This window comes from Vibrio sp. 10N.261.45.E2 (assembly GCF_002875705.1).
GTDB lineage: Bacteria > Pseudomonadota > Gammaproteobacteria > Enterobacterales > Vibrionaceae > Vibrio.
The window spans coordinates 1-43,041 of record NZ_MCZZ01000174.1; the positions used below are offsets into that span (position 1 = coordinate 1).

Below are 43,041 nucleotides of genomic sequence, written 5' to 3' on the forward strand. Positions count from 1 at the left end.
TTCACTATGCCACTACAGTCTACATCATCAGACAGGCAAAGGTTGTTAGCGGGGTAGTGGATTTCTGCATTGATGACGATGTCTTGCTGCTTCGACTTTTCTTCTTCATTAAAGCCGATGAAGGTTCTAAGTCTGAGATTTGTAATGGTGATAATGGCGTTGTGGTTCATAACAGTGTCCAGTCCTTAGAAAGTGAAGTCAGTTACGTGCTTGTTTTAAGAAAAGATCAGTAAAGTTCAAGCGATTAAGAATTTGTGTCGTTGCTGTTGCCGCCGTACAGAGGTCAAGTGAAACTAAGCTCAAAAGGGATGGGTTCGGTTTTTTGACTCGCTTGGTCGAAGTTGTTCCAGAGCTGCTGGAAGGTTATGTCTAGCGTGGGGTGACGTTCCTGCGCCGCAATATCAACTAACGGCCTGAGCACAAAAGCGTACTCGGTGATTTCGCCTCTAGGCAGCTCGACTCCATCTATAATGCCGACTTGTTTATCATAAAGAAGGATGTCGATATCCATCGTGCGTGAAGCATAGGCTTTGGTCTGACGCTTGCGATCGTTTTCTGATTCTATTTGATGCAGAACCTGAACCAACTCGGCGACAGGGAGGTCACATTCGAACCCAACGACTAGGTTAAGAAAATTGTCCCCTTCAAAACCGACAGGCTCGCAATCGTAGAATTTAGAAATTTTTAGCGGTGCAAAGCGGTCATGCAATGCTTTGAGAGATTCTGTGACGTGATGTTCTCGGTTAATGTTGCTGCCGATACTGACATAGACGTTGGCCATAGTTTTCCTTCCTTTTAAGGAGCCTATACGTCTAACTCGCAATGAAGATCAGCTATGTTTCCTTCTTAGAGGCACGAAGATAAAAGAAAATACGGTTCTGCCGCAAATTTTGCCTGTTTTGAGTCAGAACAAAGGGAACTTGTGAGCTAGAAAGTGCCACGAGTAAAAACTCAGCCTATGAAGGTTCTGGGCATAAATGAACTACAGCTTCCCCCTAAATTAGCATTTACCAGAAAGCTAAAGGTAAATGAAAAAGCCCAAACAAAGGATTGGGCTCAATTCAATAATCATGAAACCATTGTCATGGTGGTTATATTCCGATTAATTTCCCCAGATTTGGCTTACAAATTCTGGATGGTCAATAAACGGATTACGATTCCCTTGGAAATCATGTACCGCCTTATTTCGGTCGATTTCTTTTTGGCTCACTGGATCTTCAGAATGCCAACGCTTTAGCATAGTAAGTAGCCAAGGTTCAAAAACGGTTGTATTGGTCCCATCCAGAACAGCATCAGAGCTTGTAGAGTTCCCTTCCCAATTAGCGATTTCATTTTCATAGCGTGTTGCCATGTAGAAATATGCTCTTGCGAAATCACCTTTAAACTCATCAATTGGCTCAAAAACCGTACCGACATAACCAAGAGAGTTCGTTGCACTGCCTAACTTAGAACCATTGCTTGATGTGTATGCCGCACTACTTACCTCACCAAATGGCCAATTACTACGTTTCGAGTTAACGTAGCCGTCAGTGGCAAATAAATGGTGACCGTCAGAGTTCATTGGCTCGACTTTCCCACCAAACCAGCTTTTCGGGAATGAGTGCTCACGGTTGTAGCAATCACCTTCTTTGCTGTATTGACCACATTGATCGACCACCTTAGTAAATTGGATTGAATCTGAGCCTGAAGGTTTCTCCGAATACATATCGAGAATCGACCCATCAGTGTCATAGTATGCGTCTAAGTCAGCCTCAGACACTAATGTCCAAATAGCGGTGTAACCCTGACTATTATGATTATCAATAATTTGATATAAGGCCGTTTTTAACGCAAAGCCCACTTTGCCTTCAGCGTCTTTGTAATATTCACCTAAAACTGGTGGTTCAGTCGGTGGTGTAGTTGAGCCACCAATCGTAAACTCTGTACTCTGACTTGCTTGGAAATCACCACCAGATGCCACAATGATTCCGTTTACCGACAAACTGTATGAACCATTCCCCACACTGCAGCACATTCCATCTCCATAAGAGTCTGAGACTTCTAGGGTGTAGCTACCATCCGCTAAACACACTTCCACTTCATTGATGGTGTTACTTTTATAGTCCGAACCAGAATAAAGAGTTTGAGAAACTGAGTTTTTAAGAGACCAACTGGTTTCAGAACCATAGTTATCCGTCACGAGCGTGAGTGCGGCACTTGTGTCATTGCAGCTTTGTGTTGGTGGAGCCTCCGTAGGCTGAAAGTTATCTAAATACACCACTTCCGAACCATCAAAACCGGCATCATCATAAAATCGTACGCCCACAACAATGTCTTTGGTGCTCGTAGCACTGTACGAGTGAGTCAATGCCTGCCACTGATTCGTTAAACCATTATTGGAGTAACCCAAATAGCCATCAACAAAAAGGCGAGCTTTCACGTTGCCTTCCGTGTGGTAAACATCGACAGAGAAATCATAAGTTTTCCCTTGTTCAACACTTATTGTTTGCAGAAAATCAGTATTACTTTGAGTGCCTGTATTCACGGTTACTTGCGCAGAGAAACTGCCGTTATTGACAGGGTCGGTAGAGGGTGATACCGCAATGCCGGAATCAATTACACTCCATCCAGATGGTACGTTTCCTTCCCAGTTTTCGAAACTTCCATTTTGGATTTGTGCATGCGCACTCGCTGAACAAAGTAATGCAACGCCACTTAGTGTTATTATTCTATTTATCATATAACCTTCTGTTTAATCGGATAAAAATCAACTAAGCTTAGAAAGTAATCAAAAGATGAATGGAGATAAACATCACATTTATAAATGTAAGCAGTATTACTTTTATTAATATGTGTGATGTAAAGCAGTGTGGTATCAACCTACCTAATGCTTTTGCGCGCTAGATTATTGAAAAAATTTCATCTTGGCTTTCAGGGGAAAGCCAAGATGAACCCAAAATAAGCACTTATCCACAAGCCCTGCCTACAGTAAATGTAACCTCTACTATAGCCTGAAGAAATACCCAAGTTATCACTCTCGAGTTTGTTAGGTGTTTTAAAGGGCCGAACATCAATTAGACTTTTCAATAAATTTCCACATATACGTAAGAAACTATGGGGAAATCACTTTTGGGCTAGAGGGTATTTTGTCGATACGTCGGTGTGAATGGAGAAGTCATTCGACGATATGTACGACACCAAGATAAATAGGACATAGTGTATGAACAACAACTGCAGTTATTTAAGAGCTGATAGCGTGGATGCCCACTTCTAAGGGGTTATAAAGCAAAACCGCCTTCTATGAAGGCGGATATTTTATATGATAATTATTGGACGCCTTACAAACAGCTAAACCTAAAACTATCTTTTAAATCAAGGGGCAAGATTAGGGTACTAAATTGGTTGTCCCTAGATTCTTGGCATATTGCTGCTCTCTCACTAGAGCTGTTGACATACCTATCTAAGTATTCAGCTGTTAAAACAGGCTTGCCGTGATTAATAAAAGGCAGCAGTGCATCACATTCGTTGTACTCAAAACATTGTTCGTTAACAGCAAAGTCAAAGTACTCGACCAGTTCACTTAGAGAGTTAGCGACTTTGAAATGTAGATAAAAGGTAGTGCTATTTATATTGCATAAATAATACAGAGCAAACGACGGCTAGCTTGCTCTATCTACCTTTTTAATTTTTTTGAGGTAACGAGAAAGGGCTTCTACTAAGTCAGACTTAATTAGTGGTTTAGTTAGCACTTCATTTGCGCCTGCCTCAATGAAAGCTTGGGTAGATGTTTGCATGATATCGGCAGTCCAGCCAAAAATAACAAGATCAACATGGCCAGCTTGTCGTATTTTGCGAACTGTTTCTAAACCATTCATTTTCGGCATGTGGTTATCAATAATCGCTAAGTTAAAATGCCCCGTTTCTAGGTGCGTTAACGTGTCATACCCGTTATCACAGGTAACACACTCAACGTTTAATTTATCTAGAAAACCGTTGGCGATGATACGGTTCATTTTATTGTCATCCGTCACTAAGACTCTAAAAGGAGTTAGGTCTACTTCCTGTTTTGTTGGACTTTTCTGATGTTCAACCGCAACCGCGGGTAGGTTTATAACAAAACTGAAGCGGCTTCCTATACCAAGCTCACTTTTCACATTGAGCTGGCCTTTCATTAAAGTGACGAGCTTGTGAGAAATCGCTAGGCCAAGCCCGGTGCCACCATAATTTCTTGTTGTCGATACATCCGCTTGCTCAAATTCATTGAAAATTGAATTCAGCCTCTCACTAGGGATCCCGATGCCGCTATCTTCTACTGCAAACTCAATCAAAGAATTACCCAAAGGTTTGATTGTGACGTTGATTGACCCATATTTAGTAAACTTGAGTGCATTTCCAACTAAGTTGAGAATGACCTGTCGAATTCGAACGGAATCGCCTTTGTACGAGCAGGAGGCATCACAATCATTCAGCAAAGAAAACTCAATCCCTTTCTCTGAACACAAGGTCTGGTAAGTGTTTAATACGGGGTTAGTGATGTCGTACATTTTGAATGAGTGTGGATCAATTTCTAAACTGTCATTTTCTATTTTGGCTAAGTCTAAAATATCATTAAGTATGGCAATTAAGTGCTCGCCTGAGTCAAGTGCTAACTGAAGAACCTCCCTTTGCTCAGCTTTTTCCAAATCCTCAACAAGCATCTGTAGAATACCAAGTAAGCCATTCATCGGAGTTCTAATTTCATGGCTCATTGTCGCCAAAAATAGTGATTTTGCATCATTCGCTTGGCGCGCATTATTTGCCTGTTCCTCTAATTCCTTCTCAAGCTTCTTAAATTCTGTGATATCACGTTCAATTGCGATAAAACGTTCAACTTCACCTTCAATGTTACGCAAAGGTACGATATCAATATCAATCCAATAGGGCGTTTTGTCGATCGCGTAATTCAATATTTCCGCTTTAACTTGATTCCCCTGTCGAATCGCAGAGCCTATTCGGCTTGCCGTGCTAACAGAAGTTCCTTCACCTTGTAGAAATGAGCCTGGTCTTAACCCTTTGATTGAGTCTAAGCGATAACCTGTCATTCTTTCAAAAGCACGGTTTACCCATTCTATACGCCCTTTATTATCTGTAATAACAACGCCGTCTCTGGCTGTCTTGACAACGGTGGCAAGAAGGTGACTTTCACGCTCTTGCTCTGCTAACCGTTCGTTGGATTCTTCTAGTTGCTTTTTGGAGCCTGCCAGTTCTTTGTGGGGATTAACGAACAGTTTTTGTCCGATAAAAAACACTAAAATAGAGCTGAGTGCCAAGACGATCAAAAGCCCATTTAACAGCTCCTTTTGTAAGCTTAAGAGCTGATCGTTAACGAATGAGCTGCTTACCCCTTGGGTTAATACCAAATCTCCTCTAGTTAAAGCCGTTTGAGTCAAAATCCAGTCTTCTTCAGTGTATTTATTCTTAAATGGTGTGTGTGAATCGTGGCTATGTGAGTGCGTATGCGTGTCATCAGTTTCGATGAGGGAAGCGATCGGCGAGCTGACTTGACTAAGCTCGTACCAACGTTCTCGATTCGTGACAAACGAACCAAAGAATTCATCGTAATCGACTGCAGTTTCGCCATATAGTACTCCCACGAAATCACTGCCTTGGAGTAAAGGCATAAATAGTTTGATACAAATATGATTGGTGTCATCGTGCAAAAGGTACAGAATACGATCATCGACTTCTTGATTAGCGATGGCATCAAAGATGGCTTGCTCTTGCTTTGATGCCGGGTGGCGAAAAGTGTCTTCAAACAACAATTGGCCGGTGCGATCTCGCACAGCAAATTGCATCGATTGATTCTGTCCTTTGAATCGCTCTAGATTAAATGATAGGCGCTCTATATTTGAGCCCGATGCTGCGTCGATGACTTCTTGGTATTGCGAAGCTAAAATAATACGGTCTTCAGCAACCTCGAGGTACTTCTCCATAAAAATTTTAGCAGACTCTAGCTCAAAGCTACTGTTACCGCTTTGCAGTTGCTTAACGGTCGATTGGCTGTGACTAGAGAGGACATAAAGTGAAATGCCACCGTACGTCAATGAGGTGAGCAAGAGAAAGAATACAAGCAGTACTCTGGGGCTAATTGAAGAAAGCTTGGTCATGCTTAAATGAATTCCATGTTGTTTTCTAGCTTATATAAAAAATATAGAATAGATATCTTCTTTATGAGCGGCTTTATTATTCTTTCAGATACATTAGGCGATGATTTTTTCTACTCTGTTCGTCATTGACTAACCGAGGTATTGCCCAACGTCTTCATCACAATCTAGATTCGCGATGCCAATGTTGCGGTTATCTAGATACTGCCATCTCTTTTATCTTTAACATTCACGATGTTGAAAAACTCTCTTAAATATCTATGTTTAATATAAGAACGTCATTAAAAGAGTATGTGAGATATGGATGCCACTCCCATTAAAGTTCTATTTGTGTGCGTGAAGAAAGGTGTAAGAGCTGCTATCGCTAAAGCGGTTGTCGAGCAGCAATCTAATGGAATCATACAAGCTAGCTGCTGTGGTTTTGAGCCAGGTGAAACCCCTAAAGTTATCTTAGACGAATTGTCTAACATGCTTGACGTTGCAATAATTGGCGAGAGTAAAACAGTATTTGAATATAAAAAGACCAATGAAAAATTCGACTACGTGATTACGCTTTGTGACCAAGCAAGTAGTGAGCAGTGTCACTTGTTTGTTGAATGCGTAAACGTGGTTTGTTCACACATACCAAATAGGCTTCACTGGGCAATCCCCAATCTCGGAGCCGCCATAGAATTGTCTGGTCATGACAGAACCGTGTTTGTCAAAGAGGTTGTAGACCAAATAACTCTTGAAGTAGCGCAGCTATTAGAAAGTACTCAAGCACAAGGTCAAAAGCCATTTTTGCTGACTTAAAAGCGACTTTACTTACCTGACTGGCAGTTTCGTTTTTGTCTTTACCTGCCCAAATGCGAAGCTGGATTCAATAGACGCAATATTGGGTAGGCGAGTTAGTTGTTTACGTATGAACTGCTCGTAGCTTTTGAGCGATTCACTTACCACATGCAATAGGTAGTCGTGATTGCCTGTCATCAAAAAGCACTCTAGTACTTCATCAATCACTTCGATGTGCAGCTCAAAATCTCGCATGTTCTCTTCAGTCGGCTTTTCAAGTTTCACCAATACAAACACGTTCACAGGTAAGCCGCATGCTTCTTGGTCAACGCTAGCGTGATAGCCGCGAATGATCCCTTGTTTCTCCAGTGCTCGAACTCGGCGTAAGCAAGGAGAGGGTGATAATGCCACTCGATCGGCCAACTCTTGATTGGTGAGCCGAGCGTTGCTTTGCAGTTCAGCCAGTATTTTCTTGTCGATCTCGTCCATTGGCATATTCCATCAATATTGAAGTTTGTTTGGCAATATTATTGCTCAAAGTTTATGTCTTACTTCGCAAATAGCAATTTTTAACATCTGCCCAAAACTACAATTAAAGAAGGAACAACAAGCATGGAATGACTTAGGAATTATGAATACTTCAACTCAACTTAGCCCACTGCGTAAAACAACCAAACACGAACAAGCAGAAGCCCTTGCCATTGAGCAAGCGAAGCACTTTGGTATCGACCCAAACAGTGATTACGGCGTCACGCTGATTGAACTGGCGACGACCCTGTACAAAGCCAATACCAAGACTCACGATCTTTGGGCATTGACGGTTGACGGCCTATCAGAACTCGACAAGAGTGACCGAATCGCTTGGTTTAACGCTAAACGCTTCTTGTCATTCCAGATCGCGAAGATCCTCGATAACCTGCAAAACCCGATGCGAACCACTTACCAATCTATTGCCACCAATAATGGGAATTTTGCGTCTAAAGGCGCGTATCCTATCTTCGATAATGTCGCCGCTATTTTCTCTGCCAGCCCGGTTATTACGCGCACTGCGACCTATTTGTTTGCTTGTACAGAATGGATAGAAGATGCGTTCAACGGTAAAGAGCCGCTACACGATATTTACTCTCGGCTGCTGAACCCAACATCGATTTCACTGGCTAACCACATGGTTGACATTGAGGCTGGTTCTAGAGCCAACGAGTACCTCGCATGGAACTTTAATTCTGGGATGGCAGCCATTGATGGGTTGTTGAGTCACTTACTTGGGCATGAAGACATTGTGTTGGCCTCACGTAATATCTACGGCGGTTCTTATCAGCTGTTAGAAGATTGGTTTGGCAAGCCGTCCAACCTGAATGTGGCAGTAGAGTGGGTCGATGGTTACTCGGGAGATGAGTTTGCGTCTCGCCTTGATGAGGTTGCTGATAAATACGCGGATCGTCTCGCTGCGGGTAAGAAGATCTACGTTTATCTTGAGTCACCGTGTAACCCACATGGCTACGTGTTAGATGTTGCTAGTATCAGTAAAGCTGGTCACGTTCGTGGTTGGGATGTGATTGTCGACTCGACGGTAGGCACGCCGTTGCTTCACCCAGTGCTTAAACGTGATGATGTGATGGAAAGGCCAGATTATGTGATTCATTCCTACACCAAAGAACTGGCAGGTTCGGGTACCACAACCGCTGGGGTCGTGATTGGACGAAACGAGACCATGTTTGTTCCAAAAGGGGAGGAGGTGACTTTCACCAAAACCAACGGCGATGAGGCGATCATTCCTTGGAACGAAACCCTGTTTTGGAATGTGTATTACATTAAAGGGGCATTCTTAGATGCAGATAAAGCGTTTGAAGTGCTTAATGGCATGAAAACTTATGAGATGCGAGTGGTGCAGAAAACCATTAACACACTGACGCTCGCGAAGATCTTTGATGCTCACCCAGACATCAACGTGTCGTGTCCTGCTTTGCCTGACAGCGATAACTATGAACATTGCCAGAACAATATGTACTTGGGGCTGCCAGCCGCGCTGTTTACTATCGATATGGAAGGGAACGGCAATCGCGCGCCAATCAATCGAGATGGATTTAAACAGTTCTTCGACATGCTTGAACCCGCTATCGGTATGCAAGTAAGCCTTGGGCAAACCAATACGGTGGCGCTGTGTCCGGCACTGACCACGCACTCTGAACTCAGCGACGACGCGCTCAATGAAGCCGGCATTAAACCGACCACAATGCGTATCTCAATCGGCTTGGAAGATCCTCGAATGTTTATTGCTCATATTATCGAGGCAGCCAAATTGTCGATTGATCGTAAGCATGTTGATTTCTCATCGAGCTTCCCAAGTAATGAGCGTATCGACGAAATCTATGTGCAAACCTACATGGAGGTACACCAAAGGTTTGTGGCTAGCTTGCCGAAGTTCAGTCAACTTACTCAGTAAATAAAAAAACACCCTGCTGACTTAATAATCGGCAGGGTGCTTATCTCTAACCAATTTCTTAGTCTTTGGTTTGATGATCTGTCTTCTTGGCAAACTTTTGCATCGCCTCGGCGAAAGTCGTTGTTCCGCCTTTCGCTTTAACTTGCACTACCTTGTGTCCTAGCTTTTCCAGCGCTTGTCGCTCGGCTAAAACCGCTTCATCATCTGGCTGGCTGCCCTGTACAGGCTGATGAATGTAGCAGCCCTCTAGTTGACCATCTTCGACCAGTTGGTGGTGCTTCAGTGCATTGATATCAAAATTCATAGTCAGTCTTTTCGTTTAAATGGAGAGTACCTGCGGCAGAGGCCGCGAGTCTTTATTCTGTGAATACAGAAAACCACGGGTTTACCCGTGGATGAATGCCAATTCCAAAATTACAGCGTAAGCTGTTTGTAATTTTGGTCAACGCTTTAGCGTTGTCACGGTAAGTACCCCGGGCATGCCCGGGGGAATCTTCAATTTTATTGTTTGTACCATACGGCATTTTAACCATAAGAAGCTAGTGTAATTACCGCAATCAAATCGCGTGTTGTTGTGAAAGGAGGCTATCAATAGCCATCCCTAAGTGACTAAAATCGGCTTTTTGACGTAAATTCGATAGTATCCAACCGCACTACTTACGATGAATAGTACGTCTATCAAGACAGCGACTGGCGAACCGACCAAAACATCATGTACACACCAAACTCCGGTACCAATAACCATCAACCAACGCATTAATTTATCGTTGTTACTGAATGATGCTTTGGTGTGCAACAAAGACGCTGTGCAGCTAAGAAAGCTTGTTAATCCATTGAATGTTAGCAGTGTTCCCAGGAGCGTTACAAAATAGAACAACCACTTGATTCTATGGCTTACGATGAAAATTCCCGCAAAATAACGGCATGCTCCTACGAGCAACAAGCATGCGGCCGTCCATTCTTTAAGTAGCGCAAAATGAGCGGCAATGAGCAGGGCTGATATAGATAAAGCAGATAAAAGTAGCGTTCGATTTTTGAACTGGAACGATGCAATGTCGAACAATGCAGCTAGGCCTACCAATATTTGGGAGGCAACAAAAAGGGACATACACCCTCCAATAATAACCAAGTAATATAGAAAACTTCGAGTCGCTCATTCCAACAGGGGATGAACGTTATAGCGTGGGTTATTTATTGCAGGGGAGGTAAATTGCGACTGCGTTACTTTGGCTTTGTGAAGGGTGGCAAGCAAAGAAAATTTGAACGTTGGATATAGTCATCTTTACTCCTTAAGCCGGTCACGTTGGATGTTTGCGATGATTCTATAGGAAACCTAAAAAGAATAAAGGAGGTATCACGCTTTGTTACTATTTAAAGCTATAAGAAATCGTTCACTATTTTAAGCAAAGCAAAGCAAAGCAAAGAGAGAAGAGAAGGTTGGAATTGTTCGACGCCACTTTGAGGAAAGCGGCTAAGTCGGTGGATTATTAACTAAAGTTAGTAACTGATAATCACTTGCTCTGTCGGCAAGTTTTTCCGGTACTCAATCAGCTGGGCAATGATATTGCTAGCGACCATGACAATCATAATGACGACTTGGACTCAGCTAAAGGACTCACCCATTAAGGTAGCATCAAGAATCATCGCCAGAATTGGATTTAATGTACCAAAAAAGCTTAACTCATTGGTTGAGATCATCGGGATTGTGTAAATGTTTGATTTAATTGATCCAGAATCCTCAAAATGACGAAGACTGCCTTTAAACGGTATTGCTTTAGCTTTCAAGATTTCGTCTCACTAAATCGTGCATTTGCTTTATTGTCATCAGTGCCAACCAGATGATTTCTTCGACTGAGCGTTGACCTGTTGTAGAAGTGGGGTGCTCGGCATCGGTTTGATTGGTTAGCGCTGGCAGTTCATGGACGCGATTATCTCGAATGGTATTTATTAACGCGTCCATCGCATCATGAATTAAGCGTTCGACTTGTTGTGTGCCTTGGTATTGCGTGCCTTTTCGAACCAATGGAATCAGCAAGCAGAGGTAATGGCTTAATAATCGATAGTGACTCAGCATATCTTCATAATAGTGAGGATCGGCGCGAGTATGTTTTGGCTCTTGCTGCATTTCGTTGTAAATCAGCTCAAGGTCGCTTTCTGCGGTTAGCATGGCAGCACGTTGCTTGGTTAGTGCAATATGGTCATGTCGTTCAGTGTCAATTTGTAGTTGTTCATAGCAATATACAAATAAGTTTTTTGAACTATCAAGTGCTTTTAACGCTTGATTGTGGATCTCTTTGCCTCGCCATTGTGGCCATAACAAGCTATATCCGAGTAAGACAATTGCGCCACCTACTATGTTGTCGATTAAACGTGGCGCTGCAAAGTCGAGTCCTTGGTGGGCCATGGTTTGATACACCAAAATCAATAGCGCTGTAATACAGCCAATGGCTAACGAGTAATGGCGCATAATATTGAGCATAGCGACGGGCAAGAGGATGACAATTAGCGTATACATCGCGGTCGCCGGTACGCCAATGTGAATCACAGAAGTCGCGAACAGCACGCCAAGCGCAGTACCTAAACAGCGTTGCCAAGTTTTACTGCGTGTTGCCAAGAAGCTTGGTTGAATCACCATCAACATCGAAATCAATACCCAGTCAGGGCGAATCAATTCAAAGTATTCCGCAATCCCAGCGCCAAGTGCGAACATCAAACCGACACGGGTAACATGGCGCCAAATCGGATTTCCTCGGCTTGGTAGGCGAAAAGACAACTCGAACGGCTGCACTTCAAAAGAACGTTCATAAGCGGGCTCATTAAGCTCAATACGACGAGAGATGTGCTTCACGGCGTATGCCCAATAACGAAACCGGGGTTGGTCTTCGAGCTTGACCGCTTCAATCAAGTCATTGGCTTCTTGCTCTAATGAGCTTAAGTGCCTCATCTCTTCATGTGTGTTGTGCAAAAGCTGCTTAGCTTTGTGTCTTAGTCTTTGCTGACAATGTTGGCTCCAAACCAATAACAAGTCTCGTTTTTGCTTACTGGACTGAAACTGGCTTAGTAGATCAGGGTTACTTGTATGACTGGTTAGTATCACTTCAAATGTATCGAGAGCGAGGAACAAAGCTTGTCGGAGCGAACTTGCATCTTCTTGTTTCGATCGAAAAGATTCGGACTGAAGAGCCTGTTGGAACAACTCGATGAGCTGGTATTTGATGCGTCTTTTCGGTGCGTCATTTTCGCTACCTAGCAGGAATGCTTGGCGATACTGGATGTAGTCTGCCAACGTTTCGTAAATCGCGGATAGACACACACGCAACGCATAGTGTTTCCACAGGGCAAACCAAAGCCAGCTAAACAGTGCAAAAGTAAGAGGTCCGAGTACCAACATAGGGTACAAACTTAGCGCTGTGTTGGAATTGTGAAGTGAGAGGGTGACAACCGCAACCAGAAGGCTCGACATACCTAGCCGCGCCCAGAATGGACCATTGACTGCGGCACTGGCAAGCAAAGCGCCCAATGCGCCATAGGTTACCCATAAAGGCAGCTCGCTGATCAGTAGAGCGTAACTGACGGCTTGAGTGATTCCCCAAGCGGTTGCGGTAATCGCAAAACGTGTCCATCGCCTTGGGCCAGCCGCATCAAGACCACTAATTAAAGCCGCAGGCATAGTCATTAACGCGGTCATTGCGAGAGCGGGTTGATTAGACAGCACCCCTAAACCAAGAAACAACACAATGGCAGTGGTTGCACGAAGCCCAAGGTTAATGGAAGGGGAGTACCAGACTTTACGCAAAATGGCAGGAGAAAATGTCATAGATCCACTTTATTTATTCGACCTTATTGAGTGTAACGCCAAACCTCTTCAAGTGCTGGCTTCAATCACAGATTGATAAATTGAAGCACAACAAACTTCTAGTGAAGCACAACAAACTAAAAGTTTACCCAAGCTACATCGATAGACAATCGTCAAACAGTTTGGCTTATCGTGTTAGTAGCGCAGACATGGCTCTCTGCTTGTATGAAGATTCCTTTTTTGTTTTGAATATCAAACACTAAAGCATATACAAGAATGAGGGAAAGTATTTGAGAGCTTACTTTTCTAAATTCTGATTAATTATTTGTTCCACCACACCATTCATTGTTTTTGAGTGAATCTCTGGCTTCAAATATAAGGGATGATACTCAACACCAGTTCTATCTATATAGGCTGCTTGTAAGCCAGCAGATAATGCACCATGCGTATCCCAATCGTGAGTAGCGACAAGTCGAAGGTTTTCGACAGGTTCTTTTAAAGTTTCTGCGGCAAATTTATACACATCTGAATTTGGCTTAAAACTGCCAGTGCCTTCGACAGAAATTATTGTATCGAAGTAATCTTCTAAGCCTGAATTCTTGATTTGGGCCGTTATGAGGTCGAAGGATGAGTTGGAAAAAGCGACTGTTTTGAAACCTTTTTTACGCAATTTATGTAGAGATTCTTTAATATCCTTGTGGGGAGCTAGACTTGCAAAAGAAGTTAACAAGGCATTCTTACTTTCGGCCGTTAAATGACAATTGTACCGTTGTGCTATAGCTTCGAGCGCTACACCCGCTAATTCAGCAAAAGTCGATTTTACGTTTGTTGCGATGCAAACTGTTGAAGTGTGTAAAAGCTTTGAGAACCAAAGCGATAGGGCATCCTCGTGTCCAAACACAGCTTTAAATTTGGGTTGTAATGACTCCAAATTTAAAACCGTTTCGTTTATATCAAACAGTATCACTTCACTTTTCATGCAAATAACCTTGAATCAATTGAATGTCATGCTTACATAATCCGCTCTCATCATTCTGTTTTCAACAATGAATCAATATTCCCAGTATCACGGCCTTTAATTGGATGTTTAAAGCGCCATCACTTCTGCGGGAGATCGGCCAGCAAACCATAAGTCACACATTGTTTTCATCTTTACTTCGCTACTGCGAAAGAAGTATTCATAGCCTGCGCAAAGGTAGTTATCGGGGGCGCTATTCGCCCTAGGAATAAAGCGCTGCTTCGGGCAACCGCCATTGCAGAGTTTTATATATGAGCACTGCTTACACTTTTCGCTGAGCTCTTTCTTCTTGATACCAAACTCGTAGTTTTGGGCGCTGAAGTTCATTTCATTAATTGTTTTTGAGTGAATGTTCCCTAGCTTATGCTCAGGATAAACATAGTGGTCGCAATTGTAGATGTCTCCATTTGCTTCCATTGCAAATGCACTGCCACACCGTGGGGCCATTGTGCACATATTGCCTTGTTCTCCCGCCCAACCTGCGAGAGTGTTATCAAAATAAGGCACGAATATCTGACCAACATCATGCTTCACCCAATAGTCAAAGATGGTCGCGAGGAATTGTCCAAACTTTAGAGACGGTACGCTCCATTCCGTCAACTTAGCTGAGCTATCATGCTCCGGGTCAACTAAATATAAACCCTCTAACGTTGGCTTTGCTGCCGTTCTTTCGACTAAAGGAATATATTGATGTACTTCGCTACCTAAAGCTTTTAAATGTTGATATACCTCCAATGCATGGTCAACATTGTGGCTGCCAATGACCGTTAAAGTGTTGAACTGAACACGATGTGCACGCAATAAATCGATGGCTTGCGCTACCTTGCGATAAGAACCTTTACCAGAGCGACTCGTGCGGTATTTGTTGTGAAGATGCTCAGGTCCATCAATTGAAATACCAATCAAAAAGTGGTTTGCTTTGAAAAATTCACACCATTCATTGTTGAGTAATAGGCCATTGGTTTGCAGCGTATTTTCTATGGACTTTCCTTTCGCATATTTGTTTTGCAATTGGACGGCTTTCTTATAGAACTCAACCCCCATCATCAAAGGTTCGCCTCCTTGCCAAGCAAAAGTCACATGGTCAGTATGCTGAGCCAATATGTGTTGCTTGATATAAATTTCTAGCGTTTCATCCGACATTTTCCAGTTAGTATTACGCTCGGGGTATAGCTTTTCTTTCTCAAGGTAAAAGCAATAGTCACAATCTAGGTTACATACAGAACCCGTTGGTTTACTCATAATATGAACAGACTTAGACACTTCCATATTTATTCCTCAGATTGTGCAGGTAGGGTTTTATGTCCTACCTGCCTAACGTTAATGACAGTCGTGTAAATGGTGATTACTTTTCAGCTTTTCTAAAACCGTCTGGTATATGTTGAGTGAAATCAACGCCCTTGCAGTCAGGTTCGTACCCCATAGGAGCAGGAAAAGGAATGGTGTCACAACTTACCGCAAGGTTTCGCTGAATCGCGACGTTTCGTTTCACTATCGTAGGGAAAATTCGGACACCATCGCCTCGCATGTCATACATTTCTTGAGGGTCGCTAGACAGATCGTATACGGCTGGAATCTGACGTTTAACGGGTGCTTCAGGCATAATATCTTGATCGTAGAAATGCAATTTCCAATCATTCCATTTGTACGCCTGAACTATTTGTCCATTGCTGATATAAAAACCATCACGATTAGATTGTTCCGTGTCGCCTTTCAGATGAGCCCACTGGTTAATACCATCGATATGACGATCTGATGGCATTTCATAGCCGACAAGCTCGCCGATGGATGGCATTACATCAACAACGTGCACAATTTCATTACTGACGTTTTTTTCTTTCACTGTGCCTGGCATAGAAGCGATAAATGGCACACGTATTGAACCTTCAAGCGCTGTAAAATAATTGCCTCTCCATGGTGCCGCGATACCATGATGAGGGTAGTGCCACTCTGGGCCGTTGTCTGACATAAAGATAATCAATGTGTCTTTTCTGGCATCGGCTTTATCAATGGTGTCGATAATTTGCCCTGCGCGAAAATCAATCTCATGCAAAACATCGGCATAATCTCCTTTGCCTGTCACACCTGCAAAATCTGGGTGAGGAATTGTAGGCAGATGTGGCTGAGTAAAGGAGACAAAAGTAAAGAAAGGACTGCCTTTTTCTAATTGTTGACTGATGTGTGTCATCGCTCGTTGAGTGACTTGTTCATCAATAGTACGACGAGTATCTAAATTAAAGTCCATGACATCTTTTGTCTTTCCATCGACGGTGTCTTGGATCTTTGGCACGTACCCATCTTCGTTTTCAAAGTGGAGTTGTGACGAATAGAGTGATTCGTCGGAAGTATTAAGCACCCCAAAGAAATCATCGAACCCTTGCTCTAAAGGTGTACGACCTTCAGTGTCCCCAAGGTGCCACTTGCCATACATTGCGGTGTTGTAACCCTGGTCCTTAAACTTATTTGCCATGGTAACCTCCCAGTTCACCATGCCGTAGTCCATGCCCCAAACAACCTCTGTTGTTGCCGTTCTCAATGGACGTCTACCGGTCATGAATGCTGAACGGGTAGGAGTACATTGAGGCTCAACATTAAAGTTTGTCAGCCTGATGCCTTCTTCTGCTAATTTATCTAGGTTTGGTGTCGCGACGCCTCGTGTACTGCCATACGATTGAAGCTCTCCAAAACCCAAGTTGTCGACCATCATAATGACCACATTGGGTTGTTCTGTTGCCGTTGCTGATAGGGAAGGCAGTACACCGGCTAAAACGGTGGCTAACACGCTTTTTCTCATCATATTTTGCTCCAATGACCATTTCTAATTGATTTCTTTTGAAAAGAATAACGGCTGCGCTTAGAATTTGAAGTGATGGATATTTATGAAGGGTATAACTATGAGGAATAGTGAGTTTTCAAAGATTAGAGCGCTTGATCTCAACTTACTAAAAACACTGCTTGTTCTATTGGATCAAAAGCATATTTCTAAAAGTTCAGAGCTGTTGTTTATCACTCAACCTGCTGTTAGTAAGCAATTATCAAAACTTCGAGAGATGTTTGATGATCCTCTTTTGGTGAGAGTTGGGAACCAATTGGTGCTCACGCAAAAAGCGATTCAGTTATATCCCAAAGTCGAGCTGCTATGTAATCAGTTCAAAAATTTAGTCGATTCAGAAGAGCTTGATTTAAGTGAGGTGACACAAAATGTCACTATCATGCTTTCAGATTACGCAAGCCCTCATTGGATGGCTCAAGTCATCAAAAAAGTATCAACGCATGCACCCAATGTAACGGTGACCTGCAAGAGTTGGAGTTATGAGAATATAAAGAAATTGACCTTGGGTGAGATTAACTTTGCGTTAGGATCGTTGCCAGAAGGCCTTTCTGGGTTCGAGACCCATGAAATCGGGGAGGTGTCGAGTTCATTGGTTGCGAGACGTGAACACGCGATTTTTTCTAATGCCGACCAACTGGAACAGTCTCTCTCCAGTTTCCCCATTGTCAAAATTCGAGGCTCGCATCGATATCAGAACATATATGATGAGCTGATCGGTGAGAGTCCGGTACTGCTTGACGAAACGACGCTCTGGTTAGCTTTAGAAACGGTTAAATCAACGGACGCTTATCTGGTTGGGCCTAGCAAGTTTATTGAAAGCATTGACGACAAAAACTGCTACAACAGCATCCCATTGCCAATGTTAAAGCCCATTCCTATTTCTATGTGCTGGTCTATCGGGCTTAGTGATGACCCTTTCTATAACTGGATGAAAGAGATGATGATTGAAATAGGGAACCGCATCGTCAATGAATAGCAAAGACGGCAAAGTGTCCTTGCTATTAAATCATGTTAGTTTGCTTTCGATGCTTCGTGCTGTTCAATCATGAACGCAATTGCCTCATCAGTTAAGCAAGATTTGCTGACATATTGGCGCTGTTTACCGATATGAAGAATAAAGCCGAGATCGGTCTGCTCAAGTTGGTCGATGTCACTCCACGCGATAGTGTTGGTCGCTTTGTGGTTTTTGTAACTCACTCCATTAACATCACCTTGAAAGACGATTTTGCTGCCAGCGCCAGAGCTGATTCTTTGTCGCCACAACCACCATGTTCTCTTGCAGTACACACTGAATGCTTCAATCACACTCAAAACAATAAAGAACCAGCCAACATAACCGCTCGGTAACAGTTCAAACTCAAGTAAAACCCAACCAAAAATAAGAAATAAAAACGCTTTCAAATAAGCTTTTGGAAATTGAGTTGGGACGCTTGTTTGATCATAACACTCTGCGAAAAACGTCTTGTCGAGGGTGTATTCTGTGGTGAAACCGGAATCTTTAGACATGTGCGGCTACTTTAATGTTCTCTGTGAATGGGCTTTCTGTGGTTGGGTATTCCATGCTGCGATCTCGCAACTCGGGCATTGTATCTCTTGTCGATACTTTTCTTTAACGGTTTTATTTCTCTTTTGTAAATTAATACTACCGATAGTCATACGTCTACATTAGCCAAAGTGCTAATTGAAGCGTTCTTAAATAGTGCGTGTAAAGCTAAGAACAGCTAACAGGTTTCAGTATCCGGTGCTTATGCAGCGAAGGGTTACTACTTAAAAATGTATTTGGGTTTAAGAGGGAGCTCGTCTTATTGGGAGTCTTGTTTCTCTGAACTGCGTATCACGTCTAACATGGCTTGGCTCGCTCTCGATACATAATGCTCATTGCTCCAAATTGCCGCTAGTTCCCAGCGTATGTTTTGCTCAACCTGAATGAAACAATAGTCGTTGGGATTGAGCCTGTTGCAGATAGGTTCTGGCATAAAGCTTACCCCTAAACCGCTTTTTACCATCGCGGCCAGAAAATCCCATTGGCTGCTTCTCACTCCTATTTTGGGCGTAAATCCGTGGGCTAAACACATCTTTGTGATGACTTCTGAAAGAATGAATTCAGGGCTGTATAGATAAAACGTTAACGATTGGAGATCCGCAATATCGAGTTTTTCGATAGGTTGCCATTGTTCTGTTTTGGGCAGGACTGCAAATATTGGATAGTTCCCTATGGCCCACGTGTTGAACTTAGGGTTTGGCTCGGACAGCATTGTTATTGCTATGTCGATTTCTCCTTCAAGTACTGCTGCTTCTAATTTGCGGCTACCGCTTTCTACGATAGACACTTCAATATCAGGATACCGTTGAGAAAAACGCTGAATAAGATGAGTGTACAAATGCCCGACCATTGGGGGAATGCCGAGAGTTATTTTACCACTTTTGAGCTGCTGAAGGTCATTGAGGCGAACTTCAAGTTCTTGTTGTTGAAAGAGAATGGATTGCGCGTATTCAAATACGATTTGGCCAGCGTCTGTTAGGGCAATGTCTCGCCCATTACGATAGATGAGTGCTTGTCCATAAGTGTTTTCGAGAGATTTGAGCGCTTTACTTATGGTCGGCTGAGTGACATAAAGCTGCTCAGAAGCCTTTGTGAAGCTATTGCTTCGGATCAAAGTAACAAAGTACTGAAGCTCTTTCATGGTCATAATCGACATTCCTTTTTGGAATACTTTGTGTTTATTTTATTCATTTGAGTGTGGTTGTTCAATGTTTGATAATTTAAACAACAATTAAGTGAATGGCACTCTTCAATGAATCCGCTAAACCTGAAACATATTGGTATGACCACCGTACAAGTGTCAGCTTTGTGCCTTGTATGGCTGTTGTCCGACTGGCTTGTATCGGCTTTGCATATACCATTGCCGTCCAATGTGTTTGGCATGTTCTTTTTATTGTTCTTGTTACTGGCTAAGGTGGTCAAAGTGCAGTGGTTTAAAGCCGGAGCCAATTGGCTAATTGCGGAAATGCTGTTGTTCTTTATTCCGGCCGTGATTGCCATTGTTAATTATCAAACCCTTTTTCAGCAGCAAGGGATGAAGATCGTATTGGTGATTGGTGTGAGCACAATGTTTGTTTTATCTATGACGGCATTGGTGGTTGATATCGTCTATCGCTACGAGATTAAAAAATTGAGAGGTCATCGATAATGCACTCTTTTCTACCTATCTCATGTTTTGTTTTTACGGTCTTAGGTTATTACAGTACTAAATCACTGTATGGTCGGTTCAACAAGGTCTGGTTGATCCCTTTAGTTTCTGTGCCTGTGCTTATTGTCACTGTGCTGTTGCTGCTGAATATTAGCTATCAAGATTACATTCAGGAATCACATTGGTTAGTTTGGATGTTAGGCCCCGCGACTGTCGCTTTTGCGATACCTGTTTATGAGAATAGAAAGCTGCTCAAAAATCACTGGTTGTCCATTTCAATCGGTGTTGTGATGGCGGTAATGACCGCTTTATTCAGTACGATTTTACTGAGCAAAGGGTTGCACTTATCCGAACTTTTACAGAAAAGCTTAGCTGTTCGTTCAATCACGACACCTTTTGCGGTTGTGGCTTCAAAAGCCATTGGTGGCGAACCAGAACTCACCTCAATATTTGTGGTCATGACAGGCATTGTCGGTATTGTTGTTGGTGAAACGATGTTGAATTTATTTAGAATTCGTTCACGACATGGCAAAGGTGCTGGCCTTGGAGCTTCTGCACATGGATCTGGTACTGCGATTGCTTATGGTATTCATTCCAAAGCAGGTACTATTGCTAGCCTGATCATGCTGTTTTCAGGGGTAGTTACTGTGCTTATTGCGCCTTTGATTGGTTTGGTCGTATAGGACGTGTTCGGTATCTATTTGGATACGTTAATGACTTGTTCAACGGTATAGGACTGAACTTAAGAGTTTGGTCATATACCGTCGAAATGAAGCTGGTTTTACACTTACTTCGCGTAATCTACATGGTGAACACTGGCGACATGCCGTTGTCTTGACCACTCATTAACAGTAGACCGATTAACAGAAGCAATATCCCACCAAACAGTTGCAAGTAGTGTCCTGCTGCTTTCAATGATGCACTGTTGTTCTTATTACCAGCCGTCAAATAGCGTTTTACTAAGTTTTTGCCTGTTAGTGTCATTATTGCAATCATCGAGGTCGTGAAAGCAGTGCCCACTGCCATGGCAAAAGCACTGACGACACCCATCCAATATAAGCCAACCATATTGGCAAAAAGCAGCACCATAATCGCGCCAGTACAGGGTCTTATGCCAATAGTGATAATGATGCCTGCGTATTCGCGCAGCGTTGAGGCTTTATTGATCGCATCTGCATCGGCAACATGCTGGTGGCCGCATCCACAGTCGGTGTGTGAATGATGGGTATGGGAGTGAGATGCCGACTTTATCGCACTCGCTGGATTCAACATCGGGGAAGCAACAGAGGTAGACGAGCGAAGCGCTATCGTTGTCCCTTTCTTCATTGGTGAAAGCCCATACATTGGAGAAGTTGAATCTGCTGCTAGTGCGGCGATGCTTTTCACTTTCAGTGTTGGCTTGCGCATTGTGGTGTAGATGTTTTTCAGCGCCTTCCAACAGATAAATGCACCGACTATGGCAACTAACGCAAAGCTTAGTGAGACAAACATATTCGCTTTGTCGTTCACTACTCGCATAGAAGCACTGAAACCCCATAGCAATACACTGACGAGCAAGATAGCGACCAGCGCTTGTAAAAATGCAGCGACAACCGTAAGCACTAAACTGGCTTTTGCTTTGGTTGGGTGAGTCGCTAAGTAGGTTGATACGATCACCTTGCCATGACCCGGCCCGAGTGAGTGGAGCATGCCATAGATAAAGCTGAACCCAATGAGATAGCTACCCGCTCCCCAAGGGTTTGACTTCGCGTCATAAAGCAGGTCGGCAAGTTCAGAGTTGACCTCTCTTTGCCATTGGATACTAGAAATAACTAACGATGGCCACATTGTCCATAATTGGTATGCACCCAGCGCAACCAACACAAAAGCGGCGATACCCATCAGGTAATATTTTGTCTTAATTTGATTTTTCAGCATGTCACAAAAACCTATATCAGAATTCATTCTCATATTGAGTAGAGAGCCTTAATGAGTAGAAACGAACCATTGCATTAAGATGCGGGAACCGCAGCACAATGAAGCTCAACCGACTGCGTGAATAGCTGACCTAGTGTGTTGTCTGGATCGGCGTCGGCAGGCAAAGACATCGCATAGCTCATCTGCTCCGGTGTGGGGTTTGGCTCAACGATCTCTAACTGACATTGCCTTGCGAGCGAATTAGACAAGGTGACATCACTATTTGAGATCCAAGACATATCGACAAAGTAGCTCGGGTCAAAAATCAACATGCGGAGCGAGTCGCGAGTCACGGGTTTTGGCTTAGAAAGAGGTAGGTCAAACGTCATTACCATTTTGGCTTTGTCACGCTCAAACTTTGCGTGTTCAGCAACCTGATATTTGATCGGTTCTTCATCATCGTAGAAATAGGTGAAATAGTGCTCGTACATCATGTTTTTGATGACTGAAGCCGCGAGGTTTTTGAATGTCTCTTCCTCTTTCTCGGGAGAAACGTCTTCACCACCCAACATATACATAGAGGTCATGGCATCAAAAGACCACTCCATAGAGAAGCCGGTGATCATGCCATTTTCACCTTCGATGTGAGTCTTCATTTCAATCCAAGAGTGGGGATGTGCATGCAAACTTGGAGCAAAACACAAGAGTGCTAACCAAAGGGGGAAACGCTTAACAGAGCGTAAGCGTGCTGAGAATCGACATACATATCGTGAAGAGAGGCATAGCAGTGCCTTTGTAAGAATAAATGGCTGTTTCATGGGAATCTTGGTTATTCGGTGTAATGTTATACTATAACAATTCGACGTGTGGTTCACATCAAATTTGTATCATGTTTTGTCTGCATCATTTTGTTGTTGAAACTGGAGAATTAAAGGGACGACAAACGAAATACAATTTGATCAATGCAATTGGTAAATCTAATTTTGCACATAATTATTATTGGCATATGCCAATAATGAGGCGTATTCTAAACTCCTGATCATCAATAACAGGAAGTTACTATGTTATACGCAGTACCTTGTCGAGACTTACATGTCGGCAATCACTTTGCCCGCTCCCCACACATCGCCATTGTCGATGAACAAAGACAAATAAAGCAGCTTGTTCCTCTGATGGAGTCCGACACTTCTTGCCATAAAAAGAAGCAATGGATCTCTGTTCTCCGTTCTTATGATGTGAAGGCTGTGGTGGTTCGTCACATCGGAAAGAGGATGCTAGCGCACTTGTTCAATCACGATATTAGAGTTTTGGCATCAACAGCGAAGGCTGAAATCAGCACTTTGGACTTCGACAATCTACAAGAAGTGACCGATCTTGATTATGGCCGAGAGCCTAGAAACACCGGGCATACTAAAAAAGTATGCGGTAAGAAAGGGCACAGAAAAGAAGCTTCGATTCTTATGGCGCAGCCTAATCACTTAGGTCCAATTCGAGGTATCCGCACATGACCTTCTTGTTGACGCTATTGGGCTTTATCGGAGTCGTTGCACTGATGGCGATAGGTGTGATTTTTTCACGTAAGCCAATCAAAGGCAGTTGCGGGGGACTGGCGCAGTTAGATATCGAGCGTGAATGTAATTGCAAAGAGGTGTGTGAAGGGCAAAGCCGAAAGCTGTATCAGATTACTGAGCCAACCAATTAAGGTTCAGGGCTGTGAGCCTTGAATCACTAACGCATGGCCGTTGACGATGCACTTGGCGACTTTAGCTCGTGCACGCTTGATGATGTTGCCGAACGTTTGACGAGAAACCTGCATCTGTTCAGCGGCTTCAAGTTGGCTTAGGCCTTCTTGATCAGCCAAGCGCAAAGCTTCGAGCTCTTCCAATAACAGTTCTTCTTTATGAAGCTCGTCCATAGGAACGCCATTAGGCTTAAAACAAGAATAAGCCGCGCGGGTACATAACTGACGATGTTTTTTTGGTCGAGCCATATCAATCTCTAGGAATCTAAGGGTAAAAAGGAATAAGGGAAAGTATGAAGGTTTTCATTCCTCACAATCATCGCCGTTGCCAAGTGTGCAGCCAAGGTTTTTTCGCAGACAGCGCCGTTTGTTTTGAAGCTATTGGTACGCATGAAGCTTTGACCAAGTATGAAGCTTTAGCCAAGTGCGACGTTATAGCCAAGATTGTACCAACAGATAAAGCCGAGGGCTACGATGGCATCATGCAGGGCGGCATTATCACCACACTGCATGACAGCGCGATGCTGCATTGCTTATTTCGGAACAATATCAATGCGATGACCGTGAGTTTAACGTCTCGTTTTCATCATCCGATTTCTATTGGTCGAGAGATAGAAATTCGTGCTAAATGGGTCAAAAATAGACGCAATATTCATTTCCTTGAAAGCCAAGTTACTCAGTGCGGAAAGCTATGTTCATCGGCGCAGAGCCAGTTTATGTCTTCGCCCTAGTGATCATGAAGCACCTCAGATGGCACCAGTTTGTTGATTGCGTTGTTTTGCACAATAAATGGAGGTTTTCTATAGTTAATGTAACAACGAATAAAACTAGGGCAGTATTGAATTTATTAACTAACTTTTAGCTCTTGGGCATGCTTAATCCGCTCATTGGGGCTAGCTTTCTCGAACTCGATTCAATTCATCACTGCCTTTTCTGGAGGGCTGCTGATGCCAAAATTCTTCAATTCAACATTCCGATATTGCGCTCTATCAATTGTTCTACTTTCTCCATTCTTCAGTAATTATGCTTCTTCCGAACCGCTTAAAGTTGGCGTTTATCCATGTCCTCCTTTTGTCATCAGTTCTATGGAAAGTGAATGGAATGGTTTGAGTATCGAGCTTTGGGAACAAATAGCTAAAGAGATGGACGTTGAATACACGGTCGAGACCCACCGCTTAGATGATTTACTTAATTCCATTGAAACCGAGCAAATTGACGTCGGTGTATCGTGTATTTCAATCACTCCAGAGCGAGAGTTGTTTGCCGACTTTTCTCATTCTTTTTACGAAACTCACCTCGCGATTGCTGTTAAAAAACAGGGCTACCTGCAAACTTTACACGCGATTTTCTTCAATCCTGCGTTGTGGATGATCATTGGCGCTGTCGTTTTTGTCGCTGGTTTAATAGGTGCGTTTTTCTATCTGTTGGAACATGGTGAGAATGAAAAGCTCTACTCGATGAAAAGCCGAACGGGCCGTTTGTTGGAAAGCTTTATCATGGGGTTGCTTTTTATCACGCGAGGTCCATTCAATTACTTTGAGTTTAAGAGCTTAACAGGACGAATTGCCACGGTATTCATTGGTGTGTTTAGCATGCTTTTCATCGCCAGTATTACCGCGGTATTAGCTAGCAAGTTGACTCTCAGCCAAGGTTCTTCCCATATTGAAGGCGTGAATGACCTTGTGGATGTAGAAGTAGGGGCAAAAGTCGCCACAACATCTTCTTTGATGCTCACAAGCTTCGGCATCAGACACAAGAGCTATATCGATATGCCAAGGCTTCTAGCTGCTTTAGAGGAAGGTGAGGTAGAAGCCATTGTCGCCGATGATGTGGTGCTCAAATATATGATTGGTAATGGCAGAATAAGCGGACAGTTTGAGGATCTAGAAGTGTTGCCGTATCAGCTAGAAAAGCAGAACTATGGCTTTATCATCACCGAAAATAACTCTTATGAAGAAGAGATTAACCGCGCGCTGCTGAAGATTCGTGAATCACGAAAGTGGCGTAAAATCTTGGCCGATTATTTCGCAGATAACTAGCCGATATCAGCTGCAAACTAAAAGATTGGATCGGCTGTCGTTACAGTTGATCAGAACCTGAGGCTTTGTTCTTTTTGAAATATTTGAATGCTGTCCAAACGACATAAGCTGCTACGCCCACAATCAAGGCTGAGCGAAGGAGAATCGGAGCATCATGCTCAAGTTGACCTACATGCGGCACAATGCTGGCAAACAATCGACTAGTAAAGAGTAGCCCCATTACTAACATAACAATCTTATTCATGTGACCTGCCATTCAATTGAGTGAGTTGCGCAAAACGAATGATGGCTCGTATTCACAGCCAAACAATTCTGCTCGAAATAAAAGCATGCGCTTCTCAAGCGTAACCGTCAACGCGATATCGGCTTTAAGCCAGTAAGCTAAAGTTTCGTTTTTGGAAGGGGGGAAGGAATTGAAGTCGTGGGGCTTGTTCTAAAACCAAAAATGCCACTACAAACTTGTAGTGGCATTAAAACGATAACAAACTATCACTTTGTTCAAACTGTATTTTACCGAAACTATAGCTCTAACAGTTTGGCCAATTCGCGCTCTTCGAGAAGCTCTTCAATGCGTTGACGAGTCTTAGGCGTTTCTGCTTGTGCTTTAGTCGACTTGCCTGCTTTTTTACTGCGGCTCGTTTTCGCTTTTTCCTTAGTCGTCATCGTAACCTTCCTTGTATTTTTGTTATTACAGGTTGCACGTCTCTTTCAGTGCTTTGCCTGCTTTAAATGCAGGCGTCTTTGACGCTGCAATTTGAATCTCTTCTCCGGTACGCGGGTTGCGACCAGTTCGAGCGGCACGAGAGTTAACTTTAAAGCTACCAAATCCAAGGATCGATACGTCATCACCGTTAGCAAGCGAAGTAGAGATACCTTCAACAAGCGCATTAAGCGCCGTACCTGCTTGCTCTTTTGAGATGTCTGCAGAAGTCGCGATGTGTTCAACTAATTGAGATTTGTTCATAACCTATATTCCTTATTGAGTACGGCTGGCGTCTACTTTTAACACCTAGCTTCTGCGATCTTATCAACGGCAACTGAAATATTGTCAGTGGTTGGGTAGAGCTTTGTAAAGTAACCAACAGAATCGACTATAAAAGCATCTGTCAGCTCAATCAATGCAATTCATTGATTATTATTGATTTATAGACACGCTACCCAAATAAAACGAAGGAAAGAGCCTTCGGCTAGCTCTCTTGATTGATGAGCCTAATCGAAGTTGAGGTTTATAAGATCGACAAACCAGAGAGTAAAAACAAAGAAGCCCAGCTAAATCGCTGGGCTTCATATTGTGGTTCAGAATTATTTAGTGATAAAAATCTGTTCTGTTTCTAGCGAAGTCATGTCGCGCACTTGACGCCAGATGTAGTAGAAGATGCCTAGCATCATTAGAAGGCTTGGAATCGCGATTGCAGGGTAACTGTATAGGGTTAGCTTACCCAACTCTTCATTGAAGGCTACCGTGCCCGCAGGGCTGGTCACAATCCAAGTCGCAAGGAAGTAGTTCATCGCAGATGAGAAGGCGAACGTACTAGCGAACATGTAGTTTGATGTCATTAGGCAACGATCAAACTTAGCTTGGTTTCCAAACTGCTTTAAACGCTCTTCAATAAGAGAGATGTTTAATAGAGCCGGTGTGAAGATAACTTTTTGGATAAACGGGTAGCGGGTGAAGGTTGAGCCAAGAACCGCCAAACCAATTAGGCCGGGGATCAATGCTTCTTTTAATGCTAACCAGCGAGTGTCTAGTTCGAAGAAACCAATACCGCCCGTTAAAAGCACGCTGACGAAGCCAAGCGCTGCGATGAAGTTAAATTTCTTGTTGCGGATTAACTCCATACCACCGTAAGCGATAGGGAAGGCAAGGGCGACAAGCAGTGCTAAGCCTGTTCCAAGGTGCTCTTCTCCACTGAATTTCATTAAGATGAATGAAGGGAGGAAGACGTTAAACACGACTTCAAAAAGAGGACTCGATTTTTTGTTTTCTGTGCTACTCATAATTTCTAAATACATTAGGTTATGGATTTATTCTCAGGGATTGTTGTTTACCTCGCCCAAGATGTAAAGCCCTAAGGTGTCATGCTGTGTAACGACATGTGACATCAACGACATCTCAGAGCTCAACTAATACTCAATTTAACGCTTTGTGAAAGGTGTCTATGACCTGTTTAGGGGAATCGAACGGAGGGGCCGGTTCAGTCGATTCAAATCTTAGCCTGAAGCAGACGAGTTTCTCGTATAGATCGGTATTTTCACTCACATTCACCATTCTTAAACGATTGGTGAATGTGAAATGAAGTGGTTCTAAAAGGAGAGATATAAACCATTACTGGTCAAAAAGTAGATTGAAGCTTAAGGGGGTTTTGTCGGAAATCGCTAATCCACCCACGGTTGCTGAAAGCTTGTTTAGATTCTCTGTCGATATCCCAAAATCAGCGCCGTTGACGATGATTGTCGAGGCAGAGCTAACCATGACAAATCCATCTGATGGAACCACTACAACGGGAAACGCAATCGTATTTGTTACGCCGTGCAAGGTAACCTCAGCGGCAATGGTGGTTCTTTGTGGGTCACCGGTCAACATTGACGGCTCAACCTTTCCCGATATTTTTACTTCAGGAAAAGTCATTGATTCAAAGTAGAGTTCACTTAGCCTCTGATCGCGAATAGCGATGCCAGTACTCACACTTTTCACGTCCAACAGTATGGAAAATTGACCTTCTTCGGTAAGCCCACCAGATAAAGGCTTGATGGATGCGGGCTCAACAACAAATTGCTTCTTAATGGTTGCGAACGTGATATTTGATAAATTGGGATCTAACGTGTAGCCCGTTTCCGCGAAAGATTGAGCGGAGATAACGGTGCATAGGAGGCCGAGTGTAGAGATTAGTTTTTTCATAAGTTGTCACCATATAGATGAGTTTCTTCGTTAAGTGTAGATAGAAGCTTAGGTCAGTATTTTAAAAATTACTGCAACTCAGTAGGCAAGAGTCAATTGTTGGAAGCAGGCGCAAGAAGCAGGTACTTGATGTGATAAAGGGAACAGTTAGTTGGATGAGAAACTAAGGTAGCAATCAGGATTTGTGCTTGTGAGGCCTATACGGCCCCACAAGCATTAGGTTAGTTTATTTTTTGATATGTAGATACGTTCTTTGAAATACCGATAGGTAGCATTTTACGACGAGTTAAAACACCTTGATCCCAGTCTTTACCTGCAGGCATGTATGACCACTTTACGAAGTACTCTTTTCCGTTTGGACACTCATTGCCCATTTCGTATTCGCCAGAGTCACAGAAGCGAACTGTTGTATTTAGCTCGGTAAGCGTCGCTTTTGAAGTACGCCCTGTTTGATTAAACCACCAATAGTCTAGGTTAGAAAAATCGGCATAAGAATAAGGCCCCTCATCATCCAAGTCTACTGGCGTGGAACCACTACATTCTTGGCCAGATATAGTGATGTCAGTCTCACCAAATACATACTCGGAACGTGCTTGTTCCCCGTTGTTACAGGTTTCTAAGTGTTCCCATGTACCTACAAAATCGACGTAGCGGTCAGTATCTTGATCTTCAATCTCGTAGATGAAACGAATGGATTCCGAGGCTCTTGCTGATGGTGCAGACTTATCTGCGTGAGAGCCAAGCTGGAATTTTTTATCTAAAATTGTTAGTACTTCAGTCGTGGCATCGTAAGACTGTGAGTAAATGTTGTATTGCCATGCGCTACCGTCTTGGTCATTTGAGTCATCATACAGATCGTTTTCGACCATAGTATTTAGCTCTGATTGAGACGTGGCTAGGATGTAAGGCATGTGGTTCGCTAGTTCATCATCATCATAGCTGGAGTTTTTTTCAGGTTTACTTTTGTTAGGGTTGTTAAACTTATATAAGAATGGGGTACCGGTCAGATCGAATTGGTCATCCGTTGTTGCCTGTTGGCCATCACATTTAGTTTGCTCATCATCAATAACGGTAAATTTAGTCGAATCACCAGTTGCTGCAACGCAAGTCAAGTATTGTGCGGCCCAAGCAGAGCCAAAACCTGAATCGTTGTTGCCTTCCATATAAACGATGGCATCTTCAGTCAGTTTGTAATCCCAGCGAGCAGAGCTACGAACTAGATTAAACGTGTCTTCGTCGGTGGTTTTGTCTGCATGAACATAAAATTCCTTTTGATTCGCAGAATTATCATCGTTAAAACCAGTCAGTTTATATTGACTGACGCTAACTTCACGAATGATGTTACCGCTACCACGCTGAAACATTGGAACAGATGAGTCTTCGCCTCGCTCATACTTGCCTAAAGAATCGTTCATGTGAGCGATCGCATCATCCTCGCTTACAATGTCAGCCTCATCCATTCCCATATGCTCTTCTAAGAATGTGATAACCGTGTCTTGGTCGTCTAGGTTGATTTTATGTAGTGCACTGATGGTTGCTTCACCGATGTTCGTCGAGAGCGTTTCGGGTAGAACAATATTTGAGTCTTCGTCGCCAACATTGACCGATTGAAGAAGAATAGCGAGGTTGACTGCTCTTTCGTAAGTACCTGTTGCTTCAAATGGGCTTAAAACATCACGGTTAGAGGCCGCACCTACTTTTAGTCCATTTTCACCACCAAGGTAAAAGGTTACTGCACTACTTGATAATGCAGTATATTGACCGCCATTTTCAGTGAAGCCAGAGTTAATTTTGCTATCGGTGTAATATAGGCCATCAACCGCAGCGTCTACAAAGGTACCCTGTATATTCGTAACTGGGTTGTTGAATTCAATCGGTGCAGAGCTTGTACTATCGTCATCATCGTTGCACCCAGTGATGCCAACCAAAATTGCTGTGGATAAAGCGCACATCTTAAGTGGGCCAATATTCATTTTTCTCATTATAATACCTTGATTTTGTGAAGTTACTTCAATAAAGAGCAAGGATTATGACGAATTGAAATATGAAAATTGGTTATATATTAAATAATAAGTATTACCTCACCGTAGTGGCGATTAATTAACAGGTGCTTTTTTATAAAACCATGTCAGCTAAGGGGGAATATTACCCAGTTGTGCTTATTACACGTGTGGTTGTTGTACATACTTGGTTTCTGAGCCATTGATGTGCTGCATCAACATTTTTACGTGGATGCCAATACATGGATATGCTTATATCATTGAATTTAAAAGGAAGATCAAAAATTCTTATTGAAAACTTCTCCCTACAAGTACTTTCCATAAATGAAGGTAAAAGGGCTATACAGTCTGTTTTTTCTATTAAAGAAAATGTTTCAAAAAAACTAGAAGCATTATAGACAACATTTCGTTTATTTAGTGCTTTTATGTCTGCATCCGCTAATACATGCTCTCTGTTTACTTCACGAGTTACTGCAACATGGTTTTCTGCATAGAATTGTTCGCTCGTAATAGTGTTTCCGTCAACTCTAGGGTGGTCGGAGCTACAACATGCTTTCATTTGCCCAGTAAGAATGACTTTGTGTTTTAGAAGAGTATTCCCAATTGGCCGTAATCCAATAATTAGATCGTACTTACCTAAGCTAAGGTCGTTTTCGTAATCAGAAGAAGTTAAAGGATAGACAACGAGAGTGATGCCTGGAGAGGATTGTTGAATTCTAGAAAACAGTTCAGGTAGAACGAAGAAGTCGGTTGCATGCATACAAGCAATAGAAAACGAACGTTTAGACTTAGCGGGTTCAAAAGAGTCATGTGCAGAGGATAAAGTAGCATTGAAATTGTTAATGATCGCAGACATATCAGGATAAAGAGCCAAAGCATAACTTGTTGGCTCAACACCTGAACGTGTTCTATTGAATAGAGTATCTTCGTACACATCTCTTAATCTTGATAATGCTTTACTTACTGCCGGTTGAGTTATATCCAATCGTTTTGCAGCTCTTGATAAGCTTCTTTCTTCAAATATAGCGACAAATACGGGAATGAGGTTGAGGTCGGTGGTTTTCATTAAACGGCTTTAAGACTAGGGTGCAGTGGGCACAATTTTTAGAGTTATCTATTAGTCTACGCGATTAAAAGCATCAATAAAACAATGTTTTATTGATGCTTTTAATGAATAAAACTTGTGCAAAAATTGTTTTAATCGTGCACTTTTTATCTTTAAATTAGTTGTTAAAAAGTGAAAAGTCTCATTTTAAGATATATGTAATTGAATTTGTGTTATTTTCTATGATAGGTGGTTTATATTCTACGTATTTCTTAGTGATGTTAGCATTAATTATATTTTAGGTTAATAATAAAAATATAAAAAAGGTTGTTTTTGTTTAATTATTAACAATAACTCTTGAAGGGCGTGACTATGTTTTTAGTCTATTTAATTTCGCGAGGAGAGTTTCTCATCGGGTTTTTATTTCCGATTAAACTTCGGATATATTGTAAATTTCAATAAAATTCTAATTATTAACGAACTTTACTCTTTAGGACGCTACCGCTAGTGATTTAATCGCTAGTAATCTAATCGCTAGTAATCTCAGTTGCGAGTGCTCATTGTGTTATGTTATAACATAACCATTATTCACTCTTACTTCGAATAACTATTTTATTGGTAAGAGAGAAGCTATGAGTATGTATCAAGGAGACGACGTAATGAATGCCGTGTTAACGAAGCCTTTGGCAACCAATAACAACCAGCCACTCAACATTAATTCTGCAGTGGGTATCAAGGGGCAGGCATGTCACAAACAAGGACTTAGTGCTTCTGAACAGCCAACGGTATTAACGGATATCTACAAAAGCGATATTAATATAGCGATATGGCAACGACAGTTTGATGAAGGTTTAACGACGGCAATCAATGAATTTATCGTCTTGAATCCAAACTTTAGTAAATCTGTTAGCGTGTCACCCGACAACGCCTACGATAAGTTGGAATTTGTCACCGATGGTACTGCTTCGAGAGCGCTCTTAGAAAATATGGCAGAGTTGGTGGATATGTTTTGTTGTTTGTTTGAGCTTAAAGACGTCGGGTTGCGTTTAGCGGTTCTGAATAAAGCGATGTGCCCACGTTTCCATTTTGATCAAGTGCCTTGTCGTTTAGTGACGACTTATCATGGTGTTGCCACTCAGTGGTTACCAAACGATTTGGTCGACCGTTCTAAGCTTGGTCGTGGAAGCAACGGTCAGCCAGATTCAGCGTCCGGCTTGTATAGCCATGAGTCAGATATCCAACAGCTATCGAGTGGTGATGTTGCATTGTTGAAAGGGGAGCGCTGGAGTGGCAACGAAAATGCTGGCCTTGTGCATCGTTCGCCTGTCACTTCATCTGACGAGACACGATTGCTGCTGACGTTGGACTTTGGTTGATCTACTTTTGAATATTGGTTCCGCGACCTGTGACTTTTCAGACGTTCAACACATTGAAATACCTTCCCAATGAGCTAACGGCATAGCGCGATCTGTGCCGTTATTGCTACCAAATAAAGACACCCATTATCCGCCCCCAATTAGCGTATTAACCCATAACTTAGAGTTTACCATTTTCTAAATCAATGGGTTACGATGCGTGCACTTACTCACATATATCAATATTTCAGTTGCTCATCGGTTTCTTAATTTATTTTAAATCGTAAAATATATCCCGCTTGCAAACCGTTTTGGCGAACCAATTTGTTCGCCACGGTTTTTACTTCCAAATTATAGGTTTCCTATGTTCAAGAAACTCTCGCTTAAAAATAAACTGGCGATTTCAGCCAGTATGGCCATTATCCTGGGGGGGGGGATTTTGGTCGAGGCATTGTCTTTTCGTGCTTCACTGCAAAGATTGGATACAGAAGTTGAACAACGCTTAGAGGGCGCGTCCGCTTCTTACAATCAATATGTATCGGATTGGATCTTATCCAAAGAGCGTGCGCTGACTTCTCTTTCGAAAGAGTTCAAACAGGAAAGCTTGGTGACTCACCTAAAACAGGTTCGTGACTCTGCGTCTTTCGATAATGTCTTCTTGGCACTCCCTGATGGTTCGCAAAAGAATGCGAATGGGGTAGTGCTACCACCGGGTAATGATGATCCTCGCTTGTGGGGCTGGTATACCAATGCAGTCGCAAACCCAAGTAAGGTTTTCATGGACAACCCAACGGTTGCTGCTGCAACTGGGGCTAATGTTGTTTCACTGGGCACGGCAATGCAGCTGCATGGTCAGCAGGTTGTGCTAGGTGCGGATGTTGAAATCACTGACATTCTTAATAGCTTAGAACAAGTGATTCTTCCTGGTGAAGGTTACATGTTCATTGCGACCAACAAGGGTACGGTTTATACGCACCCAGACACTAAGTTACTGAACAAAGACATCAGCTCACTTGGTCTGAATTTTTCTGATGTGCAAAAGACACTGGCTAGTGGTAAACACATTCGAATTGAGTTGAATGGCACTGACTACGTGTTGTATGCACGTGCGATTGATGGAACAAGCCTGATTACTGTCAGTGTTGTTAATCATGACTCGTTGGTTGCGCCACTCTTTGATGCTGTAATCGGACAAGTGCTGGTGACATTATTTGTGGTGATCGTCTGTACCATATTGTTTAATTTACTGTGTACGATTCTATTCCGTCCGCTTAATCATGTATCTCAAGCGTTGGCACAAATTGCGAATGGTAGCGGTGATTTAACGCAACGTATTCATGTTGAAAACCAAGACGAAGTGGGCGAGTTGGCTCATAACTTCAACACCTTTGTTGGCAGTTTGCAGCTGTTAATTGGTCATATTCGTGGGCAGTCAGAACAGTTAAACAGTCAGTCAGAGCAGAGTGCTCAACGCGCAAACCGTTCGGTGAATGAACTTAACCATCAACAGCAAGAAATTACCATGGTAGCAACGGCTGTAACGGAAATGGCCAGCGCAACGCAAGAGATTGCATCGCATGCAGAGCAAACTGCGAAAGCGGCACAGGACTCTGCGACAAGCACTAATAGTGGCCACGCTCTGGTTGTTGATACCAAAGGTTCGATCAATAACTTGGCCAATGAAGTGAACGAAGCGGGTAGTGTAATTAGCGAACTAAACAAGCATGCTCAAGAGATCTCGACGGTATTAGCCACGATTCAAGGCATTGCAGAGCAAACCAACTTGCTTGCTTTGAATGCGGCGATTGAAGCAGCGCGTGCGGGCGAACAAGGTCGTGGTTTTGCTGTGGTAGCTGACGAAGTACGTGTACTTTCACAACGCACTCACTCTTCAACGGAAGAGATCAAATCAACGATTGATATCCTGCAACGCACAACTGCGCAAGCGTTTGAGCTGATGGAGAGCAGTTCTAAATTGGCGATACATTCTGTAGAAGATGCAGACAGAGCTTCACATGCACTAGAAGAGATCAACGCGGCGGTCGCTTTGATCAGTGACATGGCGACTCAGATTGCGACGGCTGCTGAAGAGCAAACGCACGTGACGGGTGAAATTACCCAGAACATTACGACCATTAAAGATGTTACTGACCACTTGGTGGTGGGCGCACAGGACAGCTTAACTGAGTCGAACGAACTTAAAAGCCAAGCCGCTGGTTTAAGTGACAAAGTGGCGACTTTTAAGCTTGCTTAACTGTCTCGCTTGCTGATGCCTGATCAGTAAGTGCGTGGTAAGCAATAAGTCAAAGCGACGTAGATTACGTCGCTTTTTTTGGGCTTGTGAGTAAAGAACTCTTAATTAATCCGCTTCTGAAAATTCTCTAAGCGCACTCATTGCGGCTTCTGCTTTGTCTTTTTGAACAAAAATATGGTCGTGGTAATAACCTGCAACAACGTTGGCGCTAATGCCGTATGAACCAAGCTTTGTCGCAAACGCCGCCGTTAATCCAACAGCCTCAAGGCTTGAATGTACCGATAAAGTGATCAGGCTAAATACACCGTCGAACTTAAGTTGAGCTTTGGTCGCAACATCTTCTTCAAGAACGAGCGTTAAACCTTCTTTTTCACGAAAAGTCGAGATTGGATTAAGTTGAACATAGTCAGGTAAGCCTCCGTCGACAGTGCAAAAAACATAATTCCCTTCGATTAATTCTGGTGACATGGATTTCAATAAGACATCTAGGTCGGTAATAGCAGTCATTCTTTATTCCTTTGTTCGTATTAGCGTTTAAGACGATTAAATTGATTTGTTCTGATTACGATAAGAGTGCACGTCATATAAGTTAAATTAATAATTCTAATTCTGTATCAGTATTATTAATGAGGTGATTGTTTCTATTTTCTTTCTTTGTGTTTTACCAACTTGTCGATTGTTCCATCTCGTTAGATAGGTGATCGATAAAGGCTCTTAACAGCGGTGTGACTTGTTTTCGTGTCCCGTAAACCGCGTGTACACCGAGCGTTTTAGGTTTCCACTCCGAAAGTAGAGGTACCAATAACCCGCTTTCGATTAAGCCTTCCACTGAAGGAAAGGGCAGTAAGCTGATACCATTACCTTTGAGTGTGGCAGAAAGCAGAACCTCAGACGTATTCGCACTGATGTTCCCTTTAATCGGAACTGATTCCAGCCCATTAGGGCCATTAAACGTCCATGCACTTTTACCAAAGTAACTGAATGACAAACAGTTGTGGTGTGCTAGGTCTTGAGCGCTTTTGGGTGTACCTTTCTCTTTTAGGTATTGGGGAGAAGCGCAAATCACCGAGCGGCATTCGCCTAACTGTTTAGCGACAATGTTGGGTGTTAATTCGTTGGTAATGCGAATGGCTAAATCGATGCGTGATTCAACAAGATTCACCGTTTGGTCGGTAGAGAGAATATCAATCGAGACCTCTGGCCATTTGGCGATGAAACGACCGATCACGTCCATCAAGAAACTATCGACGATGGAGTAACTCGCGGTAATGCGCAGTTGGCCTTTTAAGTGTTCGCGGCTTTGGTTTCTGATACCCGCTAACGACGCCTCAAGGGTAAGCAATTCTCTTGCGACTTCAAGTGTCTCTTTGCCCGCGCTGGTTAAGCTCAAGCTTCGAGTGGTTCTATGAAGTAGGCGTGTGTCCATCCAGCTTTCTAGCTCACTCAAATAGCGAGTGACTTTGGTTCGTGAGAGATCAAGGTGCTCTGCCGCTGCGCTCAAACTGCCACGTTCTACTATGGTGACAAAGACATTCATTGCCTCAAGTTTATCCATTGCTTTATTACCTAGAGAATCAAACAGACCTCAGTATATGTCCGAAAACTGCAACAGTTAAAGTCAATTTGATGTCTATTTCATCTAAAAACAATCAAATAAGATGTTTGGACATTCAGCGAGTTGGCAGGTGTTCAACTCTAAATATCGGAATAAAGCTATGAAAAAGTTATCTAAAATCGTTTTATCAAGAACCGCACTTTTGGGAACTATGAGTTTAGGAGCCGTGCTAGCGGCTTCGAGTGTTGTCTCTGCTGCCGATCTAAACATCACTCACTATAATCCAGGCGAGAACGCGATATTCCCAGCAACCTCTGTGCTGGTTTCAGGAGAGAAAGAGGTGATTCTGTTTGATGCGCAATTTAGCGTTGCAGATGGGCAAAAGCTTGTAGACCAAATCAAAGCCACAGGCAAAGAGTTGTCGATGGTTTACATCAGTAGCGGTGACCCTGATTACTACTTTGGTTTGGAACCGATAGTTTCGGCATTTCCTAACGTCAAAGTAGTTGCCAGTGAGGCGATCGTTGCTCACATCAAACGAACCAAAGATGCAAAGCTTGAATACTGGGGGCCAATCTTAGAAGGCAACGCACCGTCTCAAGTCATTGTCCCAACCGTGCTTAATGACACTACGTTGAACCTCGAAGGTGAAACCATCGAAGTGAGAGAAATTAATACACACCAAGCTTACCTGTGGGTTCCATCTGAAAAGACCGTGTTTGGTGGTGTGTCCGTTTATAGTGGCGTGCATGTATGGATGGCAGATACCGCATCAAAAGAGATTCGCGGCCCGTGGTCACAATCATTAGAGCGTATGAAGGCACTTGAGCCTGAAGTTGTGATTCCAGGTCATTACTTAGGTGAAATGCCAATAGGTACTGATGGCGTTCAATTTACATTGGATTATGTTGCTGACATCGAGGACGCGTTGGCCAGTACAAGTAAACCAACATCTGCTGATATCAGTGATTACATGAAGAAAGTATACCCACAATTCAAGACAACAGAAGGCGACCTAGAATTGGGTGCAAAAGTGTTAAGCGGTGAGATGGAGTGGCACTAAGTTCATTATCTCGGTTGTGTCTCAGAAAAGCTTGAAGGTAGTGTGCTAGATTTAAGTTGATACACAACTGGAGATATCGATGATCTGGCTTTCAGTGAAAGTACTACAGATTGGACTTGTCTATGGATACAGGAAGTATCAAAAAACGAAAAGAGCTCCAGTTTAGGGGCTCTTTTTTTGTTTCGGAGAGGCGATTTTCTACTGCAAGTGCGAAAGAAAATCTGTATTTTTCCGGTTTACTGTTTGTAGCAAGATTTGACTAGTTGCCAGAACAGACCCGTAATTCAATACCACCATTAAGCGAATTTATGTTGAAAATCGAACCCATTACCCCTCACATCGGCGCTCGTATCAATGGAGTCGATCTCGCTACATGCAGTGCAACTGAACTCGATGAGGTTTATCAGGCGCTTTTAGCCCATCAAGTGATCTTTCTCGATGGGCAGACCTTGTCTCCTGAACAGCACTTGATGATTGCAGAACGTTTTGGAACATTGGAACCCGCACATCCTTTCTTCCCTAGACTCGAAAGCGCGCCACAGGTGAGTGTGATCGAAACAACCTGTGGCAATGCGCCAATGGAAAGCTATTGGCATACCGATCTAACGTGGCGTAGCTTGCCATCAAAAGCTTCCCTGTTACATGCTCAACACATTCCAAGCGTCGGCGGAGATACGATTTGGTGCTCTATGACGGCGGTTTTTGAATCTCTAGATGAAGATATGAAAGCGAAGTTAAGAACCTTATCCGCGACACACTCGCTGGTGGCCTTTGAAGGTATAGAGTCAGAAGACATTGAGCTAGACTGGCACAAATCCCTACTTAAAACCGCACGGGAAAACCCGCCAGTGGTTCACCCCGTAGTTCACATTTATCCTGAAACAGGCAAAGAAACGCTATATATCAATGAGCAGTTTACTCGCTATATCAATGAACTCGAACGTGAAGAGAGTGAGTTACTACTGAGCCAGTTGTTTGAAATTGCGCGACGACCAGAGTATCAAGTCCGGTTTAAATGGAAGAAGGGAACGATGGCGATCTGGGATAACAGAGTTACTCAGCATTATGCCGTGATTGATTACGGCGATACCCCAAGAAAAATGTATCGAGTAACTGTGACATAAAGGCACTCTCAATGAATTATCAAAGGAGTGTCATACACGCCGATTTCTTGAACCAAGTTCTCTTACTTAGCTTTATGTGTCAGGAGGACAGTTTATTCGTCTAAGATCAATAATAAAAATAACTAGGTTGATACATATTTGATTCAACCCTCACTGCTCGGATGTGATGTGTAATATAATCGGCGCCAAATTATAAGAATAATAACTGAACCATAAAATTAATAAACGTTAGGGCTTAGAGAACAAAGTATTTCGTATGAACGCTATTCGTAAGGTTTATCAGTACGCCGAACCAAATCTAACCCTAGTTGGGTGGATGGGTTTTGTCGGTTTCCCAATTTATTTCGTTGTGTGGGAGTTTTTGTTTCCGCAACCATACGAAAACTTAGCGCTTCGCCTATTTTGCTCAGTATTGTTTTTAGGCATTATATTTCGCAATCGTGTCCCATTTGAATGGCGAAAATACCTTCCGGCTTATTATCAAGTTGCTGTCACTATCTGTTTGCCAGGCTTCTTTTTCTACATGCTGCTAATGAATAATTGGTCCAACGTTTGGGTTATGTCATTCATGTCGGCCATTTTCCTGCATATTTTATTAGTGCACGCCACTAAGGTCATGTTCGCTCAAACTTTTGCCGGAATCGGCATTGCGATGTTTTGTGTTTGGGTAGCGCAGGGCTTCTATCTAGAACTCACAATGGACTGGACACATGTGCCAATCTTTTTGTTTATTTACTTATTTGGTAACTTGTTCTACTTTCGCAATCAGGTGGAACACGAGAATAAGGTGTCACTGGCGAAGTCTTTTGGTGCTGGTATTGCCCACGAGATGCGAAACCCTCTGAGTGGCTTATTAACGTCTATTGATGTCATGCAATCCATACTACCGAACCCTAAAAGTGGCGACCACAAAGGGCAATATGCGCTGAGCAATGAAGACGTTATCCAGTTGCGAGAAGTGGGTGATGAAGCGATGGAGATCATCCATTCAGGTAACGAAACGATTGATTTGTTACTGACTTCGATTGATGAAAACCGCGTATCTCGTTCAACATTCAAAAAGCATTCAGCGCAAATGGTTGTTGAGGGTGCGATAAATAGCTTTAACTATAAGCGTTCAGCCGATAAATCTGCGATATCTTTGGATGTACAAAGCGATTTTGATTTCTTGGGCAGTGACACCTTGCTGAAGTACGTCATGTATAACTTATTCAAGAACGCATTCCATCATCGGAGCCCAGAAGATTTTCATATTCACGTCACTATGTGCAGTGATGAAGTGACGAACCAAATTATGGTAACAGATAATGGCTCTGGAATTTCGAGCGATATTATTCGTCGAATTTTCCAAGATTTTTACACCACGGGCCAGTCGGGTAATTACGGACTGGGTTTACCATTTTGTCAGAAGGTCATGCGCTCGTTTGGTGGAGAAATTAAATGTCAGTCGGAAATGGAGCGCTGGACGCAATTCACGATGACGTTCCCATCTCTGACATCCAATTCAGTGAAAGAGATTAAGAGCGAACTGACTAAGTTAAAGAGCGTGGTGATGATCAGTGACCAGAAGGTTCTGACCAGTAAAATGACAGAGATATCCCGCTTTATGGGCTTTGATCTGGTCATTTTGGATGTTGCATCGGCACTGAAAAATAAAGAATATCAGTTTGAGTTCGATTTGATCTTTGTTGATATGGAAAGCTTGGACTTAAGAGCGAATTGCCTTGATAGGTTTGAGTCTTTGCTTTCGTTCACCGAAGCGCGAATCATTTATTTGTATGAACGTCATCCTATCAAGCGTGTGCGTAACATTTCTTTTGAACCTATTTGGGTGGAAACACAAGTCTGGTTGCTTAATACCAAAGCGACCATCGATCGTTTACTGTTTGACTCTAACTATGTGATGCCATCGGTTACTGTTAAACCACTGGAGGCCACCACTAAACGTACCATTATGGTGGTTGATGATAACGAATCTCTACGCCGATTTACGGCAATGTTATTGGAAAAACAGGGATTTGATGTGGTTCAAAAAGAAGACGGTCAACAGGCTATAGACGCGCTTGATAGTGAAGATATCGACCTGATCCTAATGGATATCGAAATGCCAACCATGGATGGTGTGGAAGCGTCTCGCCGAATTCGAAGTGCCAACAAGGCATACTCTTCTGTACCTATTATTGCCCATACCGGCGACAGTTTGCCTGTCACTTTGGAGAAAATGGAATCATCAGGTATGTCAGATTTCATCGTCAAACCCGCGGATAAAAACCGGCTGTTCGATAAGATTGCTCACTGGATCTAGTGAATGTCATAGGTTGAACTACACGACCATTTTGTCGGCGACTCAAATACAAGAAAGAGCTCAGCGAATTGCTGGGCTCTTTTTGTTTAGCGACATGGTAGCGTCCATTCAGTCCTGCCGTTGGTGTTGGTTATAAAGGTAGTTCGAACAAGGTTACACGAACTCTAACTCTGGATGATTATAGGCTTCATGACAAACCGTAAGCACATGGTCAATGTCTCTTGGTGTCATGTCGGCATTCACTGAAAAACGTATGATGTTTTTGTTTTTGCCAGTAGCTGGGCGGCAGAAAATCGCACCGAATACATCTCGCTCTTCTAGGAAGTCACGCACACGTTCAGTGTTTCTCTCATTACCGCACTCTAACGCCACAATTTGAGACTCACTCCGGATGTTAAAGCCAATTTGTTTTAGACCTGTAGTCAGCGATTTGGCCCAATTGAACAGCGCTTCTCGCTTGTCTTTCGCACCTTTGATCACCTCCAATGTTTTCTCTAAACGAGCGACTTCTTGTGGTAACAACGTCGAGCTAAAGATCGCGGGGTACGCAACAAACGGTAAGGTCTCCGAAAGTTGTTTAGGCCCGAGGATTGCTCCAGCTCGGTAAGCAAAGGTTTTGGCCAAGCTAACGGTGATGAAATCGACGTGGTTGGTGAGCCCTAATGCTTGAACTAGGCCAGCACCATTCTCCCCATGTGTTCCCAGTGAATGGGATTCATCAACAACGACCGCACAATCAAACTCTTGCGCCATTTCGTAGATGTCGCGGAGTGGGGCAATCGTTCCAATGGTGCTGTAGACCGAATCCACAACAATGACACCAGAACCATAACGCTCTAATTGCTTACGTAAATGATTCATATTGTTATGCATAAACGGGTGGGCAACGGCGCCAGCAGCGCGAATGCCTTCCCATAGCGACATGTGTGCAAGAAAATCAATATACACAGGTGTGCCCGGTGGGCAGATGGTTTGCAGTAGTCCAATATTGGCTGCCCAGCCAGACTGGGAAAGCAAACAGCTGTCCATTCCGACATAGTTCGCGAGTTCGGTTTCAAACGCAGGTTTAGACTCTGCATCTTGTAAGAAAATCGCAGACATCACCACGTTGTCGTCGTGGTCGCTGATCGCCGCTTGGTGAGCTTGTTGGATTGCTTTGTTGTGTGACAATGCTAAGTAATCATTGCTTTGCATCACAACAGCGTTACGCTGGGGACGTTTACCCAATACCAAGTGCTTTTGGCTTTGATTCTGGGTGATGAGGTCTTGAATATAGAAGTTCAAGCGTTTTTCAATAAAGGAAGGTAGTGGTTTGGTTTTTGTTTGATCACTCATAATAGTTCTCTTCAAATACAGGAAAACGCCAGCGCTGACGGCTGTATATTGACGATAAAAAGTGATGTGTCATTAACCAAGTTGCATAATTTTGTGGGTGCTTGCAAACTCAGCATTTAAGGGTTTTGAGGCGAATGGATTTCCTTACGGTTCGGGGTTTTAACCAAGTTAAGATAGGAATAGAAGCCGTCTTTTTTATGACAAAAAACTATAGAAATTCGGCTATTGAACCGCTTTTAAAAAAGGTTCATCGCGG

Annotated in this window: 41 protein-coding genes and 1 pseudogene; 15 read left to right on the forward strand and 27 right to left on the reverse strand. The window is 43.0% G+C overall.

What is annotated here, in order from left to right; genetic code table 11:
* The 3 genes from BCT34_RS23455 to BCT34_RS23465 all read right to left on the reverse strand — a co-directional run.
* Positions 1-170: dihydroneopterin aldolase (locus BCT34_RS23455; protein WP_174571170.1), on the reverse strand; the 170-nt coding region annotated here is incomplete at its 3' end.
* 113 nt (positions 171-283) lie between these two features.
* A complete protein-coding gene (gene folK, locus BCT34_RS23460) occupies positions 284-781 on the reverse strand; it encodes a 2-amino-4-hydroxy-6-hydroxymethyldihydropteridine diphosphokinase (RefSeq protein WP_076657308.1) in 498 nt (165 codons plus the stop codon).
* Positions 782-1,102: 321 nt separating this feature from the next.
* On the reverse strand, positions 1,103-2,719 hold the full coding sequence (locus tag BCT34_RS23465) for an endonuclease (RefSeq protein ID WP_076657307.1): 1,617 nt from the start codon (positions 2,717-2,719) through the stop codon (positions 1,103-1,105).
* A 282-nt stretch (positions 2,720-3,001) separates the two neighbouring features.
* Here BCT34_RS23465 and tnpA point away from each other — a divergent pair.
* Positions 3,002-3,189: pseudogene (gene tnpA, locus BCT34_RS23470) on the forward strand (IS200/IS605 family transposase); the annotation flags it as partial.
* Between the two features lie 128 nt (positions 3,190-3,317).
* Here the strand turns inward: tnpA and BCT34_RS23475 are convergent.
* Together BCT34_RS23475 and BCT34_RS23480 are read right to left on the reverse strand one after the other, a co-directional pair.
* Positions 3,318-3,626, reverse strand: a complete 309-nt coding sequence (locus tag BCT34_RS23475) for an endo alpha-1,4 polygalactosaminidase (RefSeq protein WP_347230773.1) — start codon at positions 3,624-3,626, stop codon at positions 3,318-3,320.
* A gap of 12 nt (positions 3,627-3,638) precedes the next feature.
* Entirely contained in the window at positions 3,639-6,125 is a 2,487-nt protein-coding gene (locus tag BCT34_RS23480) for an ATP-binding protein (protein WP_076657305.1), read from the reverse strand.
* A gap of 297 nt (positions 6,126-6,422) precedes the next feature.
* Here BCT34_RS23480 and BCT34_RS23485 point away from each other — a divergent pair, with 297 nt between their 5' ends.
* Positions 6,423-6,914, forward strand: a complete 492-nt coding sequence (locus BCT34_RS23485) for a hypothetical protein (RefSeq protein WP_076657303.1) — start codon at positions 6,423-6,425, stop codon at positions 6,912-6,914.
* A gap of 12 nt (positions 6,915-6,926) precedes the next feature.
* Here BCT34_RS23485 and BCT34_RS23490 read toward each other — a convergent pair whose 3' ends face one another.
* The gene (locus tag BCT34_RS23490) at positions 6,927-7,382 is read right to left on the reverse strand and encodes an Lrp/AsnC family transcriptional regulator (RefSeq protein ID WP_017085519.1); all 456 of its coding nucleotides are present in this window, start codon (positions 7,380-7,382) and stop codon (positions 6,927-6,929) included.
* A 142-nt stretch (positions 7,383-7,524) separates the two neighbouring features.
* Here BCT34_RS23490 and BCT34_RS23495 point away from each other — a divergent pair, with 142 nt between their 5' ends.
* The gene (locus BCT34_RS23495) at positions 7,525-9,336 is read left to right on the forward strand and encodes a PLP-dependent transferase (protein ID WP_076657302.1); all 1,812 of its coding nucleotides are present in this window, start codon (positions 7,525-7,527) and stop codon (positions 9,334-9,336) included.
* Positions 9,337-9,394: 58 nt separating this feature from the next.
* Here the strand turns inward: BCT34_RS23495 and BCT34_RS23500 are convergent, their stop codons facing one another.
* The 6 genes from BCT34_RS23500 to BCT34_RS23525 form a co-directional block, all read right to left on the reverse strand.
* Positions 9,395-9,640 carry a hypothetical protein gene (locus BCT34_RS23500; protein ID WP_076657300.1) on the reverse strand — a complete coding sequence of 82 codons (246 nt, stop codon included), beginning with the start codon at positions 9,638-9,640 and terminating at the stop codon, positions 9,395-9,397.
* Positions 9,641-9,937: 297 nt separating this feature from the next.
* Positions 9,938-10,444 (reverse strand): YgjV family protein, encoded by a 507-nt coding sequence (locus BCT34_RS23505; RefSeq protein ID WP_076656684.1) that lies wholly within the window; start codon positions 10,442-10,444, stop codon positions 9,938-9,940.
* A 666-nt stretch (positions 10,445-11,110) separates the two neighbouring features.
* Positions 11,111-13,153: an FUSC family protein gene (locus tag BCT34_RS23510; RefSeq protein ID WP_102305875.1), complete on the reverse strand. Its 2,043-nt coding sequence runs from the start codon at positions 13,151-13,153 to the stop codon at positions 11,111-11,113.
* A 277-nt stretch (positions 13,154-13,430) separates the two neighbouring features.
* Positions 13,431-14,111: a haloacid dehalogenase type II gene (locus BCT34_RS23515; RefSeq protein WP_076656691.1), complete on the reverse strand. Its 681-nt coding sequence runs from the start codon at positions 14,109-14,111 to the stop codon at positions 13,431-13,433.
* A gap of 108 nt (positions 14,112-14,219) precedes the next feature.
* Positions 14,220-15,419, reverse strand: coding sequence for an anaerobic sulfatase maturase (locus BCT34_RS23520; protein WP_076656694.1), 1,200 nt, complete (start codon positions 15,417-15,419; stop codon positions 14,220-14,222).
* A gap of 76 nt (positions 15,420-15,495) precedes the next feature.
* A complete protein-coding gene (locus BCT34_RS23525; protein ID WP_241902745.1) occupies positions 15,496-16,947 on the reverse strand; it encodes a sulfatase-like hydrolase/transferase in 1,452 nt (483 codons plus the stop codon).
* Positions 16,948-17,029: 82 nt separating this feature from the next.
* Between BCT34_RS23525 and BCT34_RS23530 the strand changes: the two genes are divergently transcribed.
* Positions 17,030-17,959 (forward strand): LysR family transcriptional regulator, encoded by a 930-nt coding sequence (locus BCT34_RS23530; protein ID WP_076656698.1) that lies wholly within the window; start codon positions 17,030-17,032, stop codon positions 17,957-17,959.
* A 35-nt stretch (positions 17,960-17,994) separates the two neighbouring features.
* Here BCT34_RS23530 and BCT34_RS23535 read toward each other — a convergent pair whose 3' ends face one another.
* Both BCT34_RS23535 and BCT34_RS23540 read right to left on the reverse strand, forming a co-directional pair.
* Complete coding sequence (locus BCT34_RS23535; RefSeq protein ID WP_076656700.1) at positions 17,995-18,489, reverse strand: YcxB family protein; 495 nt, start codon at positions 18,487-18,489, stop codon at positions 17,995-17,997.
* Positions 18,490-18,785: 296 nt separating this feature from the next.
* Complete coding sequence (locus BCT34_RS23540; protein WP_076656702.1) at positions 18,786-19,673, reverse strand: LysR family transcriptional regulator; 888 nt, start codon at positions 19,671-19,673, stop codon at positions 18,786-18,788.
* A gap of 105 nt (positions 19,674-19,778) precedes the next feature.
* Between BCT34_RS23540 and BCT34_RS23545 the strand changes: the two genes are divergently transcribed.
* Both BCT34_RS23545 and BCT34_RS23550 read left to right on the forward strand, forming a co-directional pair.
* The gene (locus BCT34_RS23545) at positions 19,779-20,174 is read left to right on the forward strand and encodes a CidA/LrgA family protein (protein WP_076656705.1); all 396 of its coding nucleotides are present in this window, start codon (positions 19,779-19,781) and stop codon (positions 20,172-20,174) included.
* Complete coding sequence (locus BCT34_RS23550) at positions 20,171-20,857, forward strand: LrgB family protein (RefSeq protein ID WP_174571167.1); 687 nt, start codon at positions 20,171-20,173, stop codon at positions 20,855-20,857. Before BCT34_RS23545 ends, BCT34_RS23550 begins: the two co-directional genes overlap by 4 nt.
* 118 nt (positions 20,858-20,975) lie before the next feature.
* On the opposite strand, the gene BCT34_RS23555 is transcribed toward BCT34_RS23550, so the two are convergent.
* Together BCT34_RS23555 and BCT34_RS23560 are read right to left on the reverse strand one after the other, a co-directional pair.
* Positions 20,976-22,091: a nickel/cobalt transporter gene (locus tag BCT34_RS23555; protein ID WP_076656710.1), complete on the reverse strand. Its 1,116-nt coding sequence runs from the start codon at positions 22,089-22,091 to the stop codon at positions 20,976-20,978.
* A 74-nt stretch (positions 22,092-22,165) separates the two neighbouring features.
* Positions 22,166-22,888 (reverse strand): DUF1007 family protein, encoded by a 723-nt coding sequence (locus BCT34_RS23560; protein ID WP_076656712.1) that lies wholly within the window; start codon positions 22,886-22,888, stop codon positions 22,166-22,168.
* A 243-nt stretch (positions 22,889-23,131) separates the two neighbouring features.
* Here BCT34_RS23560 and BCT34_RS23565 point away from each other — a divergent pair, with 243 nt between their 5' ends.
* Together BCT34_RS23565 and nqrM are read left to right on the forward strand one after the other, a co-directional pair.
* Entirely contained in the window at positions 23,132-23,578 is a 447-nt protein-coding gene (locus tag BCT34_RS23565; protein ID WP_076656714.1) for a NifB/NifX family molybdenum-iron cluster-binding protein, read from the forward strand.
* Positions 23,575-23,772, forward strand: coding sequence for a (Na+)-NQR maturation NqrM (gene nqrM, locus BCT34_RS23570; protein ID WP_076656717.1), 198 nt, complete (start codon positions 23,575-23,577; stop codon positions 23,770-23,772). Before BCT34_RS23565 ends, nqrM begins: the two co-directional genes overlap by 4 nt.
* Before the next feature lie 3 nt (positions 23,773-23,775).
* Here the strand turns inward: nqrM and BCT34_RS23575 are convergent, their stop codons facing one another.
* Positions 23,776-24,060 carry a DUF134 domain-containing protein gene (locus BCT34_RS23575; RefSeq protein WP_076656719.1) on the reverse strand — a complete coding sequence of 95 codons (285 nt, stop codon included), beginning with the start codon at positions 24,058-24,060 and terminating at the stop codon, positions 23,776-23,778.
* Positions 24,061-24,104: 44 nt separating this feature from the next.
* Here BCT34_RS23575 and BCT34_RS23580 point away from each other — a divergent pair, with 44 nt between their 5' ends.
* On the forward strand, positions 24,105-24,542 hold the full coding sequence (locus BCT34_RS23580; protein ID WP_076656721.1) for a PaaI family thioesterase: 438 nt from the start codon (positions 24,105-24,107) through the stop codon (positions 24,540-24,542).
* Positions 24,543-24,758: 216 nt separating this feature from the next.
* Complete coding sequence (locus tag BCT34_RS23585) at positions 24,759-25,850, forward strand: transporter substrate-binding domain-containing protein (protein ID WP_076656723.1); 1,092 nt, start codon at positions 24,759-24,761, stop codon at positions 25,848-25,850.
* Positions 25,851-25,890: 40 nt separating this feature from the next.
* Here BCT34_RS23585 and BCT34_RS23590 read toward each other — a convergent pair whose 3' ends face one another.
* The 7 genes from BCT34_RS23590 to BCT34_RS23615 all read right to left on the reverse strand — a co-directional run bounded on the left by BCT34_RS23590 (position 25,891) and on the right by BCT34_RS23615 (position 31,815).
* Positions 25,891-26,094 carry a hypothetical protein gene (locus BCT34_RS23590; protein ID WP_076656726.1) on the reverse strand — a complete coding sequence of 68 codons (204 nt, stop codon included), beginning with the start codon at positions 26,092-26,094 and terminating at the stop codon, positions 25,891-25,893.
* A 275-nt stretch (positions 26,095-26,369) separates the two neighbouring features.
* Positions 26,370-26,513, reverse strand: coding sequence for a hypothetical protein (locus BCT34_RS24540; RefSeq protein ID WP_017059112.1), 144 nt, complete (start codon positions 26,511-26,513; stop codon positions 26,370-26,372).
* Positions 26,514-26,538: 25 nt separating this feature from the next.
* A complete protein-coding gene (locus BCT34_RS23595; RefSeq protein WP_076656728.1) occupies positions 26,539-26,814 on the reverse strand; it encodes an HU family DNA-binding protein in 276 nt (91 codons plus the stop codon).
* 338 nt (positions 26,815-27,152) lie between these two features.
* Complete coding sequence (locus BCT34_RS23600; protein WP_076656731.1) at positions 27,153-27,848, reverse strand: VC0807 family protein; 696 nt, start codon at positions 27,846-27,848, stop codon at positions 27,153-27,155.
* Positions 27,849-28,176: 328 nt separating this feature from the next.
* Positions 28,177-28,749 carry a YceI family protein gene (locus BCT34_RS23605; protein ID WP_076656733.1) on the reverse strand — a complete coding sequence of 191 codons (573 nt, stop codon included), beginning with the start codon at positions 28,747-28,749 and terminating at the stop codon, positions 28,177-28,179.
* A gap of 221 nt (positions 28,750-28,970) precedes the next feature.
* Entirely contained in the window at positions 28,971-30,731 is a 1,761-nt protein-coding gene (locus BCT34_RS23610; protein WP_076656736.1) for a hypothetical protein, read from the reverse strand.
* A gap of 163 nt (positions 30,732-30,894) precedes the next feature.
* Complete coding sequence (locus BCT34_RS23615) at positions 30,895-31,815, reverse strand: LysR family transcriptional regulator (RefSeq protein WP_076656738.1); 921 nt, start codon at positions 31,813-31,815, stop codon at positions 30,895-30,897.
* 638 nt (positions 31,816-32,453) lie between these two features.
* Between BCT34_RS23615 and BCT34_RS23620 the strand changes: the two genes are divergently transcribed.
* Both BCT34_RS23620 and BCT34_RS23625 read left to right on the forward strand, forming a co-directional pair.
* Positions 32,454-33,170, forward strand: coding sequence for a DUF1826 domain-containing protein (locus BCT34_RS23620; protein WP_076651223.1), 717 nt, complete (start codon positions 32,454-32,456; stop codon positions 33,168-33,170).
* A 343-nt stretch (positions 33,171-33,513) separates the two neighbouring features.
* The gene (locus BCT34_RS23625) at positions 33,514-35,403 is read left to right on the forward strand and encodes a methyl-accepting chemotaxis protein (protein ID WP_076651222.1); all 1,890 of its coding nucleotides are present in this window, start codon (positions 33,514-33,516) and stop codon (positions 35,401-35,403) included.
* 105 nt (positions 35,404-35,508) lie between these two features.
* Here the strand turns inward: BCT34_RS23625 and BCT34_RS23630 are convergent, their stop codons facing one another.
* Together BCT34_RS23630 and BCT34_RS23635 are read right to left on the reverse strand one after the other, a co-directional pair.
* Positions 35,509-35,910: an ACT domain-containing protein gene (locus tag BCT34_RS23630; protein ID WP_076651221.1), complete on the reverse strand. Its 402-nt coding sequence runs from the start codon at positions 35,908-35,910 to the stop codon at positions 35,509-35,511.
* A gap of 154 nt (positions 35,911-36,064) precedes the next feature.
* Positions 36,065-36,958: a LysR family transcriptional regulator gene (locus BCT34_RS23635; RefSeq protein WP_076651220.1), complete on the reverse strand. Its 894-nt coding sequence runs from the start codon at positions 36,956-36,958 to the stop codon at positions 36,065-36,067.
* Between the two features lie 160 nt (positions 36,959-37,118).
* Between BCT34_RS23635 and BCT34_RS23640 the strand changes: the two genes are divergently transcribed.
* The 3 genes from BCT34_RS23640 to BCT34_RS23650 all read left to right on the forward strand — a co-directional run bounded on the left by BCT34_RS23640 (position 37,119) and on the right by BCT34_RS23650 (position 41,450).
* Positions 37,119-38,021: a Vmh family MBL fold metallo-hydrolase gene (locus tag BCT34_RS23640; protein ID WP_076651219.1), complete on the forward strand. Its 903-nt coding sequence runs from the start codon at positions 37,119-37,121 to the stop codon at positions 38,019-38,021.
* A 308-nt stretch (positions 38,022-38,329) separates the two neighbouring features.
* Positions 38,330-39,145, forward strand: a complete 816-nt coding sequence (locus BCT34_RS23645) for a TauD/TfdA family dioxygenase (RefSeq protein WP_076651218.1) — start codon at positions 38,330-38,332, stop codon at positions 39,143-39,145.
* 256 nt (positions 39,146-39,401) lie between these two features.
* Positions 39,402-41,450, forward strand: coding sequence for a hybrid sensor histidine kinase/response regulator (locus BCT34_RS23650; protein ID WP_076651217.1), 2,049 nt, complete (start codon positions 39,402-39,404; stop codon positions 41,448-41,450).
* Between the two features lie 153 nt (positions 41,451-41,603).
* Here the strand turns inward: BCT34_RS23650 and cqsA are convergent, their stop codons facing one another.
* Entirely contained in the window at positions 41,604-42,785 is a 1,182-nt protein-coding gene (gene cqsA, locus BCT34_RS23655) for an alpha-hydroxyketone-type quorum-sensing autoinducer synthase (RefSeq protein ID WP_076651216.1), read from the reverse strand.
* Positions 42,786-43,041 lie beyond the last annotated feature (256 nt).

Bases quoted from the DNA above. Each gene is read 5' to 3' on its own strand.
- BCT34_RS23525 (WP_241902745.1), bottom strand. From the start codon at position 16,947: ATGATGAGAAAAAGCGTGTTAGCCACCGTTTTAGCCGGTGTACTGCCT.
- BCT34_RS23620 (WP_076651223.1), top strand. From the start codon at position 32,454: ATGAATGCCGTGTTAACGAAGCCTTTGGCAACCAATAACAACCAGCCA.
- BCT34_RS23520 (WP_076656694.1), bottom strand. From the start codon at position 15,419: ATGGAAGTGTCTAAGTCTGTTCATATTATGAGTAAACCAACGGGTTCT.
- BCT34_RS23645 (WP_076651218.1), top strand. From the start codon at position 38,330: ATGTTGAAAATCGAACCCATTACCCCTCACATCGGCGCTCGTATCAAT.
- BCT34_RS23580 (WP_076656721.1), top strand. From the start codon at position 24,105: ATGAAGGTTTTCATTCCTCACAATCATCGCCGTTGCCAAGTGTGCAGC.
- BCT34_RS23630 (WP_076651221.1), bottom strand. From the start codon at position 35,910: ATGACTGCTATTACCGACCTAGATGTCTTATTGAAATCCATGTCACCA.
- BCT34_RS23635 (WP_076651220.1), bottom strand. From the start codon at position 36,958: ATGGATAAACTTGAGGCAATGAATGTCTTTGTCACCATAGTAGAACGT.
- BCT34_RS23615 (WP_076656738.1), bottom strand. From the start codon at position 31,815: ATGAAAACCACCGACCTCAACCTCATTCCCGTATTTGTCGCTATATTT.
- BCT34_RS23510 (WP_102305875.1), bottom strand. From the start codon at position 13,153: ATGACATTTTCTCCTGCCATTTTGCGTAAAGTCTGGTACTCCCCTTCC.
- BCT34_RS23480 (WP_076657305.1), bottom strand. From the start codon at position 6,125: ATGACCAAGCTTTCTTCAATTAGCCCCAGAGTACTGCTTGTATTCTTT.
- BCT34_RS23545 (WP_076656705.1), top strand. From the start codon at position 19,779: ATGAATCCGCTAAACCTGAAACATATTGGTATGACCACCGTACAAGTG.
- BCT34_RS23585 (WP_076656723.1), top strand. From the start codon at position 24,759: ATGCCAAAATTCTTCAATTCAACATTCCGATATTGCGCTCTATCAATT.
- BCT34_RS23530 (WP_076656698.1), top strand. From the start codon at position 17,030: ATGAAGGGTATAACTATGAGGAATAGTGAGTTTTCAAAGATTAGAGCG.
- BCT34_RS23555 (WP_076656710.1), bottom strand. From the start codon at position 22,091: ATGCTGAAAAATCAAATTAAGACAAAATATTACCTGATGGGTATCGCC.
- BCT34_RS23465 (WP_076657307.1), bottom strand. From the start codon at position 2,719: ATGATAAATAGAATAATAACACTAAGTGGCGTTGCATTACTTTGTTCA.
- BCT34_RS23490 (WP_017085519.1), bottom strand. From the start codon at position 7,382: ATGGACGAGATCGACAAGAAAATACTGGCTGAACTGCAAAGCAACGCT.
- BCT34_RS23535 (WP_076656700.1), bottom strand. From the start codon at position 18,489: ATGTCTAAAGATTCCGGTTTCACCACAGAATACACCCTCGACAAGACG.
- BCT34_RS23500 (WP_076657300.1), bottom strand. From the start codon at position 9,640: ATGAATTTTGATATCAATGCACTGAAGCACCACCAACTGGTCGAAGAT.
- BCT34_RS23560 (WP_076656712.1), bottom strand. From the start codon at position 22,888: ATGAAACAGCCATTTATTCTTACAAAGGCACTGCTATGCCTCTCTTCA.
- BCT34_RS24540 (WP_017059112.1), bottom strand. From the start codon at position 26,513: ATGACGACTAAGGAAAAAGCGAAAACGAGCCGCAGTAAAAAAGCAGGC.
- BCT34_RS23640 (WP_076651219.1), top strand. From the start codon at position 37,119: ATGAAAAAGTTATCTAAAATCGTTTTATCAAGAACCGCACTTTTGGGA.
- folK (WP_076657308.1), bottom strand. From the start codon at position 781: ATGGCCAACGTCTATGTCAGTATCGGCAGCAACATTAACCGAGAACAT.
- BCT34_RS23495 (WP_076657302.1), top strand. From the start codon at position 7,525: ATGAATACTTCAACTCAACTTAGCCCACTGCGTAAAACAACCAAACAC.
- BCT34_RS23605 (WP_076656733.1), bottom strand. From the start codon at position 28,749: ATGAAAAAACTAATCTCTACACTCGGCCTCCTATGCACCGTTATCTCC.
- BCT34_RS23600 (WP_076656731.1), bottom strand. From the start codon at position 27,848: ATGAGTAGCACAGAAAACAAAAAATCGAGTCCTCTTTTTGAAGTCGTG.
- BCT34_RS23625 (WP_076651222.1), top strand. From the start codon at position 33,514: ATGTTCAAGAAACTCTCGCTTAAAAATAAACTGGCGATTTCAGCCAGT.
- BCT34_RS23650 (WP_076651217.1), top strand. From the start codon at position 39,402: ATGAACGCTATTCGTAAGGTTTATCAGTACGCCGAACCAAATCTAACC.
- BCT34_RS23485 (WP_076657303.1), top strand. From the start codon at position 6,423: ATGGATGCCACTCCCATTAAAGTTCTATTTGTGTGCGTGAAGAAAGGT.
- nqrM (WP_076656717.1), top strand. From the start codon at position 23,575: ATGACCTTCTTGTTGACGCTATTGGGCTTTATCGGAGTCGTTGCACTG.
- BCT34_RS23505 (WP_076656684.1), bottom strand. From the start codon at position 10,444: ATGTCCCTTTTTGTTGCCTCCCAAATATTGGTAGGCCTAGCTGCATTG.
- BCT34_RS23540 (WP_076656702.1), bottom strand. From the start codon at position 19,673: ATGACCATGAAAGAGCTTCAGTACTTTGTTACTTTGATCCGAAGCAAT.
- BCT34_RS23595 (WP_076656728.1), bottom strand. From the start codon at position 26,814: ATGAACAAATCTCAATTAGTTGAACACATCGCGACTTCTGCAGACATC.
- BCT34_RS23565 (WP_076656714.1), top strand. From the start codon at position 23,132: ATGTTATACGCAGTACCTTGTCGAGACTTACATGTCGGCAATCACTTT.
- BCT34_RS23575 (WP_076656719.1), bottom strand. From the start codon at position 24,060: ATGGCTCGACCAAAAAAACATCGTCAGTTATGTACCCGCGCGGCTTAT.
- BCT34_RS23610 (WP_076656736.1), bottom strand. From the start codon at position 30,731: ATGAGAAAAATGAATATTGGCCCACTTAAGATGTGCGCTTTATCCACA.
- BCT34_RS23590 (WP_076656726.1), bottom strand. From the start codon at position 26,094: ATGAATAAGATTGTTATGTTAGTAATGGGGCTACTCTTTACTAGTCGA.
- BCT34_RS23515 (WP_076656691.1), bottom strand. From the start codon at position 14,111: ATGAAAAGTGAAGTGATACTGTTTGATATAAACGAAACGGTTTTAAAT.
- cqsA (WP_076651216.1), bottom strand. From the start codon at position 42,785: ATGAGTGATCAAACAAAAACCAAACCACTACCTTCCTTTATTGAAAAA.